At 67.1% G+C, this 56,576-nt stretch carries 56 protein-coding genes (2 of these 56 cut by a window edge); 30 read left to right on the top strand and 26 right to left on the bottom strand.

What is annotated here, in order from left to right; all coding sequences use genetic code 11:
• Positions 1–90 carry the 3' end of a glycosyltransferase gene (locus L8F97_RS07420; protein ID WP_242148037.1) on the top strand. Its footprint begins 1,074 nt before the window's first position, so the window shows 90 of its 1,164 coding nt (coding positions 1,075–1,164); its start codon lies off the left edge, out of view; the stop codon is at positions 88–90.
• On the opposite strand, the gene L8F97_RS07415 is transcribed toward L8F97_RS07420, so the two are convergent.
• Genes L8F97_RS07415 through pyrE form a run of 5 tightly spaced genes read right to left on the bottom strand, consistent with a single transcriptional unit; the run spans position 17 to position 3,773 of the window.
• Positions 17–1,108 carry an AI-2E family transporter gene (locus L8F97_RS07415; RefSeq protein ID WP_242148035.1) on the bottom strand — a complete coding sequence of 364 codons (1,092 nt, stop codon included), beginning with the start codon at positions 1,106–1,108 and terminating at the stop codon, positions 17–19. The two genes, L8F97_RS07420 and L8F97_RS07415, sit on opposite strands and share 74 nt — an antisense overlap.
• Positions 1,105–1,989 (bottom strand): signal peptidase I, encoded by an 885-nt coding sequence (gene lepB / locus L8F97_RS07410; RefSeq protein ID WP_242148033.1) that lies wholly within the window; start codon positions 1,987–1,989, stop codon positions 1,105–1,107. Before lepB ends, L8F97_RS07415 begins: the two co-directional genes overlap by 4 nt.
• Positions 1,986–2,402: a holo-ACP synthase gene (gene acpS / locus L8F97_RS07405; protein WP_242148031.1), complete on the bottom strand. Its 417-nt coding sequence runs from the start codon at positions 2,400–2,402 to the stop codon at positions 1,986–1,988. Before acpS ends, lepB begins: the two co-directional genes overlap by 4 nt.
• 37 nt (positions 2,403–2,439) lie before the next feature.
• Positions 2,440–3,192: a pyridoxine 5'-phosphate synthase gene (locus tag L8F97_RS07400; RefSeq protein WP_242148029.1), complete on the bottom strand. Its 753-nt coding sequence runs from the start codon at positions 3,190–3,192 to the stop codon at positions 2,440–2,442.
• Positions 3,189–3,773, bottom strand: coding sequence for an orotate phosphoribosyltransferase (gene pyrE, locus L8F97_RS07395; protein WP_242148027.1), 585 nt, complete (start codon positions 3,771–3,773; stop codon positions 3,189–3,191). Before pyrE ends, L8F97_RS07400 begins: the two co-directional genes overlap by 4 nt.
• Positions 3,774–3,973: 200 nt before the next feature.
• On the opposite strand from pyrE, the gene coxB reads away from it, so the two are divergent.
• The 11 genes from coxB to L8F97_RS07345 all read left to right on the top strand — a co-directional run bounded on the left by coxB (position 3,974) and on the right by L8F97_RS07345 (position 13,589).
• Positions 3,974–5,071: a cytochrome c oxidase subunit II gene (gene coxB / locus L8F97_RS07390; protein ID WP_409929015.1), complete on the top strand. Its 1,098-nt coding sequence runs from the start codon at positions 3,974–3,976 to the stop codon at positions 5,069–5,071.
• A 3-nt stretch (positions 5,072–5,074) separates the two neighbouring features.
• Positions 5,075–6,766, top strand: a complete 1,692-nt coding sequence (gene ctaD / locus L8F97_RS07385; RefSeq protein ID WP_242148024.1) for a cytochrome c oxidase subunit I — start codon at positions 5,075–5,077, stop codon at positions 6,764–6,766.
• 78 nt (positions 6,767–6,844) lie between these two features.
• Positions 6,845–7,750: a heme o synthase gene (locus tag L8F97_RS07380; protein ID WP_242148022.1), complete on the top strand. Its 906-nt coding sequence runs from the start codon at positions 6,845–6,847 to the stop codon at positions 7,748–7,750.
• Entirely contained in the window at positions 7,750–7,884 is a 135-nt protein-coding gene (locus tag L8F97_RS22570; RefSeq protein WP_267388858.1) for a hypothetical protein, read from the top strand. Before L8F97_RS07380 ends, L8F97_RS22570 begins: the two co-directional genes overlap by 1 nt.
• Positions 7,881–8,414, top strand: coding sequence for a cytochrome c oxidase assembly protein (locus tag L8F97_RS07375; RefSeq protein WP_277924788.1), 534 nt, complete (start codon positions 7,881–7,883; stop codon positions 8,412–8,414). The genes L8F97_RS22570 and L8F97_RS07375 overlap by 4 nt, the downstream gene beginning before the upstream one ends.
• Positions 8,415–8,448: 34 nt before the next feature.
• Positions 8,449–9,363: a cytochrome c oxidase subunit 3 gene (locus L8F97_RS07370; RefSeq protein WP_242148020.1), complete on the top strand. Its 915-nt coding sequence runs from the start codon at positions 8,449–8,451 to the stop codon at positions 9,361–9,363.
• A 70-nt stretch (positions 9,364–9,433) separates the two neighbouring features.
• Complete coding sequence (locus L8F97_RS07365; protein WP_242148304.1) at positions 9,434–9,763, top strand: DUF983 domain-containing protein; 330 nt, start codon at positions 9,434–9,436, stop codon at positions 9,761–9,763.
• Positions 9,760–10,383 (top strand): SURF1 family protein, encoded by a 624-nt coding sequence (locus tag L8F97_RS07360; RefSeq protein ID WP_242148018.1) that lies wholly within the window; start codon positions 9,760–9,762, stop codon positions 10,381–10,383. The genes L8F97_RS07365 and L8F97_RS07360 overlap by 4 nt, the downstream gene beginning before the upstream one ends.
• 90 nt (positions 10,384–10,473) lie before the next feature.
• Positions 10,474–11,877, top strand: a complete 1,404-nt coding sequence (gene thrC, locus L8F97_RS07355) for a threonine synthase (protein WP_242148016.1) — start codon at positions 10,474–10,476, stop codon at positions 11,875–11,877.
• Positions 11,874–12,749: a class I SAM-dependent methyltransferase gene (locus L8F97_RS07350; protein ID WP_242148014.1), complete on the top strand. Its 876-nt coding sequence runs from the start codon at positions 11,874–11,876 to the stop codon at positions 12,747–12,749. Before thrC ends, L8F97_RS07350 begins: the two co-directional genes overlap by 4 nt.
• A gap of 198 nt (positions 12,750–12,947) precedes the next feature.
• Positions 12,948–13,589 (top strand): outer membrane protein, encoded by a 642-nt coding sequence (locus tag L8F97_RS07345; protein WP_242148012.1) that lies wholly within the window; start codon positions 12,948–12,950, stop codon positions 13,587–13,589.
• A gap of 30 nt (positions 13,590–13,619) precedes the next feature.
• Here the strand turns inward: L8F97_RS07345 and L8F97_RS07340 are convergent, their stop codons facing one another.
• The gene (locus tag L8F97_RS07340; RefSeq protein ID WP_242148009.1) at positions 13,620–14,270 is read right to left on the bottom strand and encodes a heme exporter protein CcmB; all 651 of its coding nucleotides are present in this window, start codon (positions 14,268–14,270) and stop codon (positions 13,620–13,622) included.
• Positions 14,267–14,860, bottom strand: a complete 594-nt coding sequence (gene ccmA, locus L8F97_RS07335; protein ID WP_242148007.1) for a heme ABC exporter ATP-binding protein CcmA — start codon at positions 14,858–14,860, stop codon at positions 14,267–14,269. The genes L8F97_RS07340 and ccmA overlap by 4 nt, the downstream gene beginning before the upstream one ends.
• Positions 14,861–14,916: 56 nt before the next feature.
• Here ccmA and L8F97_RS07330 point away from each other — a divergent pair, with 56 nt between their 5' ends.
• Entirely contained in the window at positions 14,917–15,207 is a 291-nt protein-coding gene (locus L8F97_RS07330; protein ID WP_242148005.1) for a 4a-hydroxytetrahydrobiopterin dehydratase, read from the top strand.
• A gap of 408 nt (positions 15,208–15,615) precedes the next feature.
• On the opposite strand, the gene L8F97_RS07325 is transcribed toward L8F97_RS07330, so the two are convergent.
• Together L8F97_RS07325 and L8F97_RS07320 are read right to left on the bottom strand one after the other, a co-directional pair.
• Complete coding sequence (locus L8F97_RS07325; protein ID WP_242148003.1) at positions 15,616–16,686, bottom strand: sensor domain-containing diguanylate cyclase; 1,071 nt, start codon at positions 16,684–16,686, stop codon at positions 15,616–15,618.
• Positions 16,687–16,786: 100 nt separating this feature from the next.
• Entirely contained in the window at positions 16,787–17,908 is a 1,122-nt protein-coding gene (locus L8F97_RS07320) for a phospholipase A (protein WP_242148001.1), read from the bottom strand.
• Between the two features lie 73 nt (positions 17,909–17,981).
• Here L8F97_RS07320 and hisN point away from each other — a divergent pair, with 73 nt between their 5' ends.
• Positions 17,982–18,764 carry a histidinol-phosphatase gene (gene hisN / locus L8F97_RS07315; RefSeq protein ID WP_242147999.1) on the top strand — a complete coding sequence of 261 codons (783 nt, stop codon included), beginning with the start codon at positions 17,982–17,984 and terminating at the stop codon, positions 18,762–18,764.
• A 58-nt stretch (positions 18,765–18,822) separates the two neighbouring features.
• On the opposite strand, the gene L8F97_RS07310 is transcribed toward hisN, so the two are convergent.
• Positions 18,823–20,964, bottom strand: coding sequence for an AsmA family protein (locus L8F97_RS07310; RefSeq protein ID WP_242147997.1), 2,142 nt, complete (start codon positions 20,962–20,964; stop codon positions 18,823–18,825).
• A gap of 147 nt (positions 20,965–21,111) precedes the next feature.
• Here L8F97_RS07310 and rpmI point away from each other — a divergent pair, with 147 nt between their 5' ends.
• From rpmI to L8F97_RS07270, 8 genes are all read left to right on the top strand, one after another.
• Positions 21,112–21,315, top strand: a complete 204-nt coding sequence (gene rpmI / locus L8F97_RS07305) for a 50S ribosomal protein L35 (RefSeq protein WP_069203665.1) — start codon at positions 21,112–21,114, stop codon at positions 21,313–21,315.
• 18 nt (positions 21,316–21,333) lie between these two features.
• On the top strand, positions 21,334–21,699 hold the full coding sequence (gene rplT / locus L8F97_RS07300) for a 50S ribosomal protein L20 (RefSeq protein ID WP_242147995.1): 366 nt from the start codon (positions 21,334–21,336) through the stop codon (positions 21,697–21,699).
• A 96-nt stretch (positions 21,700–21,795) separates the two neighbouring features.
• Positions 21,796–22,416 (top strand): LysE family translocator, encoded by a 621-nt coding sequence (locus L8F97_RS07295; RefSeq protein WP_242147993.1) that lies wholly within the window; start codon positions 21,796–21,798, stop codon positions 22,414–22,416.
• A gap of 59 nt (positions 22,417–22,475) precedes the next feature.
• Positions 22,476–23,633, top strand: a complete 1,158-nt coding sequence (pheS, locus tag L8F97_RS07290; RefSeq protein WP_409929014.1) for a phenylalanine--tRNA ligase subunit alpha — start codon at positions 22,476–22,478, stop codon at positions 23,631–23,633.
• Positions 23,630–26,005, top strand: coding sequence for a phenylalanine--tRNA ligase subunit beta (gene pheT, locus L8F97_RS07285; RefSeq protein ID WP_242147991.1), 2,376 nt, complete (start codon positions 23,630–23,632; stop codon positions 26,003–26,005). The genes pheS and pheT overlap by 4 nt, the downstream gene beginning before the upstream one ends.
• A 12-nt stretch (positions 26,006–26,017) precedes the next feature.
• Entirely contained in the window at positions 26,018–26,890 is an 873-nt protein-coding gene (locus tag L8F97_RS07280) for an aldose 1-epimerase family protein (RefSeq protein ID WP_242147989.1), read from the top strand.
• 73 nt (positions 26,891–26,963) lie between these two features.
• Complete coding sequence (locus L8F97_RS07275) at positions 26,964–27,386, top strand: hypothetical protein (protein WP_242147988.1); 423 nt, start codon at positions 26,964–26,966, stop codon at positions 27,384–27,386.
• A 35-nt stretch (positions 27,387–27,421) separates the two neighbouring features.
• Positions 27,422–28,993 carry a peptide chain release factor 3 gene (locus L8F97_RS07270; RefSeq protein ID WP_242147985.1) on the top strand — a complete coding sequence of 524 codons (1,572 nt, stop codon included), beginning with the start codon at positions 27,422–27,424 and terminating at the stop codon, positions 28,991–28,993.
• Between the two features lie 253 nt (positions 28,994–29,246).
• On the opposite strand, the gene L8F97_RS07265 is transcribed toward L8F97_RS07270, so the two are convergent.
• From L8F97_RS07265 to rpmF, 5 genes are all read right to left on the bottom strand, one after another.
• Positions 29,247–29,621: a MerR family transcriptional regulator gene (locus tag L8F97_RS07265; protein ID WP_242148299.1), complete on the bottom strand. Its 375-nt coding sequence runs from the start codon at positions 29,619–29,621 to the stop codon at positions 29,247–29,249.
• Between the two features lie 41 nt (positions 29,622–29,662).
• Complete coding sequence (locus L8F97_RS07260; protein ID WP_313931914.1) at positions 29,663–29,959, bottom strand: integration host factor subunit alpha; 297 nt, start codon at positions 29,957–29,959, stop codon at positions 29,663–29,665.
• Positions 29,960–30,098: 139 nt separating this feature from the next.
• Entirely contained in the window at positions 30,099–31,070 is a 972-nt protein-coding gene (locus tag L8F97_RS07255; RefSeq protein WP_242147983.1) for a beta-ketoacyl-ACP synthase III, read from the bottom strand.
• A 21-nt stretch (positions 31,071–31,091) separates the two neighbouring features.
• Positions 31,092–32,120, bottom strand: a complete 1,029-nt coding sequence (plsX, locus tag L8F97_RS07250) for a phosphate acyltransferase PlsX (RefSeq protein ID WP_277924785.1) — start codon at positions 32,118–32,120, stop codon at positions 31,092–31,094.
• 26 nt (positions 32,121–32,146) lie between these two features.
• Positions 32,147–32,326 (bottom strand): 50S ribosomal protein L32, encoded by a 180-nt coding sequence (rpmF, locus tag L8F97_RS07245; protein WP_242147979.1) that lies wholly within the window; start codon positions 32,324–32,326, stop codon positions 32,147–32,149.
• A 201-nt stretch (positions 32,327–32,527) separates the two neighbouring features.
• Here rpmF and L8F97_RS07240 point away from each other — a divergent pair, with 201 nt between their 5' ends.
• On the top strand, positions 32,528–32,959 hold the full coding sequence (locus tag L8F97_RS07240) for an MAPEG family protein (protein ID WP_242147977.1): 432 nt from the start codon (positions 32,528–32,530) through the stop codon (positions 32,957–32,959).
• Here the strand turns inward: L8F97_RS07240 and L8F97_RS07235 are convergent, their stop codons facing one another.
• Positions 32,960–33,619 carry an MBL fold metallo-hydrolase gene (locus L8F97_RS07235; RefSeq protein ID WP_242147975.1) on the bottom strand — a complete coding sequence of 220 codons (660 nt, stop codon included), beginning with the start codon at positions 33,617–33,619 and terminating at the stop codon, positions 32,960–32,962. It lies immediately after the preceding gene.
• A gap of 109 nt (positions 33,620–33,728) precedes the next feature.
• Between L8F97_RS07235 and pabB the strand changes: the two genes are divergently transcribed.
• Both pabB and L8F97_RS07225 read left to right on the top strand, forming a co-directional pair.
• A complete protein-coding gene (gene pabB / locus L8F97_RS07230) occupies positions 33,729–35,495 on the top strand; it encodes an aminodeoxychorismate synthase component I (RefSeq protein WP_242148295.1) in 1,767 nt (588 codons plus the stop codon).
• 34 nt (positions 35,496–35,529) lie between these two features.
• Positions 35,530–36,729 carry a pyridoxal phosphate-dependent aminotransferase gene (locus L8F97_RS07225; protein ID WP_242147973.1) on the top strand — a complete coding sequence of 400 codons (1,200 nt, stop codon included), beginning with the start codon at positions 35,530–35,532 and terminating at the stop codon, positions 36,727–36,729.
• Positions 36,730–37,014: 285 nt separating this feature from the next.
• Here L8F97_RS07225 and L8F97_RS07220 read toward each other — a convergent pair whose 3' ends face one another.
• Both L8F97_RS07220 and murA read right to left on the bottom strand, forming a co-directional pair.
• Complete coding sequence (locus tag L8F97_RS07220) at positions 37,015–38,676, bottom strand: formate--tetrahydrofolate ligase (RefSeq protein WP_242147971.1); 1,662 nt, start codon at positions 38,674–38,676, stop codon at positions 37,015–37,017.
• Positions 38,677–38,700: 24 nt separating this feature from the next.
• Positions 38,701–39,984, bottom strand: a complete 1,284-nt coding sequence (gene murA / locus L8F97_RS07215; protein WP_242147969.1) for a UDP-N-acetylglucosamine 1-carboxyvinyltransferase — start codon at positions 39,982–39,984, stop codon at positions 38,701–38,703.
• Between the two features lie 150 nt (positions 39,985–40,134).
• On the opposite strand from murA, the gene L8F97_RS07210 reads away from it, so the two are divergent.
• On the top strand, positions 40,135–40,872 hold the full coding sequence (locus L8F97_RS07210) for a Crp/Fnr family transcriptional regulator (protein WP_242147967.1): 738 nt from the start codon (positions 40,135–40,137) through the stop codon (positions 40,870–40,872).
• An 87-nt stretch (positions 40,873–40,959) separates the two neighbouring features.
• On the opposite strand, the gene clpS is transcribed toward L8F97_RS07210, so the two are convergent.
• From clpS to L8F97_RS07195, 3 genes are all read right to left on the bottom strand, one after another.
• A complete protein-coding gene (gene clpS / locus L8F97_RS07205; protein WP_242148293.1) occupies positions 40,960–41,286 on the bottom strand; it encodes an ATP-dependent Clp protease adapter ClpS in 327 nt (108 codons plus the stop codon).
• A gap of 175 nt (positions 41,287–41,461) precedes the next feature.
• A complete protein-coding gene (locus tag L8F97_RS07200) occupies positions 41,462–42,292 on the bottom strand; it encodes a phasin family protein (protein WP_242147965.1) in 831 nt (276 codons plus the stop codon).
• A gap of 133 nt (positions 42,293–42,425) precedes the next feature.
• A complete protein-coding gene (locus L8F97_RS07195) occupies positions 42,426–44,147 on the bottom strand; it encodes a PHA/PHB synthase family protein (protein WP_242148291.1) in 1,722 nt (573 codons plus the stop codon).
• A gap of 145 nt (positions 44,148–44,292) precedes the next feature.
• Here L8F97_RS07195 and L8F97_RS07190 point away from each other — a divergent pair, with 145 nt between their 5' ends.
• Positions 44,293–45,498 (top strand): LL-diaminopimelate aminotransferase, encoded by a 1,206-nt coding sequence (locus L8F97_RS07190; protein WP_242147963.1) that lies wholly within the window; start codon positions 44,293–44,295, stop codon positions 45,496–45,498.
• Between the two features lie 68 nt (positions 45,499–45,566).
• Entirely contained in the window at positions 45,567–47,339 is a 1,773-nt protein-coding gene (locus L8F97_RS07185) for a diguanylate cyclase (protein ID WP_242147962.1), read from the top strand.
• 48 nt (positions 47,340–47,387) lie between these two features.
• On the opposite strand, the gene hisC is transcribed toward L8F97_RS07185, so the two are convergent.
• From hisC to L8F97_RS07160, 5 genes are all read right to left on the bottom strand, one after another.
• Positions 47,388–48,485 carry a histidinol-phosphate transaminase gene (hisC, locus tag L8F97_RS07180; protein ID WP_242147959.1) on the bottom strand — a complete coding sequence of 366 codons (1,098 nt, stop codon included), beginning with the start codon at positions 48,483–48,485 and terminating at the stop codon, positions 47,388–47,390.
• A gap of 98 nt (positions 48,486–48,583) precedes the next feature.
• A complete protein-coding gene (locus tag L8F97_RS07175; protein WP_242147958.1) occupies positions 48,584–50,293 on the bottom strand; it encodes a DEAD/DEAH box helicase in 1,710 nt (569 codons plus the stop codon).
• A gap of 152 nt (positions 50,294–50,445) precedes the next feature.
• On the bottom strand, positions 50,446–51,633 hold the full coding sequence (locus tag L8F97_RS07170) for an NAD(P)/FAD-dependent oxidoreductase (RefSeq protein WP_242147956.1): 1,188 nt from the start codon (positions 51,631–51,633) through the stop codon (positions 50,446–50,448).
• 43 nt (positions 51,634–51,676) lie between these two features.
• Entirely contained in the window at positions 51,677–53,407 is a 1,731-nt protein-coding gene (locus L8F97_RS07165; protein WP_242147954.1) for a hypothetical protein, read from the bottom strand.
• Positions 53,404–55,101, bottom strand: a complete 1,698-nt coding sequence (locus tag L8F97_RS07160) for an Hsp70 family protein (RefSeq protein ID WP_242147952.1) — start codon at positions 55,099–55,101, stop codon at positions 53,404–53,406. Before L8F97_RS07160 ends, L8F97_RS07165 begins: the two co-directional genes overlap by 4 nt.
• A 111-nt stretch (positions 55,102–55,212) precedes the next feature.
• Between L8F97_RS07160 and L8F97_RS07155 the strand changes: the two genes are divergently transcribed.
• The gene (locus L8F97_RS07155) at positions 55,213–56,478 is read left to right on the top strand and encodes a glutamate-5-semialdehyde dehydrogenase (protein ID WP_242147950.1); all 1,266 of its coding nucleotides are present in this window, start codon (positions 55,213–55,215) and stop codon (positions 56,476–56,478) included.
• A 96-nt stretch (positions 56,479–56,574) separates the two neighbouring features.
• A protein-coding gene (locus L8F97_RS07150) for an aldo/keto reductase (RefSeq protein ID WP_242147948.1) crosses the window boundary here: on the top strand, positions 56,575–56,576 show a 2-nt sliver of it. Its footprint extends 1,036 nt past the window's final position; just 2 of its 1,038 coding nucleotides fall inside the window; the start codon is cut by the window's right edge — 2 of its three bases fall inside, at positions 56,575–56,576; the stop codon falls past the right edge of the window.

The raw sequence follows: 56,576 nt of genomic DNA, 5'->3' as shown, positions 1-56,576 counted from the left end.
GTGCTGGCGCGTCGCGTCAGGCGGCAGGCGCCGCGTCGCTTGCGTCCCGCTTCGCGGCTCGCTCCGAGTTGCGTTCCAGCGCGACCTTGATCATCGCCGTCATCGGATCGGCGAGCGCGAGGCCCATGACCCCGAACAGCGTGCCGGTCAGGATCTGCGCGGACAACGTGAGCGCCGGCGGCAGGTCGACCGTCTTGCGCGCCACCATCGGGATCACGACGTAGCCGTCGAACGTCTGGATCACACAGTAGATAATGATCGCCAGCACGCCGGTATGCACGCCAGCGCTGAACCCGACCGCGATCATCATCAGCCCGGACACGATCGCGCCGATGTTGGGGATGAAGGCGAGCGTGCCGGTGATGATGCCGAGCACCAGCGCCATCGGCACGCCGGCGAACATCAGCGCGACGCCGGTCATCACGCCTTCCAGCGCCATGCCGAGCAACCGCCCGGCGAGCAGGCTGCGCAGCGTCTTGGACATACGTTCGATCGTGATGGCGAATTCGCGGCGTGAATCGGTCGGCAACATCCATTGCAGGCCGGCTTCGTACAGGCGCGGCTCCATCGCGATGAACAGCCCGATCACCAGGATCATCACGAGGCTGGTGAGCGCCCCGAGCGCGGTTCCGACGTAGGACGTGATCTTGCCGAACGAGCCCAGCGCCTGCTGGATCATGCTGTTGATGTCCGACTGTCCCGGCATCACGCCAAGGCTCGACAGCCACGCCATCAGACGCATCGCTTGCGCCATCAGGGTCGCGCGCAACTGCTCGAACTGCGCCGCCACCTGCACGCCGGTAAGATACGCAGTGCCGATCACGAACACCACGACGAGCAGCACGACGATCACCAGCCGCCAAATGCGCGGGATCGGCAGCACCTTGCCGAGCAGCCGCACCCCGCCGTCGAGCATTGCCGCGAACACGAGCCCGCCGAAGATAATCAGCAACGGCTGGATCAGCAGAACGACCAACGCGATCGCGCCGGCCATGCCAAGCCAGACGGCGGCCTTCTTCATCTCCTTGCGCACCATCGGGTCACGCATTTCGTTCGGGCCCGGTTCGGAGGAAATCTCGAACGGAACGTCGGCGGCGTGATCGGTCATTGCGGGTTCCGTGCGGGATGGAGGGAGGTGCCGGCGCGGCCGCCGCGGAACGACTGGCCCCAGGTCAGCGGATTCCAGGTGCCGTTACCGCTCTTGGAGAAGGTGATGAACTCCGCGCGTCCGCCGAGATATTCCCACGGCACCGGCCCGCCGAGGCCGAAATCCGGGGCTGCGAGCGGGAAGCGGCTGTCCGAGCTGCGATCGCGGTTGTCGCCCATCAGGAAGACGTGGTTGGCCGGGATTTTGACCGGGCCGTAATCGTCGCCGCGGCTATAGCCCAGCTCGACCGTGTCGTAATGGCGGCCGTTGGGCAACGTCTCGGTGACAAGCGGCAGGCGGCAATATTGCTTACCATCGGCCCCGGTCTCCAGCGCGCCGGGATAGACGTCCGGGCTGCACTTCGTGTTGGTATCGACCGGGATCAGCACGTCGTGGATCGGCCCGCGCTTGATGGCGACGCCGTTGATGAACACCACGCCGCCCTTCACCTGCAATGTCTCGCCAGGCAGGCCGATGAGTCGCTTGATGTAATCGGTCTCGGTGCCCGGCGGGGTGACGATCACGACGTCGCCACGCTCGGGCATATGGCCGAACAGGCGACCGTGGATGAACGGCAGCAGATGGAAGGTGGGCGAGATGAACGACCAGCCGTACGGGAACTTGCTCACCACGAGCTGATCGCCGATCTCGAGCCCGGGCAGCATGGATTCGGACGGGATGTAGAACGGCTTGGCGATGAAGGTGTGGAAACCGAGCACGGCGAGGATCAGCCAGAAGATGCCACGCACTTCCGCCCACCAGTCGGTCCGGCGCTTGGGCGTGGCCCCGTTTTGTGTTTCGACCGGGTCCTGTCCGGAGTCCAACGCTACGTCCTCACTCATGCACGCATTCCTGTAAGCGGTACTGCCTCGATGATGACGAACGCCTGTGCCCAGGGATGATCATCGGTCAACGTCAGATGTATCGCGGCCGCGTGGCCGTCGGGGATGATCGCGTCAAGCCTCGCCCTTGCGCCCCCGGTCAGCGCCAGTGTCGGCGCGCCCGAAGGCGCATTCACGACGCCGATATCTTTCATGAACACGCCAGCGCGAAATCCCGTTCCGACCGCCTTGGAAAAAGCCTCCTTGGCGGCGAAGCGCTTGGCGAGCGTTCCCGCCTTGGTAAAGGGGCGCCGCGCCGCTTTCGCGCGTTCGAGATCGGTGAAGACGCGGCTCTCGAACCGCTCGCCGAACCGGTCGAGCGAGTTCTGGATGCGCTCGATATTGCACAGGTCGGAGCCGAGACCGATAATCATGATAATCCTACCCGTTTCGGGCAGGACCGCCTGCCGATCACCGTGCCGCGTCCATCGCGTCGCGCATCTGCCGGACGCTTTCCGCGATGCCGATGAAGATCGCCTCGCCGATCAGGAAGTGGCCGATATTGAGTTCGCGGACCTGACGGATCGCCGCGATCGGCGCGACATTGTCATAGGTCAGGCCGTGGCCGGCATGCACCTCGATGCCGTTCTTGGCGGCAAGCGCGGCGGCATCGGTGAGGCGACGCAGCTCGTCCGCCTGCGCCGCGCCCGACAGTTCGCAGTAGCGCCCAGTGTGCAGTTCGACCACCGGCGCGCCCATACGGATCGCCGCGTCGATCTGCCGGGCGGACGGTTCGATGAACAGCGATACGCGGATGCCGGCATCGCGCAGATCCGCCACCAGCGGGGCCAGCGCGGTGAACTGTCCGGCCGCATCCAGCCCCCCTTCGGTCGTGCGCTCCTCGCGTTTTTCGGGGACGATGCAGGCGGCGTGCGGACGGTGGCGCAGCGCGATCGCGCGCATCTCGTCGGTCGCGGCCATCTCGAAATTGAGCGGGATGGTCAGCTCCGCCGCGAGCCGGGCGATATCGTCGTCGGTGATGTGGCGCCGATCCTCGCGCAGATGCGCGGTGATGCCGTCCGCACCCGCCTCCGCGGCCATCAGACCCGCGCGCACCGGATCGGGGTAACCCGCGCCGCGCGCGTTCCGCACGGTCGCGACATGGTCGATGTTGACCCCAAGCCGGAGGCGACCCTCATCGGCGCGGCGGAGGCTGTCGGTCATGCCGCCGCCCGGCTGCCGGGCTTGATCGCCGGGATCGCCGCCAGTTCGGGCGGCAGCATATTGGCGGCGTAGGTTGGCACGTCGATCCGGACCAATGGGAAGAACGGCACGCCAAGATCGGCGGTGCCGCCCGAGCGATCGACCAGTGAGGCCGCCGCCACCGTTTCGCCACCCGCGCGGCCGATCGCGGCGATCGCCTCGCGCGAGGAGAGGCCGGTCGTCACCACATCCTCCATCATCAGCACGCGCGTGCCGGGGGCAAGACGAAACCCGCGGCGCAGTTCGAACACGCCCTCGGGCCGTTCCAAGAACATCGCCTCGACACCGAGCGCACGGCCCATCTCGTGACCCGCGATGACCCCGCCCATCGCCGGCGACACCACCGCTTGGATGCTGTCGCGCACCACGTCGGGCAGGCTGGCGACCAGCGCTTCGGCCAGCCGCGCGCCGCGCCGGGGGTCCATCAACACGCGCGCGCATTGCAGGTAGCGCGGGCTGCGCAGGCCCGAGGACAGGATGAAATGCCCTTCCAGCAGCGCGTCGGCAGCGCGGAACTCGGCAAGGACTTGGTCTTCGGTCATACGCGGCAGGCCTGGTTAAGAATGCGCCTGATTAGGCACCGCGCCACCGCTAGGCAACGTGCGCGTCAAATAAACCCCGGCTTCGTGCTTGAGGGCGGCGAGCCGCCCGCGTATAGGTCAAGAAAATTGGGCGTAATCTCGCCCGACGTCGGAGCAGGATTTCGGCGTAGCTACAGGGGCGAGGATACGGGATGCGGATCATGCGCTTGAAGAGTATCTTGCTCGCGGCGTTTCTCGCGGTGGCGGGGCCAGCCCCCGTCTCGGCGCAGATCGTCCCGCCCGCCGCGCCGCAAACCACCCCCGCACCCGCGATCGTGCCGACGAAGGCGGACCCGATGCTCGCGCTCGATGGTGCCCCGCTCATGCTGCCGACCGCCGGCGTCGGCATGCCGGTCGACGGCAAGGTGACGATCCAGCCGCAGGTCACGCCCAATGGGCGTCGTGCCTTGTGGTTCCACAATGTCATCCTGTTCCCGCTCATCACCATCATCTGCCTGTTTGTGCTGGCGCTGCTGGTGTGGGTGGTGATCCGGTATCGCCGCGCTGCCCACCCCGTCGCCTCCAAGACCGCGCACAATACCGTGATCGAGGTGCTGTGGACGGCGCTGCCGGTGCTGATCCTCGCCTGTATCGCGCTGCCGTCGATCGGGCTGCTCCAGGCGCAGTTCAAGCCCGCGCCCGACAACGCGGTGACGCTGAAGGCGATCGGCAACCAATGGTATTGGTCGTATCAGTACCCCGACAACGGCGGGTTCGAGATCACGTCCAACCTGCTCAAGGAGAAGGATCAGGTCGGCAAGGGCGAGCGTGCCCGCACCGATGCGGATGGTCCACGCCTGCTCGCCACCGACACTCGCGTGGTGCTGCCATACGGCGTGCCGATCCGGCTTATCACCACCTCAAACGACGTGATCCATAGTTGGGCGATCCCCGCGTTCTGGATCAAGCTCGACGCGGTGCCCGGTCGCCTCAACGAGACGAGCTTCACCATCGAGAAACCGGGCGTCTATTACGGCGTGTGTTCGGAACTGTGCGGCGCGCGCCACGGCTACATGCCGATCACCGTCGAGGCGGTGTCGCCCGCCGTATTCGCGCAGTGGGTGAAGGCGAAGGGCGGCACGATGCCGACCGGCAAGCCCGCCGCCGCCGTCGCCGCCGCGCAGCCGCTTCCGGAAACGGGCGCCGCGTTCGAGGCGGGCAATTCCTCCGCGCCGGTTGAGAACGCGACGGCGCAGGCACCGACCGTTACCCAAGGCGCGACGGGCAACCCCGCCGGCGCCGGCAATGTGGGACAATAAGGCATGACCGACACCGCGCTCCACCCGTCCGCCTTCGAGGCGCATGGCGATCACGGCCACGGCCATGCCGACCATGACGCGCACCACACGCCCGGTTTCTTCGCGCGCTGGTTCATGTCGACCAACCACAAGGATATCGGCACGCTGTACCTGATCTTCGCGATCTGCGCGGGGATCATCGGTGGCGGCATCTCCGGACTGATGCGCGCTGAGCTGGCGCATCCCGGCATCCAGTATTTGACGACGTGGGCGGCCTACCTGCCGGGCGGCGAGCAGGGGCTCGACCATTCGCTTCACTTGTGGAACGTGCTGATCACCGCGCACGGCCTCATCATGGTGTTCTTCATGGTGATGCCGGCGATGATCGGCGGGTTCGGCAACTGGTTCGTGCCGATCATGATCGGCGCGCCCGACATGGCGTTCCCGCGCATGAACAACATCTCGTTCTGGCTGCTGATCCCGTCGTTCACTTTGCTGCTCGCCTCGCCGTTCTTTGGCGGCGCCGGCACCGGCTGGACGCTGTACGCGCCGCTTTCCACCTATGGCGAGCCGGGGCCGAGCGTCGACATGGCGATCCTGTCGCTCCACCTTGCCGGCGCGTCGTCGATCCTCGGCGCGATCAACTTCATCACCACCATCTTCAACATGCGCGCGCCGGGCATGACGCTGCACAAGATGCCGCTGTTCGTATGGTCGGTGCTGGTCACCGCGTTCCTGTTGCTGCTGTCGCTGCCGGTGCTCGCCGCCGCGATCACCATGCTGCTGACCGATCGCAATTTCGGCACGACCTTCTTCGATCCCGCCGGCGGCGGCGATCCGATCCTGTATCAGCATCTGTTCTGGTTCTTCGGCCACCCCGAAGTCTACATCATGATCCTGCCGGGCTTCGGCATCGTCAGCCATGTCATCTCGACCTTCTCGAAAAAGCCGATCTTCGGATATCTCGGCATGGCCTATGCGATGGTGGCGATCGGCGTGGTCGGCTTCGTTGTGTGGGCGCACCATATGTTCACCACCGGCCTGTCGGTAAACACCAAAATGTACTTCACCGCCGCGACGATGGTGATCGCGGTGCCGACCGGCATCAAGATCTTCTCGTGGATCGCGACGATGTGGGGCGGGTCGCTGTCGTTCAAGACGCCGATGCTGTGGGCGATCGGCTTCATCTTCATGTTCACCGTCGGCGGGGTGACCGGTGTGGTGCTGGCCAACGGCGGCATCGACGATTACATGCAGGACAGTTACTACGTGGTGGCGCACTTCCACTACGTGCTGTCGCTCGGCGCGGTGTTCTCGCTGTTCGCGGGCTTCTATTACTGGTTCCCGAAGATGTCGGGGCGGATGTATAACGAGGTGCTGGGGCAGATCCATTACTGGATCTTCTTCCTCGGGGTAAACATGTTGTTCTTCCCGATGCACTTCCTCGGCCTTCAGAACATGCAGCGCCGCGTGCCGGATTACACCGACGGGCTGGAATATTGGAACCACTTCGCTTCGATCGGCTATATGATCATGGCGTTCTCGATGATCTTCTTCTTCGTGAACATCATCTGGTCGCTGTTCGCGGGCAAACCGGCGGGGGACAGCCCGTGGGGCGAGGGCGCGACGACGCTCGAATGGACGCTGTCCAGCCCGCCGCCGTACCACCAGTTCGAGACACTGCCGGTGATCGATGGCGGTGATGGCCATCATTGAGGTGACGGGAAAGGCCGCGATCGTTTCACGTCGCGGCCTTTTCGCTTCCAAGGCAGGCGGGTATAGCGCCGGTCGATCATGAACACCGCAACCACCGCTTCGCCAGCCTTGCCCGCCCATTGGCGCGACTTCCTCGCGCTCACCAAACCGCGCGTGATGACACTCGTCGTCTTCACCGGCCTGTGCGGGATGCTCGCCGCACCGACCCATATCGATCCGGTGCTTGGCTTCACCGCGATCCTGTGCATCGCGCTCGGCGCCGGTGCGGCGGGGGCGCTCAACCAATGGTATGAGTCCGATATCGACGGCAAGATGCGCCGCACCGAACGCCGCCCGCTCCCCGCCGGCCGTATGGACCGCGAGACCGCGCTCCAGTTTGGTGTCGGTCTGGCGAGCTTCTCGGTGATCCTGATGGGGCTGGCGATCAACCTCGCCGCCGCCGCGATTCTCACCGTGTCGATCCTGTTCTACGTGCTGATCTACACCGTCTGGCTGAAGCGCCGCACCCCGCAGAACATCGTCATCGGCGGGGCCGCCGGTGCGTTCCCGCCGCTGATCGGCTGGGCGGCGGCGACCGGCAGCGTCGCGCCGCTGCCGCTGCTGCTGTTCGCTTTGGTGTTCCTGTGGACGCCGCCGCATTTCTGGGCGCTCGCGCTGTTCATGAAGAGCGATTACGGCGCCGCCGGCGTCCCGATGCTGCCGGTGGTCGCGGGCGAGCGCACCACCCGCACGCAGATCGGCCTCTACACGATCCCGATGGCGATCGCCGCGCTCGCGCCGTGGGCGCTCGGGCTTTCCGGGATGCTGTACGGTGTCGTAGCAGCCGTCTCGACATCAGTGTTTGCCGTGCTGGCAGCGCGCGTAGCCATGCGCACCACGGGCGCAGCCGACACGATGAAGCCCGAAAAACGCCTGTTCGCATGGTCGATCCTGTACCTCTTCATCGTGTTCGGCGCGGTCGTCGCCGACAAGTGGATCGCCTGATGGGCAAACATGACGACGAGATCCGCGCCCGCCAGCGGCAACGCGCGATGGTGCTCGGGCTGATCCTCGGCGCGTTTGTCGTCCTCGTGTTCGCGATCACCATCGCCAAGATCAAAGGCGGGATGCCGCATTGAGCCCGAAGATCCGCACCGCGCTGCTGGCGATGATCCCGCTGGTGTTCATGACCGGCCTCGCCAGCGCGAGCGTGCCGCTCTACCGGATGTTCTGTCAGGCTACGGGGCTGAACGGCACGACCCAGCGTGCCAAGATCGCGCCAGGCGCGGTCGATCACAAGATCCGCATCGACTTCGACACCAACGTCGCGCCCCATATGGGCTGGAAGTTCGTACCCGAATCGCCCAGCGACACAGTAGACGTGGGCGCGCGCGACATGGCGTTCTTCACCGCCACCAACACGACCGATCACACCATCACCGGCAGCGCGACCTTCAATGTAACGCCGTATCAGGTCGGCAAATATTTCACCAAGATCCAATGTTTCTGCTTCACCCAGCAGACGCTCAAACCCGGCGAGACCGCGCGGATGCCCGTGATCTTCTTCGTCGATCCCAAGATCCTCGCCGATCCGGACGCGAACGACGTACAGACGATCACCTTGAGCTATACGTTTTACCCGGTGGATTCCGCCAAACCGAAGAGCTAGGGTACCACAAACCGATAAACGGGGGATGAGAGAGATGGCCGGCGCGAAGAACCACGCATATCATATCCTGCCCCCCGACATCGCACCGATCATGGGCGCAATGGCCGGCGGCGTGATGGCGGTCGGAGGCATCATGTGGATGCACTCGGCGGCTTATGGCGGCGCGGTGTTCTTCCTTGGTGTCGCGCTCGTCATCGCCACCATGTTCCTGTGGTGGAGCAAGGTTCTGACCGAAGCGCATGCTGGTGACCATACCCCCGTCGTCCAGCTTCACCTACGTTACGGCATGGTGCTGTTCATCGCCTCCGAGGTGATGTTCTTTGTCGGCTGGTTCTGGGCGTTCTTCGATTTCTCCTTGTTCCCAAAACCGTTGATCTATGACGCGGTCAGCCACACCGTCAGCCTCGCCACCGATGCGGCGGCGGCGAATGCGGCATGGCCGCCCAAGGGCATGGAGGTGATCGACGCGTTCCGCTTCCCGCTGCTCAACACGCTGATCCTGTTGCTGTCGGGCACGACGCTTACCTGGTCGCACCACGCGCTGATCCACAACCAGCGTGGTGGCGCGTTGAAAGGCCTTTGGGGCCTCATTGGCGTCGGTGATCGCGACAGCGTCAAGAAGGGCCTGTGGCTGACGATCCTGCTCGGCATCACCTTCAGCTCGATCCAGGCGTATGAATATTCCGACGCGCCATTCCCGTTCAAGGGGATCAACTACACCTCGTCATTCTTCATGGCGACCGGGTTCCACGGCTTTCACGTGATGATCGGCACGATCTTCCTGATCGTGAATCTGGTGCGCGTGTACCGGGGCGACTTCACCCCGCGCCAGCATTTCGGCTTCGAGGCGGCGGCGTGGTACTGGCACTTCGTCGATGTGGTGTGGCTATTCCTGTTCGCCGCGATCTACGTGTGGGGCGGCTGGGGCGCGCCGGTTCACGCGGGTTGACGGCGATGCCGGCCTGCGTTTGACCGACGATCCATCCTCGGGGCAGCAGCCAGGCGTCGTCGCAGTTTCGATGGGCGGTCTGTGCCCGCGCTGTGGGGCGCGCACGCTGTTCGTCGGTTGGACTGCGTTCGCCGGGCGGTGCCGTGCCTGCGGACTGGATCTCGCCGCCTTCAACGTCGGTGACGGGCCCGCGGCGTTCCTGATCCTGATCCTCGGCGCAATCGTGGTTGGGTTGGCGATCTGGCTGCAGCTCGCGCTGGCGCCGCCGTTCTGGTTACAAGTCGTAATCTGGGTTCCGGTCACGTTGGCCGGCACCGTCGGATCGCTGCGCGTGACCAAGGCCGCCTTGCTCGCGCTCGAATATCGCAATGCTGCGCGGGAAGGGCGAATCACACCGTGACGCGACGTGTGCCGGTGGTCGCCAGCATCCTCGTCGCATTGGCGGTGGCGGCGATGATCGCGCTGGGCGTATGGCAGTTGCAGCGCCGCCACCAGAAGGATGCGCTGGTCGCGCGACTGTCGGCCAATCGCGACCTGCCGCCGATCGCGTTTCCGCGCGTGCCCGTAGGCGACGATCTGCTGTTCCGCCGCGCGGTTGCACACTGCCTGCAACCGACCGGCTGGCAGAGCGAGGGCGGGCACGACGCAAGCGGCAAGCCCGGCTGGCGCCAGATCGCGCAGTGCCGCACCGGCGCGGAAGGGCCGGGGTTCGCAGTGCAGATCGGTATCGCGGGTGCGCCCAACACCACGCCGGGTTGGGCGGGGGGGGTGGTGCAGGGGTACATCGCGCGTGCGCCGGATCACCAACCGCTGATCGCGGGACTGTTCGGTAAGGGGGCGCCCAAGACGCTGATGCTCGTCGCCGATCCGCCGCTGGCGCGACTGGCGCCGAACCCGCCGGCCGATCTGTCCTCGGTGCCCAACAACCATCTCGCCTATGCGGTGCAGTGGTTCGTGTTCGCCTTCGTCGCGGCGGTGATTTATGCGCTGGCGTTGCGCAAGCGCGCGGCGCGGGAGTAGAGCGGGGCTGCGCGCGTAAACCCAGCCTTGCCGGGCGTGAAGCACTTCGCCGCTTGTTCCGTCGGCGGCGCGCCGCTAACCCCGCCGTCCATGCGCTACATCAGCACGCGCGGGGATGCGCCCGCCCTTGATTTCGAACAGGTCACGCTCGCCGGCCTCGCCAGCGACGGCGGCCTGTATGTGCCGGAAACGTGGCCGACGCTCTCGCATGATGAGATCGCTGATCTACGCGGTGCGTCGTACGTCGATACCGCCGTCGCAGTGATGGCGCCGTTCGTCGCAGGCACGCTGTCACGCGACGATCTGCGGAGCTTGTGCGAGCAGGCCTATGGCCGCTTCGCCCACGTCGCCGTCACGCCGCTCGTCCAGCTCGACCATCAGCACTGGCTGCTGGAGCTGTTCCACGGCCCGACGCTGGCGTTCAAGGATGTCGCGTTGCAACTGCTTGGGCTGCTGTTCGAGCGGTTCCTCACCGGTTCGCAGCACCATGTCACGGTGGTCGGCGCGACCTCGGGCGACACCGGCTCGGCAGCGATCGACGCGTTGGCGGGCCGCGCCGGCGTCGACATCTTCATGCTGCATCCCAAGGGGCGCGTGTCCGACGTGCAGCGCCGCCAGATGACAACGGTGTTCGCGCCCAACGTCCACAACATCGCGCTGGAAGGCGCCAGCTTCGACGATTGTCAGGCGCTGGTGAAGGCGATGTTCAACGATCCCCAGTTCTCCGGCACGTTCGCGCTGTCGGCGGTCAATTCGATCAACTGGGCGCGGCTGATGGCGCAGGTGGTGTATTATTTCTACGCCGCGCTCCGGCTCGGCGCGCCGGAGCGGCCGGTCGCCTTCTCGGTGCCGACCGGCAATTTCGGCGATGTGTTCGCAGGATACGTTGCCGCCAAGATGGGGCTGCCGGTCGCGAAGCTGATCGTCGCCACCAACGTCAACGACATCCTCCACCGTGCGCTCAGCGCGGGCGATTATTCGCAAGGCACGGTGGTGCCGACGCCGAGCCCGTCGATGGACATCCAGGTTTCGAGTAATTTCGAGCGGCTGTTGTTCGATCTGGGCGGCCGCGACGGTACGGCGATGCGCACTCAGATGCACGGCTTTGAAGCGAGCAAGGCGATGCGGCTCACCAACGCACAGGCCGAAGGCGCGTCGGTCATGTTCACAAGCGATGCGGTCGATCTCGACGACATGACGCTGGCCATGCGCTGGGCGAGGGAGAGCGCAGGCCAGGTGATCGACCCGCACACCGCGATCGCTCTTGCCGCCGCACGCCGTGCCGGGTTGCCGGCGGACGTGCCGGTGGTGACGCTCGCCACCGCGCATCCCGCCAAATTCGGTGATGCGGTGGAGCGTGCGAACGGCATCCGTCCGAGCCTGCCGGCTCGCATGGGCGACCTGTTCGAGCGTGAGGAGCGCTATGCCACCTTGCCCGGTACGTTCGAGGCGGTGACGGCGTATATCGCCGAACGCGCGGTCCCACGCGCGTGACACCGTTGCAGACCCTCATCGCGGAACCGTGGGCCGATTACGGGCTGCTCGACTCCGGCAACGGCCGCAAGCTGGAACGCTACGGCCGTTTCCGCTTCATCCGCCCTGAGCCGCAGGCGATGTGGGCGCCCGCCTCCGATTCGTGGGAAGCCGATGGCGACTTCATCGGCGCGTCGGATGAGGAGGGCGGCGGTCGCTGGCACCTGTCGCGCGATGTGCCGCGTGGCGGCTGGCACGTGCGCTGGAACGAACTGCTGTTCATGGCGCAGAACACGCCGTTCCGCCATCTTGCGTTCTTCCCGGACATGGCGCCGCAATGGGCATGGATGCGCGGGGCGGTGGCGGAGGGCGATCAGGTGCTCAACCTGTTCGGCTATACCGGTGTCGGCTCGCTTGCGCTGGCGGCGAAGGGGGCGGCGGTGACGCACGTCGATGCATCAAAGAAATCGGTCGAGGCGGGCAAGGCCAACGCCTTCCTGTCCGATCTCGCCGATCGCCCGATCCGCTGGATGGTGGATGATGCGGCCAAGTTCGCGGCGCGCGAGGTGCGTCGCGAGAAGCGCTACGATGGCATCTTCCTCGATCCCCCCAAGTTCGGGCGTGGCCCGGATGGCGAGGTGTGGCGGCTGGAGGAGGGCTTGCCCGGGCTGATCGCGGATTGCCGCCGCCTGCTCGACAAGGACAGCAAGTTCCTGGTGCTGACGGTCTATGCGGTGCGCATGTCGGCGCTGGCGATCGGCGAGGTGGTGCGGCAGGCGCTCGGCGATCTCGGCGGCACGATCGAGGTTGGCGAGATGGCGGTGCGTGAGGAAGCGCGCGGGCTGTTGTTGCCGACGGCGATTTTCGCGCGGTGGAGCGCCGACCGGGCCTAGCCCGGCGACGCCAACCCGCGCAAAAATCGCACGGCCGGCGGCGCTACAGCGCCGTCCGACGATGCGGCTTCGCCGCGGCGCAGTGCAAGCAAATAACCCACCAACACCTTAAAGCATTCGCAATAGAACATCGCGCGTGATTAACAGTCAATCAACCCATCTCCGTTAGTCCTCATCCAGACACTGTACCGGGGGACTATGATGAAGATGCTTCTGTTCGCAGGCGCCGCCCTGCTCGCCGCCACGCCTGCCGTCGCACAGGAAGCGGCACCGGCCGGCGGTGCGCGGATCGAACTGCGCGGCGGCTGGGACAATGTCGCGCCGGTCGTGACCTACACCGACCAGACCGGTAGCCAGCGCATCAGCGGCGGCCAGAGCGGTTTCACCTACGGCACCGAACTTGGCTATGACGCGGTGTTCGGTAACGGCGGGTTTGTCGGCGCCTATGCCGGGATCGCCGGGTCGACCACCAAATCGTGCGACACGGTCGGTATTATCGACGAATGTCTCAGTGCCGGCCGCAACGTTACCGCCGGCGTGCGCGTGGGCTTCGTGCTTCCCCACGCGTCGATGGTGTACATCAAGGGCGGCTATTCCAACGGCAACCTGAAGATCCGCGACAGCAGCCCGGTCTTCTCGCAGGATCTGGTCGAATCGCAGGATCTGAACGGCTTCCATGTCGGTGCCGGCGGCGAACTCGGCCTGACGCCGCATTTCTATACCAAGCTCGAATACGTCTACACGCACTACGAGATCGGCAGCATCGACCTTGCCAACGCACGGTTGCGGACGACGCTGGATCGGCATCAGGTGGTCGGCGGCGTCGGCTACCGCTTCTGATTTCGGGAGGGGCGGGGCTGACGCTCCGCCCTATTCCATCGCAACCCGCATCGCAGCACCCGTCACGAACGGCGTACCGGCGACCAGCACCAGGCTAACCGCGCCGAGCAGTTTGAACGCGCCCGCGCCGCCGCCGGGATCGAGCGCGCCGGCACCGAAGATCAGCAGCGGCACCGCCATTGGCAGCATCAGCAGCCCGGCGAGCGCACCCGCACCGCGCAAACCGGCGATCAGCGCCGACACCGCTACCGCCAGCGCGGCAAGCCCCGGTGTGCCGATCAACAACCCCAGCTCCACCCGGCCAAGCGCCCCGCCCGACAGGCCGAGCAGCCCGGCCGCGATCACCGCCGCCAGCATCAGCGGCGGCGCGAACGCGAGCCAGTGCGCGAGGATTTTGGCGGCGGCCACCCCGCTCATCGAGAAACCGCGCACGCTCAACTGATCGAACATGCCCGCCTCCGCATCTGGGCCGATCAGCCGGTCCACCGGCAGCAGCGCCGCCAGCAGCGCAGCCGACCAGATCACGCCACCGCCAACACGGGCGAGCAGCGCCGCATCCGGCCCGATCGCGAACGGGAACAGGATCGCGACGAGCAGGAAGAACGCGATCGGATTGCCCATGCCGCCGCCCGCCCACGCCAGCCGCAGATCGCGCGCGATCAGGCGAGCAAGCGCGCTCAAAGTGCGATCGTCCGGGCGTCCGGCACGGAGATGGCGGTATGTGTCGCCACGACCGCGACTCCGCCGCGCGTGCGGTGCGCGGCGATCAAGCTCTCGAGGAGAGCCAGGCTGGCTTTGTCCAAGCCGTTGGCCGGCTCGTCCAGCAGCCACAGCGGGGCGCCGCTCGCGACGACGCGCGCAAGCACCGCGCGACGGCGCTGCCCGGTGGAGAGCAGCCGGACCGGCACCGCCGCAAGCGCCGCCAGCCCGGTCGCGGCGAGCGCATCGGTCACGCGGCGCGCGGAGTCGGGCACGCCATCGAGCGCCGCCCAGAACGCCAGCGCGTCAACCAGTCGAAGACCGCCATCGAGTGCGGCGGCATCCGCCATCAGCGCGCACCGCTCCGCCTCCACCGCGCCCGAAGCGGGGGCGAGCAGTCCGGCGGCGATCCGCAACAGGCTCGATTTGCCGATACCGTTCGGGCCGGTCACCAGCGCCGCCTCGCCGGCTGCGAGCGTGAATGTCAGCCCGGTGAACAACGCGCGCCCGCCACGTACGCACGTGACGTCGCGAAAGGCCAAGTGTGCGGGCGGTTGATCGGGCGCGGCCATCGGCTATGCCTTAGGCGAGAAGGCGGACCCCACGCCAGCCATGAGGATGCGCGAAGATGATCGAACAGCTCAGCGATGCGGACCGTGCGGACGCGCTCGATGAACTCGACGAATGGGATTATGACGAGGCGCGCGACGCGATCACGCGCAGCTTCACCTTTGCGGATTTTTCCGGCGCTTTCGGGTTCATGACGCGCGTGGCGTTGCTGGCGGAGCGCGCCGACCACCATCCGGAGTGGAGCAACGTATGGAACCGCGTCGATATCGCCTTGACGACGCATGATGCCGGCGGCCTCTCCCACCGCGACGTCGATCTCGCCCGAGCGATCGAGGCGTTGCTGGCGTAGTCGCCGGGCGTCAAATCAGCCCGGCGGGTTCGACGTGACCGAGCAGCATCACGCCGGTCAGCAGGAAGGATATGGCGGCTAGGGCGATCGGGCGAGCGATGTCGCCACGACCGATGAGGCGCATCGCCGTCACGCGATCGGCGCGGCAGTAACGGCGGTGCCGGCGAGCAGCACGGTGAAGACCAGCGCGCCGAGCAGTGAGGCGGCGATCTGCTGAAGCGAAGCGAAACGGTTGGTCATGGCAGTGGTCCCATTTAGCGGCGGCCGGACCATCCGGCTGCCGATGCAAAAAGGTTTGCAGGGAGTGTGCCAAGTCTAAAAACGGTTTCAAATGATAGGCTTAGGGAAATCCGCCGCGCGGTTCCTGGTATTTCGCTGGTGGAACGCACCACAGATTGGCGCAAACCGCTAACCGGCGCGAAGCTGGTCTCTCCCGGCATGCTTCGCCGCGTACAGCAGCGCGTCGGCACGGGCCAAAACGGCACTGAGATCCTCTGCGCGCGAAGTGCCGCTTATGCCGGCGGAGAAGGTCACCGCGCCGATCTGAGCGTCGGATTCGCGCACGCGGAAACGGCGTGCCGCAACCTGCGCACGCGCGGACTCCAGCGTTGCCACCGCCTCGTCGCGATCGACGCCGACGAACAACACCGCGAATTCCTCACCGCCGTGGCGCGCGACGAGGTGCCCCTCGCACGCGCTGCTCAGGGCCGCCGCGATCGCCTTCAGCACACGGTCGCCGACCGCATGACCGAAGCGGTCGTTCACCGACTTGAACCGATCGATATCGCACAACGCCACGTGGATCGGCCGACCGGCGCCTGCGCGAGCGAACGCCTCCTCGAAGGCGCGACGATTCGGCAGATCGGTCAGCGGGTCGCGTCGGGCATTCTCGCGCGCTTCCTCAAGCGCGACGCGCAGTTCGCTGGCCTCAACCGTTGCGTCGGCCAGCCGGCTTTCCGCAGCCTGCACGCGCGCCAGCATCACGCTGGTCAGCCGCACGACCTCATCCACGTCGGATGTGGCATGGATCGCATCGGCGCTCGCGGCGAGATCGCGGCTGAAATCCTCTGTTTCGGTCCGGATCGCATGCACCATGTCGGAAAAGCCGGCGACCTGCGCCTGCGTGCGTGCGATCAGCCCATCGGCGAGCGCAGCCGCATCAGGCATGGCAGCAACCGACTCGTGGCGTTGTTCGGGCGCGCGGGGGGGCGGGGGCACCACTGACAAAGGCGTCGCGACAGCGGCCTCGCCGCCCAACTTTTCGATATCGCGCGCCGTCAGGCGAAATCCGCCCTCGGTCAACGTCTGCACCGAACGGGCGAGTACGCCATCGGTTTCGGTCATTATGCGGTATGCGAACTGGTAATGGCGCGGATCGGCGCTGAGCCGTTGATCCAGCAGAAAATCGCGGATCCGCTCGAACAATGCCGCCGAGCCCTCGTCAGTCGCTGTGGCGTGCCTGCGCGCTCCGGTCTTCACGGATCGTCCACCTCTTACCCATGCGGCCGCGCACGCGCGCGACCCTGTGGTCCCCGCCGGTTGTGTAGAGCGCAAACTGCTAACAAGGCGTGACCGCGGTTCAGCGGGTGAAGGCGATGCCGAGCCTGGCTCGCGTGGTGCGCCGGTTATAATCGTCGATCGCCTCGCCATAGCCGCTCCACGCCTGGCCAAAGAGGTAGATGTGCGGCCAGCCCTCGCCCAGCGCCGCGAGCGGATACGACAGGAACGCTTCGGCCGCGCCTTTGCCGGTTGCGGGATTGCCGCGCGCGGTAAGGGCGAGCTTGATGCCGTCCTGCCGCCCGATCGCGGCCGTGATCGCGCTATAGCCCCAATAGCGACCTATGTTATCGGCGATGCCGCGGTTGCGGATAAACAACCACGCTTGCGGGGTGAGATCGAGCCGCCATCCGTCCCCCAGCGCCACGGTCTTGTTGAGCCGGAGATACGCGCGGTTGATGTCGATCGAGGTGGCCGGGCCGCCGCCGTTCGAATCGTGCCGGACGCCGATCGCGGCGGCGGTGGTCGCATCGAGCGGCATTTCGACATAGAGCTCCGGGTTGTAGGTCGTCGAGCGGAACGGCACCGACGGTTGGTTGAGTGCCCAGAACATCGTCTGCGTGTACGCGAAATCGAGATGCGGCCCGTCCTCGTGTCCGAGCCCACGGAACGCGAAGCTGAACTGCAATTTGCCGCCTGCATCGTTCAGTCCGAAAGCGCCGTAGATCGGCGCGTAGGCGTGGAAGCGGTCCAAGAACGCCCCCGATGTGCCGGCCGACGTAGTGACGACGTTTTCCGCAACCGCCGGCGCGGGTCGGTGGTCGAGCATCGCCGCCGCTTCGACCGGTGCGGCGGTCTGATCCTGCGGCGGTGCACTGGCGACCAACGTCGCAGGCGCGACGGCGGCAAGACGGTAATGCATGCGCGCGAAGCCACCCGGCGCGACCGGACCCTCGCCGTCGGGCGCGGCGACGAGGTGTAGATGCGACCCGTCGCGCGCGATCGTGTCGATCTCGGACGGACCTTGTGCGGGCGCGGCCTGCGCGCCTTCGTTGAGCAGGAACACCTCCACGCCATTTCGCGCCGCATCGGCGGAAGAGGGCGGCTCGACCAGTGGGCGGAGTTGCGCGGCGGCCGGCAGCGCTACGGCGGCCGGCGCGATGCCCACGATCAACCAGAACTTCGGCCACCAGAACTTTGGCATGGCAGGCTCCCCCGCGTCGGGTATCCGATTCTCAACGCTGGCGGTTTAGTGGCAGCGCGGCTAGGCGATGGCAATGCGCGTTTCCCCTGCCGATCTCGATCTCGCCGCCCAACTCGCCGACGCGGCGGGTGCGGCGATCCTGCCTTATTATCGCAAGCCTCACGGGCTGGAAGCGAAGGACGACGCGTCGCCGGTCACGCTCGCCGACCGCGCGGCGGAGGCGGCGATGCGGACGCTGATCGAGCGACGCTTTCCCGAGGATGCGATCATCGGCGAGGAATATGGCGTGCGCGATGGCACCAGCGGCCGCGCCTGGGTGCTCGACCCGATCGACGGCACGCGCGCGTTCATCTCCGGGCGGCCGATCTTCGGCACGCTGATCGCGCTGGTGGCGGAAGGGTGGCCGGTGCTCGGCGTGCTCGACCAACCAATCCTGAAGGAGCGCTGGGTCGGCACGGTCGGGCGTCCGACGATGTTCAACGGCGCGCCCGCCCAGACGCGGCGTTGCCCCGATCTCGCGAAGGCGCTGCTCGGTACCACCTCGCCCGCGTTGTTCGATGATAGCCAGTTGCACGCGTTCGAGCATCTCGACGGCGCGGTGATGAGCACGGTGCTGGGCGGCGACTGCTACAATTACGGCTGCGTGGCGAGCGGCTGGCTCGACGTGGTGGTCGAGGCGGGGCTCAAGCTGCACGATTTCGCCGCCTTGGTGCCGATCGTAGAGGGCGCGGGAGGGCGGATGTGCGACTGGCAGGGCGATCCGCTCACCGCCGACAGCATCGGCGAAGTGGTCGCGGCGGGCGACCCGGCGCGGATCGAGGAGATTCTCGAGGCGCTCGCCTGCAAGGGGCATTGAGGCTCGCGACCGACACGGGCTTTTAAACCTGCCCCTCCTTCACAAAGGAAGCGGCGGTTCAGAACAGCCCAAAGAACTTCTTGTGCTGCTCCTTGCGCTCGCCCGGCGCCTTCTTGCCATCCTCGGCCTTGGCGGTGGTGCCGTGGCCGACATCGTCACGCGGTTTGCCCTTGGTGGTGCGTTGCGCCGTGGCGGTCGCGCCCGCCAGCACCGGGCCGCATTGCGCGGCCTTGGCATCGCCCACGTCGACGAACGCCAGCACCGCCGCCAGTGGCGTGCCGACCAGCCCGAGCGCGACCCCCGCACCCGCGCGCGCGACCAGATCGGGGCTGATCGGGTTGATGCGTGGCTTGGCGAAGCTGCCCTCGATGCCAATTGGTGACTGCGCGGAGAACAGGCTGATCTTCTTGGCGTCGGCGCGGAACGCCATGTCGATCGCCTCGGTGCCGAAGCCGAAGCCGCCGCGCCCGATCATCACGTTCTTGGTGGTGTCGATCAGGATCGGGTCCGCCGCCGCCACGCCGTGCCCTACGGTGAAGCCGATCAGCCCGCAGTTGATATGGACCGGCTCCTTGAGCTTGTCCTGGAACATCTTCTGCACGAACGTACCGATATCGAGCTCGGCGAGCTGCACGTTGCGCGTCCAGAACGTGCCTTCGGGCAGGATGAACGCGATGCGGCCATGCGAACTCGCCAGCGAATCGTGCAGCGTGTCGCCATCGCCAGCCAGTGTGATATGGCCTTTGACGACGCCGCTCGTCCCCGCCTCGTCGACGCCATAGCCGGCGAGCAGCCTGCCCATCGGCGTCGGCGCTAGGCGGATGTCGTAATCGGTGTGCATCGGCGCGCGACGCTCGTCCATGATGATATCGGCGGCGACATTGCCGCGCGCCATCGAAAAGGTGAGCGGCGAGAGCTTGAGCAACCGGTCGACCAGCGACACGGTGAGGTCGATATGCGAGATCGGCACGTTGCGCGATCGCACCACGCCGACCGTCCAGTGCGCATCGGCATCGAAGTTCTTGATCGACTCAACCCGCAGGTTTGCGTCCGGCAGGATGTGCGAGGCGCCCGCGCCGGTTTCCGCGGCGGCGGCGATCGCGCCTTTGGCGGCGACGGTATCGGGGTTGTAGCCGATAAACGGCGCGGCATCGACGATATCGAGCTTGCGCGTGGCGAGCTTGGCGTCGATTTTGAGGCGCGGCTTCACGTTGCGGATCGTGAAATTGCCCGACAGGTCGCTTGCACCGAATGTTCCGGCCAGATGCGTAAAGGCATATTCCTCGCCGGTCTTCACCAGCGTCGAACGGGCGGTGTAGGTGCGGGTGCGCGGGATCACCACGCCGATGATGTCGAGCAGTTCGGCGGCATTTCGCCCACGCGCCTTCACGGCAAGCGGTACCCCCTCGATATCGGTCAGGCCCGGCAGCGTGCCCGACACGTCGACGATGTTGTGCGCGGCGTGTGCCGTCAGTTGCAGTTCGTTCTTGCCGCGTGCGACCGTCGCATTGGGCGACAGCATCGCGCCCGACAGGGTGAACGGTGTATCGCGCACAACCCCGTTGCCGGTGAAGCGGATCGCATCGGTGATGCTGGTGCCCTGCGACCGGATCGGCTCGAACGACAGGTCGGTCACCAGTCGCATCTGCGGATCACGGTAGCGCAAGGTCGTCTGCGCGACGAGCGCGCGGCGGATCAGCGGCAGCGTCAGCGGCTTGCCGCCCTTGCCGTCACCGAACGTCCAGCTGTTGTGCTTGTGCGCGGCATCCCATTCGAGATCGATCGCACCCTTGGTAAGATTGAGGAAGTGCAACCGTTTGCGCCCCCAGATCATCGAAAGCGGCGCGATCCGCGTGTCGATCCGCCCCGCCTCGAACAGGTTGGGCCTGGTCGCCCACGACGGATTCGAGATCGTGATCCCCTCGGCAAGAAACTTGATGTCGAGCGGATCGAAATAGAGCTGGAAATCGCCCCGCACTTTTAGGTCGCGGTGGAGCAGGCCGGCGGTGATCCGCTCGAACGGGTGCTTCAGGAAGCGGCCCTTGGTGATGTACAGCACCAGCCACACCAAGAAGATCGCCGCGACCAGCCCGATCGCGATGTTGCGGACGATCCGCCATGCGCGGCGGTGGCGACGGGGTGCAGGTTCGCCGTGATCGGCGATCCGGTCCTCGGGGGTGATGGGGCCGGCTGTGTCCATGGCGCCTCAATGCGCGCAAAGCGGTTCGGGTTGCAATCCCCGGCACGAATCGCTATGCGCCCCGCTTCCCGCGAGTAAGAGGAACTGCCCGGCCGGTATGGGCTGCCGTGGCCGTTCATAGATCGTCGCGTATTAGAAAGGACGAAAATGCCCAAACTCAAGACCAAGAGCGGCGTTAAGAAGCGCTTCAAGTTCACCGCCACCGGCCTGTTGAAGCACGGCGTCGCCGGCAAGCGCCACCGCCTGTTGCATCACAACGGCAAGTACATCCGCCAGAATCGCGGCACCAAGGTTCTCGCCAAGGCGGATACCGCTGCGGTGAAGGCCTGGGCCCCTTACGGCCTGCGTTGAGCGGAAGGATATAGATAGATGGCACGCGTAAAACGGGGTGTTACCACCCGCGCCAAGCACAACCGGATTCTCGATCAGGCGAAGGGCTATTATGGCCGTCGCAAGAACACGATCCGCATCGCCCGTCAGGCTGTCGAGAAGGCCGGCCAATATGCGTATCGCGACCGCAAGGTTAAGAAGCGCACGTTCCGCGCCCTGTGGATCCAGCGCATCAACGCGGCCGTCCGCGTCGAGGGCCTGACCTATGCGACGTTCATGCATGGCCTGAAGCTCGCCGGCGTTGAACTCGACCGGAAGGTCCTGGCCGATATCGCGATGCACGAGGGTGCAGCGTTCAGCGCGATCATCGCGCAGGCGAAGGCGGCTCTGCCCCAGGCCGCCTGAGGCGACTTGCACGCAAGCGAAATGGGGCGTCGGTGGCAACACCGGCGCCCTTTTCGTTTGGATTTCCGCCAGGCGGAGAACGATAAGGAGGGTCAGATGGCACTGCAAACCTGGTGGCTCTACGTCACCGTCGTCTTCCTGATCTCCGGCACGCCCGGCCCCAACATGCTGCACGTCATGGTGCAGAGCATCCAGCACGGCCCACGCCGCGCGCTCGCGTCGATGGCCGGGTTGATGAGCGCGGTGCTGCTGTGCCTGCTCGCCTCGGCGGCGGGGCTGGGCGCGCTGCTGAAGGCGTCGCCGCTGCTCTACACCGCGATCCGTTATGTCGGCGTGGCGTATCTGGTTTGGCTCGGCGTCAAGGCGTGGCGCGCGCCGGTCGGCATCGCCGAGGAGGGGGTGGCCACCCCGCAGCGGTCGCTGCGCGCGCTGTACCTCACCGGGCTCGGCACCGGCCTGTCCAATCCGAAGCTCATAATCTTCGCCGCCGCGCTGTTCCCGCAGTTCGTCGATCTGCACCGCCCGTTCGCTGCGCAGCTCGGCGTGCTGGTGGCGAGCTTCGTGGTGATCGAAGGGGCGTGGTACAGCGTCTATGCGCTCGGCGGCCGCAGCCTCGCAGCGTGGCTCGCGCCCGCCAACCGGCGACGGCTGTTCAACCGCGCGTCCGGTGTCCTCTTCATCGGTTTCGGCGCCGCACTGCTCGGCGCGCGCGTCTGAACGCTTGACCTGACCGCCGCGCTCGGCTTCGAGGCGAGGCGTACCCAAGGAATCCTAATATGCCAGTCGAATTGCACGAACTGCCACCTGAGCTTCGCAAGTCGCTTGATGAAATCGGCAATCTGGGCGTTTCTGAAGAGCAATTTCATCTTACGCGAAAGCGGATACTTGATGAAGCCGCTACGAGTGAAACCTTGGCCGCCTTAGATGCCGTTCGTGTCGCTGCTCTTGGGAAAACCGGAGTGGTGTCAATTTGGCTAAAGCTGATTGGAGGGCTTCCTCCAGAAAATCGCGCGCCCGCTTCATACAGGTTCAATAGGCTTCGCGAAGAGGTACAAGTAGCGATCGCCGATCGCAAGGCCGCGCTCGACCGTGCCGAACTCGACGCGAAACTGGCGCGCGAGACGCTCGACATGACGCTCCCCGCCGAAGCCGCGCCGCTCGGCAGCATCCACCCGGTTTCGCAGGTGATGGACGAACTGGCGGAAATCTTCGCGGACCTCGGCTTCGCGGTCGCGACCGGGCCGGAGATCGAGACGCAGTGGTACAACTTCACCGCGCTCAACATGCCCGAGACGCACCCGGCGCGGGCGATGCACGATACCTTCTATCTTAACGCGCACGATGGCGAGGAAGCGCGCGTGCTGCGCACGCATACGAGTCCGGTGCAGATTCGCGCGATGCAGGCGGCGGGCGGCAGCAAGCCGATCCGCATCATCGCGCCCGGCCGCACCTATCGCAGCGATTCGGACGCGACCCACACGCCGATGTTCCACCAGGTCGAGGGGCTGGTGATCGACAAGGGGATCACGCTCGGCCACCTCAAATGGACGCTCGAGACCTTCCTCAAGGCGTTCTTCGAGCGCGACGATATCGTCCTGCGGCTGCGCCCGAGCTACTTCCCGTTCACCGAGCCATCGGCGGAGGTCGATGTCGGCTTCTCGGTCGTGAACGGCAAGCGCGTGATCGGCGGCTCGGATGGCTGGATGGAGGTGCTCGGCTCGGGCATGGTCCACCGCTCGGTCATCGCGGCGGGCGGCTACGATCCCGACGAATGGCAGGGCTTCGCGTTCGGCTGCGGGATCGACCGGCTGGCGATGCTCAAATACGGCATGGACGATCTGCGCGCCTTCTTCGACGGCGATGCGCGCTGGCTGAAGCATTACGGCTTCTCCGCGCTCGACGTCCCCACTTTGTCCGGCGGAGTCGGCGCATGAAGTTCACGCTTAGCTGGCTGCACGAGCATCTCGACACGGATGCGACCCTCACCGAGATTACCGATACGCTCACCCGCATCGGCCTCGAGCTTGAAGGCGTCGAGAACCCCGGCGCGAAGCTCGCCGCGTTCCGCGTGGCCAAGGTGCTCACCGCCGAACGCCACCCGCAGGCGGACAAGCTGCAAGTGCTGTCGGTCGATGCCGGGGACGGTCCCATGCAGGTCGTGTGTGGTGCCCCCAATGCGCGCGCCGGCCTGGTCGGCGTGTTCGGCATGCCCGGCGCGACCGTGCCCGCCAACGGCATGGTGCTAAAGGTCGCGGAGATTCGCGGGGTCGTGTCGAACGGCATGATGTGCTCGACGCGCGAGCTGGAGCTTGGCGACGATCATGACGGCATCATCGAACTGCCCGCCGATGCGCCGATCGGTACGCCCTATCCGGACTATGCCAGCCTCAACGATCCGGTGATCGACGTCGCGATCACCCCCAACAAGCAGGATTGCATGGGCGTGCGCGGCATCGCCCGCGATCTCGCCGCCGCCGGTCTGGGGCGCCTCAAGCCGCTGGTCGTACCCGGCACCGGCCAAACGCCCGCGCCGGTCGCGGGCGAGGGCGCGGGGCCAGCGATCCGCATCGAAGACACTGCGGGTTGTCCGGCATTCTACGGCCAGAGCGTATCCGGCGTCGTCAATGGCACCGCGCCCGAGTGGATGGCGCGCCGCCTCAAGGCGATCGGGCAAAAGCCGATCTCGGCGCTGGTCGATATCACCAACTACGTCTCGTTCGATCTCGGCCGGCCGCTCCACGTCTATGATCGCGCCAAGCTGTCCGGCGGGCTCGTCGCACGCAAGGCGCACCCGGGTGAGCAACTCCTCGCGCTCAACGGTAAGACCTACATGCTCGACCAGATCATGACCGTGATCGCCGACGACAGCGGCGCGCTCGGTATCGCCGGCATCATCGGCGGCGAGTCGTCGGGGTGTGGCGCCGACACCACCGACGTGGTGATCGAATGCGCCTATTTCGATCCCGAAAGCATCGCCCGCACCGGCCAGAAGCTCAGCGTCACCAGCGACGCGCGGCAGCGGTTTGAGCGCGGCGTCGATCCGGCGTTCGTCGAGGACGGCCTCGCCATCGCTTGCCGCATGGTGGTGAACCTGTGCGGCGGCATCCCCAGCGCCATCACCCGCGCCGGCGAGCCGCCGGTCCCCGCCACGGTCATCACGTATGATCCGGCGCGTGCGGAGACGCTCGGCGGCCTCGCCGTCGCGCCCGAGCGGCAGCAGGCGATCCTCGAAAGCCTAGGCTTCACCGTCTCGGCGGACTGGCATGTCGGCGTGCCGAGCTGGCGCCGCGATGTCGAGGGCGTGCCCGATCTGGTCGAGGAGGTGATCCGCATCGAGGGGATCGACCATGTCCCGCCGGTGCCGCTGCCGCGCATTCCCGGCGTCGCCACGCCGACCGCGACGCCCGAGCAGAAGGTCGAACGCCGCGTCCGTCGCGCCGCCGCCGCGCGCGGGCTGAACGAGGCGGTGACGTGGAGCTTCCTGTCCGAGGCCGAGGCCGCGCCCTTTGGCGGCGGCGCGTGGAGCCTTGCCAACCCGATCAGCGAAGACCTTAAGGTGATGCGCCCGTCGCTGCTGCCCGGGCTGCTGTCGGCGGCGGCGCGCAACCTCAAGCGTGGCGCGGACGGCGTGCGGCTGTTCGAACTCGGCCGCCGCTATCTGGCGGACGCCGAACGCGCCACGCTCGGGGTCGTGCTGGCCGGCGAGAAGCACCCGCGCGGCTGGCAAAGCGGCAAGGCGCAACCCTTCGATGCGTTCGACGCCAAGGCGGAGGCGATCGCGCTGCTTGCCGCGGCCGGCGCGCCGGTCGACAATCTCCAAATCTTCGGAGAAGCCGGCGAACATTGGCACCCCGGCCAGTCCGGCACGCTGCGGCTCGGGCCGAAGACGGTGCTGGCGGCGTTCGGCATCGTTCACCCGCTCACCGCCCGCGCGTTCGATCTCGACGGCCCGGTCGCGGCGGTGGAGCTGTTCCTCGATGCGATCCCCGCCAAGCGCGGCGCAACCGGCTTCATGCGCCCGGCCTATGCGCCGCCAGCGCTCCAGCCGGTGCGGCGCGACTTCGCCTTCACCGTTCCCGCCGGGCTCGCCGCCGATGCGCTGGTGCGCGCGGTGAAGGGCGCGGACAAGGCGAGCATCACCGCCGCGCGGCTTTTCGATGTGTTCGAGCGCGAGGGTGTGCGTTCGGTCGCGATCGAGGTGACGCTGCAACCCGGTGACAAGAGCTTCACCGACGAGGCGCTCAAGGCGATCGCCGCCAAGGTGGTCGCGGCGGCGGCGAAACAGGGCGCGGTGCTGCGCGGCTAAGGGAGACGGCGAATGGCGGACCTGATCGAGATCAAGGGCGGCGGGCTGAGTGCGGCGATCAACCCGTTCGGCGCGGAACTCACGCATCTGCGCGACGCCCAAGGCCGCGAGTTGATGACCGACGCCGATCCGAAGTTCTGGACCGGTCACGCGCCGCTGCTGTTTCCCTTCGTCGGCCGCCTCAACGGCGATATGCTGCGCCTCGACGGTGCGGAATATCCGATGAAGCAGCACGGTTTCGCCCGCCGCCACAACTTCGCGCTGGTCAATCATGACGCGGCCAGCGCGCACTTCCGGCTGGTGGATGATGCGGAGACGCGCGCGGTCTACCCGTTCGCCTTCGCGCTCGATGCCACCTACAGCATCGCGGGTGCGACGCTCACCGTCGCCATCGCCATCACCAATCGCGGCGACGTTGCCATGCCCGCCAGCTTCGGCTTCCACCCCGCGTTCGCGTGGCCGCTCCCTTATGGCGCGCCGCGCGAGGACCACCGCATTGTGTTCGCCGCTGACCAACCCGGTACGCTGGTCGAACTCAACGACGGCCTCGCCACCTCTGCCGATCGCGCCTCGCCGCTCGATGGGCGCGTGCTCCATCTGAAGGAGGGCCTGTTCGACGACGACGCGCTGATCTGGAACGGCCTCGCCTCGCGCAGCGTCCGCTACGGCGCGTCGACCGGTCCGCAACTGGATGTCGCCTTCGACGCCGACAAGCTCGGTATCTGGAGCAAGCCCGGGGCGGCGCGCTTCGTCTGTATCGAACCGTGGCACGGCATCGCCGACCCGGCGGGTCACACCGGCGATTTCCGCGACAAGCCCGGCGTGTTCGAGATCGCCCCCGGCGGCACTTGGTCGTGCCAGTTGCGCGTCACGCTCACCGCCTGATCTTTTCGCGGGGGTACGACTTTATCGCAGCATCGATCGCAACCATATCCGCCCCGTAACAAAAGGGGCGGGAATGTTCGCAAGCTGGCTGACGGTGCTGTTGCTGATGCTATGGGCGCGTCGCGAGGTGAACGCCGGGCGCGCGCTGTTCGCCGCCCCGCGCCGCTGGCTGGCGCGACTGGGGCGCGGGCATGTGCTGTTTGCCGTCGCACTCGCCGGAGTGATGATCGGTTTGGTGTGGCTGATGAAGGCGGACGGCGCGATGCTCGTCGCGTTCGGCTGGCCCGAGGTCTCCGCGCTTTCCACCATGATCGATCTGCCCGCGTTGATCGACATTGCGGTGATCGCGCTGGTCGCGGCGGGGCAGGCGGGGTTCGGTCGCGTTGCAAGAGCCGCGCGCCCACACCCGCGCCAGCGCCGGCGCCGCACGCTGCGCAGCCGGACGCGGCGGACACCCGCCAACGACGACGAGGACAGACTGCGCCAAGCCGCTTAGTTGAGTTGCCGCGCCGCTGCCGCTAGGCCGCAGCGATGAATCACATCTCCGACCGCCGCACCTTCGCGATCATTTCGCATCCTGACGCCGGCAAAACCACACTCACCGAAAAACTGCTGCTGTTCGGCGGCGCGATCCATCTCGCCGGTGAGGTCAAGGCACGCGGTGCCGCCCGGCGCGCCCGCTCCGACTGGATGAAGATCGAGCAGCAGCGCGGCATCTCGGTCACCTCCTCGGTAATGACGTTCGAGCGGCAGGGTGTGACCTTCAACCTGCTCGACACGCCGGGCCACGAGGATTTCAGCGAGGACACATACCGCACGCTCACCGCCGTCGATTCGGCGGTGATGGTGATCGACGTGGCGAAGGGCATCGAGAGCCAGACGCGCAAGCTGTTCGAGGTATGCCGCCTGCGCAACGTGCCGATCATCACCTTCGTCAACAAGGTCGATCGCGAGGGCCGCGAGGTGTTCGCCATCCTCGACGAGGTGGCGGAACTGCTCCAGCTCGACGTGACGCCGATGACGTGGCCGGTCGGGATGGGCAGCGACTTCGAGGGCATCTTCGATCTCGCCAGCAACCGCCTGCTGATGCCCGAGGGGCCCAGCCGCGAATTCCAGGGCAAGGTGATCGAGACCAGCGGACTCGACGATCCGCAGCTCGATTCGCTGCTGTCCGCGCAGACCCTTGCCAAGATGCGCGAGGATGTCGAACTCGCGCAGGTCGGTTACCCCGAGTTCGATGCCAAGGCGTATCGCGCGGGCAACCTTACGCCGGTGTATTTCGGCTCCGCGCTCAAGGAGTTCGGCGTCGATTCGCTGATCGAGGCGCTCGCCGCCTTCGCACCGCCGCCGCGCGCGCAGCCCGCCGAGCCCGCCGCCGTCGAGCCGACCCGCGACGAGGTGACGGGCTTCGTGTTCAAGGTGCAGGCCAATATGGACCCCAACCACCGCGACCGCATCGCCTTCATGCGGCTGTGTTCGGGTACGTTCAAACGCGGCATGAAGCTTACCCCCAGCGGCCACGGCAAGCCGATCGCGATCCACTCGCCGATCCTGTTCTTCGCGCAGCAGCGCGAACTGGCGGACGAGGCGTATCCGGGCGACATCATCGGTATCCCCAACCACGGCACGCTGCGGGTCGGCGACACGCTGTCCGAACGCGCCGATGTGCGCTTCACCGGGCTGCCCAATTTCGCACCCGAAATCCTCCGCCGCGTCCAGTTGAAGGACCCAACCAAGACCAAGCAGCTTCGCAAGGCGCTCGACGATATGGCCGAGGAGGGTGTCACGCAGGTGTTCTACCCGGAGATTGGTTCGAACTGGATCATCGGCGTGGTTGGCCAGCTACAGCTCGAAGTTCTGCTGTCGCGGCTCGATGCCGAGTATAAGGTTGCCGCCGGGCTGGAGATGGCGCCGTTCGAAACCGCGCGCTGGGTGTCGGCGGAGGATGCGGCGGACCTCAAGGCGTTCACCGATCTCAACCGCAGCGCAATGGCCAAGGACCGTGACGGCAACCCGGTGTTCCTCGCCAAATCAGCGTGGGAGGTCGGCTATATCGCGGATCGCTATAGCAAGGTGAAGTTCGCGGCGACACGCGAGCGGTGAAGTCTGGCTCGGCCACGGTGATCAGGCGCGGCCGTAGCCAGACTTCGGGGACCAAGGACCAAACGGCGGGGACACCGTGCAGCCCGGATCTTCCGTAATGCTTGGGGGCGTCGGAAGCTGAGGTGGTGCTACGCGATTCGCTCCCTTGACTCGATTCCGGTGCTTAACGAATCGTTAAACTACGTATGGTGCGGGTCCGCACAAACGCCCGCATTCACAACGTGCTATCAACCGACTCTGACAAAAGGTGCGGCTAGCGCGAAATCTGCCGGGTGTCGGCTGCCTCGTCATCGCTGGCCAAAGCGTCGGCCAATGCGTCGCGCACCGCACGCACCGCCTCGATCGTCGCGGCGCTGGATGGTGCACGCTTACGCTCATCGGCGAGGAGTTTCTGTACGCCGCGAATGGTATAGCCTTCGTGCGTCAGCAGGCTGTTGATGCGTTGCACCAACGCGACATCTTCCGGCCGGTAATAACGCCGATTGCCTGCGCGTTGCAGCGGCCGAAGCTGGGGGAAGCGCGTTTCCCAATAGCGCAGGATATGCTGCGGCAGCCCGGTTTCACGGGATAATTCGCCGATCGTCCGATATGCGCCCGCGGCCTTGTCCCCCGCCTTTGCTCCCGCCATCCTCTCGCCCGCCGCCTGTTCCGGCGTGTCGGGGGCCGTCATCAGCCGGCGTCCACGATACGGTCGCGCATCATCTGGCTGGCGCGGAACGTCAGCACACGGCGGGGTGCGATCGGCACCTCCACACCGGTCTTCGGATTGCGCCCGACCCGCTCACCCTTGTCGCGCAGCACGAACGTGCCGAAGCCTGAAATCTTGACGTTGGCGCCCTGCGACAGCGCCTCGCACATATGTTCGAGAATTTGTTCGACCAGCTTGGACGAGTCCGCGCGCGACAACCCGACTTGATGATGCAAGGCTTCCGATAGATCGGCCCGCGTCAGTGTTCCTGTAGACACTTAGTCCTCCCCCTTTCCCCAAAGGTGACGGCCTGCGTATCACGCCGCGAAAGGTGCCGGAAGGGCTTAGTTCCTCAATGACAACGAAGAATTCGGAACGGTACCGTACTGTCGCAACCCGAAAACGCCGACAACGCTGTCAGAAACGCGCCACTGCCGCACCCCAGGTGAAGCCGCCGCCCATCGCTTCGAGCACGATCAGGTCGCCGCGTGTGATTCGTCCGTCTCGAACGGCGGTGTCGAGTGCGAGCGGCACCGACGCGGCGGAGGTGTTGGCGTGGCTGTCCACCGTCACCACCACCTTGTCGGGGGACAGGCCGAGCTTCTTGGCGGTGGCATCGAGGATGCGGGCGTTGGCCTGATGCGGAACCAGCCAGTCGATCGCGGATGCGTCGAGCCCGGCGACTGCCATCGTCTCGCTCAACACTGTCGCCAGATTGGTAACGGCGTGGCGGAACACCTCGCGGCCCTTCATGCGCAGCTTGCCGACCGTACCGGTGGTGGAGGGGCCGCCGTCGACATAGAGCAGCCCGTTGTGGCGCCCGTCGGCGTGCAGCCGCACTGCGAGGATGCCGCGATCGTCAGGCGCGCCTGCGCTCTCCTGGCCTTCCAGCACGATCGCGCCCGCGCCGTCGCCGAACAGCACGCAGGTCGCGCGGTCCTCCCAGTCGAGGATGCGGCTGAACGTCTCCGACCCGATCACCAGCGCGCGGCGTGCCGAACCGGCGCGGATCATGCTGTCCGCCACCTGCACCGCGTAGAGGAAGCCCGAACATACCGCCGCCACGTCGAACGCGACGGCATCGTCGATGCCGAGCATCGCCTGTACCTTGGTGGCGCTCGACGGGAAGGTCTGGTCGGGCGTGGCGGTCGCCAGCACGATCAGGTCGATGTCCTGCGCGGTGCAGCCCGCCGCCGCGATTGCGGCGCGTGCGGCATCGGCGGCGAGCGTCGCGGTGGTCTCATCGGGGCCGGCGATGTGGCGGAACTTGATGCCGGTGCGTTCGACGATCCATTCGTCGGTGGTATCGACGGTTTCGGCAAGCTGCGCGTTCGAAACCCGCCGCGCGGGGAGCGCGGAGCCGGTTCCGGTGATGACGGCGCGAATCATGGCTAGTTCCTTCGAGCCCGGTCAGGCTGCCTTTGCTTCGAAATTGCCGAGATCCTCGGCGATGCGGCGCGTCAGATCGTCGCGCACCATCTTGGCGGCCACGCCGATCGCGGTGGCGACGCCGATCTCGTTGGCGCTGCCGTGGCTCTTCAACACGAGGCCGTTGAGGCCGAGGAAGACCGCGCCATTGTGGTTGTTGGGGTCGAGATGGTGGCGCAACAGATCGGTCGCCGGCTTTGAGATCAGGAAGCCGATCTTCGAACGGGTCGAGCTTTTGAACGCGCGGCGCAGCAGGTCCGCGACAAACCGCGCGGTGCCCTCCGCCGTCTTCAGCGCGATGTTACCGGAGAAACCGTCGCACACCACCACGTCGACCTCACCGCGCGACAGCCGGTCGCCTTCGATGAAGCCGGTGAAGTTCATCGGCAGATGCGTGGCGAGCCGCAGCGTCTGCGCGGCATCGCGGATCTCATCGGTGCCCTTCTGGTCCTCGCTGCCGATGTTGAGCAGTGCGACACGCGGGCTCGCGACGTCCATCGTGGTGCGCGCATAGGCGGCCCCCATCACCGCGAATTGCACGAGGTTGCGCGCATCGCATTCGGTATTGGCGCCGAGATCGAGCACCACCACGTCGTTGTCGCCGAGCGAGGGCAGCATCGCCGCCAGCGCGGGCCGGTCGATACCGGGCATGGTGCGCAGGCTCAGCTTCGCCATCGCCATCAGCGCGCCGGTGTTGCCCGCCGATACGCAGGCCGAGGCGCGACCCTTCTTCACCATATCGATGGCGATCCCCATCGAAGTGGTCTTGGCGCGACGAATCGCCTGGCTCGGCTTGTCGGAGGAACCCACCACCTCGGGGGCGTGGACGATCTCCGAATGCGCGGTCAGGTTGGGGTGCTTTTTCAGCCCCTCGGTGATCGCCGCTTCATCCCCGACGAGGATGAAGCGCAGCTCCTCGAACTGGCGACGCGCGCGTGCGACGCCGGCGAGCATGACTGCCAGCCCCTCGTCGCCACCCATCGCATCCACGGCAATCCGGGAGCCGTTCATCACTGCACCCCCTTGTTCCGTGGAGATCAGGCTTCGACCGAGACGATCTCGCGGCCGTTATAATGGCCGCATGCGGTGCACAGGTTGTGCGGGCGCTTCAGTTCGCCGCAGTTCGGGCATTCCTGGAACGACGCGATGCTCAGCGCATCGTGCGCGCGACGCATGCCACGCTTGGACGGGGTGGTTTTTCTTTTGGGGACGGCCATTTCGGCGAAACCTTGTGCTTGTTGCGTATCGATGCGAGTCGATCCGCCCGGACCATGCCCAAGCGACCGACGGTAAGTCGGCCGCGGAAGGCACCAGCGGCCGAACGCATCGCGAAGCACCGCGCCTATAGCGATTTCGGCCGGCGTTGCAAGCGCCGCGCTCCGGTGCCACAGCCGCCACCTCTCATGAAAGGAACGAAATTGGCGTCTGTCCTGCTGCCGATCACGCTTGCCGCCGCTGGTGGCGCCGGCATCATCAACTTCTGGCTGGCGGTGCGCACCGGGCTGATTCGCCGCGCCACCGGGGTGGAACTCGGCGACGGCGGCAGCGCGCCGCTGATTCGGCGGATGCGCGCGCACGCCAATTTCGTCGAATACACGCCCTTCGTATTGCTGCTGATCGCGCTGATCGAATTCAACATCGGCAGCCCGGCGTGGCTGTGGGTCGTCAGCGCCGCGTTCCTGCTCTCCCGAGTCGCACATGCGCTCGGCATGGACGGCATGCCCGCGGGACGCGCGATCGGTACCGCCGTCACCTTCGCGGCGCTGGTCGGCCTGTCGGCCTATGCGGTGGCGCTGCCGTTCATCGGTGGCGCCCATACCGCTGCGGAGACGATGATCCGCATCCGGTAATCACGCCGCCAGCGCGCGATCGCTCACATACGGGTTGGTCGCGCGCTCCTGCGCGAAGGTGCCGGGCTGGCCGTGCCCGGGCAGGAAGGTGGTGTCGTCCCCCATCGGCCACAGCTTGGCGACGATCGCATCGAGCAGATCCTGATGGCTGCCGAGCGGAAAGTCGGTCCGCCCGATCGACCCTGCGAACAGCACGTCGCCGACGATTGCCAGTTTGGAGGCGGGGTGGTGGAACACGACATGCCCCGGCGTGTGGCCCGGCGTGTGATAGACGTCGAGCGTGAGGTCACCGACCGTGACGGTGTCGCCCTCGACCAGCCAGCGGTCCGGCTCGAACGGGGTGCCCGGTACGCCATAGGCGCGACCGTCATCCTCCAGCCGCGCGATCCAGAAGCGGTCCGCCTCGTGCGGCCCCTCGATCGGCACGCCGAGTTCCTTGGCGAACGGGCCGGCCGCGCCGCAATGGTCGATATGGCCGTGGGTGAGGATGATCTTCTCGACGGTGACGCCGTGCTGCGCCGCCGCCGCGCGCAGCTTGGGCAGATCGCCACCGGGATCGACGAACGCGCCGCGCATCGTCTGCGTACACCACAGCAAGGTGGAATTCTGCTGGAGCGGCGTCACCGGCACGATCGCCGCGCGGAGGGGTGGGTTGGCCATGCCGGGACACCTAAGCCCGCTGTACCGGGCAGACAAGGGCGTGGGTGGCGGCATGGCTCGCGGCAGGGCTTGCTCAACCGGGCATAAACGCTGCATCTGTCGCCCGGATATGCTGCCGGCTGCCCCCTTTGTCCTGCTCGACGATGCGAGCGATGCCAGCGGGGTCGCGCGGCTCTATCGCGATCCGGTGCGGATCGTGACGGCGCACAGCATCGCGGAGGTGTGGCCGGCGCTGGAAGCGATCCGCACGGGGCAGCGCGAAGGGCTGCACGCCGCCGGCTACCTCGCCTACGAAGCCGCCGCCGCGTTCGAGCCGACGCTGACGCCGCCACGCCCAGGCGATGCGCCGCTACTGTGGTTCGGCCTGTTCGCCGCCTGGGACACGGTCGCGGACGTGCCCGCGCTGCTGCCCGATCCGGCCGGCGCATGGCTCGGCCCGAGCGAACCCGAGATGGACTATGCCACCTATGCCGAGCGGTTCGCGGCGGTACGCGAGCTGATCGCGGCGGGTGACGTCTATCAGGCCAACCTGACCTATCCGGCGGCGGTGCCGGTGCAGGGCGATCCGCGTGCACTCTACGCGCAACTACGCGGGCGGGCGCGGGCGGGGCATGGCGCGCTGATCCACGACGACGCACGCTGGCTGCTGTCGCTCTCGCCCGAGCGGTTCTTCGCGCTGTCGGGGCGCGATCTCGTTTGCATCCCGATGAAGGGCACCGCGCGGCGTGGCGCCACCGCGGCGGAGGACGCCGCGCTCGCCGAGGCGCTCGCCGCCGATCCCAAGCAGCGCGCCGAAAACCTGATGATCGTCGATCTGATGCGCAACGATCTCGCCCGCGTCGCGGTGGCGGGCAGCGTCGCGGTGCCGGATCTGTTCGCGGTTGAACGCTACCCGAGCGTGCAGCAGATGGTCTCCACCGTCACCGCCACGCTCGCGCCCGAGCAGGACGCGATCGACGTGCTCGCCGCGCTGTTCCCGTGCGGCTCGATCACCGGCGCGCCCAAGCTGCGTGCGATGGAGGTGATCGCCGGGGTCGAGGGTGCCCCACGCGGCCTCTACACTGGCGCGATCGGCCGGATCGATGCGGACGGCGATGCTGCGTTCAACGTCGCGATCCGCACTTTGGTGCTGGCGGACGGGCACGCCACGTTCGGCGTCGGCGGCGGCATCGTCGCCGATTCGCGTGTGGCCGAGGAATGGGCGGAGACGCAGGTGAAATCCGCCTTCCTCGCCACCCCCGGCCCGGGCTTCGACCTGATCGAGACGATGGCGTTCGATCCGGTCGCCGGGCTGGCGCAACTCGAACGCCACCTCGAACGGCTGAAGGCGAGCGCCACCGCGTTCGGCTTCGCGTTCGATCGTCACGACACCCGCAACGAACTCCAGGCGGCGACCTTCCGGCTGCGCGATGCCCGCCGCATCCGCCTGCTGCTCGCGCGCAGCGGCGCGATCGCCATCGAGGTATCGCCGCTGCCGCTTGCGCCCGACCATCCCGTGCCGGTCGCGGTGGTGCCGCTGCCAGTCGACCCCAGCGATTTCCGCCTGCGCCACAAGACTACCGATCGCGGCTTCTACGATGCCGCCCGCACCGCCGCCGGTACGTTCGAGGTGGTGTTCGCGCGCCCCGACGGCCTGCTCACCGAAGGCAGCTTTACCGCGTTGTTCGTGCCGCGCGGCGACCGGCTCGTCACCCCGCCGCTGGCGCGCGGGCTTTTGCCCGGCGTGCTGCGCGCGGCGCTGCTCGACAGCGGCGAAGCGGTTGAGGGCGATCTCACCGCCGCCGACCTTGCGCACGGCTTCTTCGTCGGCAACGCGGTGCGCGGGCTGATCCCGGCGGTGCTGGCGGTTGCGGAAGGCGCGGACGCCAGTCTATAGCCGCGCCGCTTGTCCCCGATAGAGGCGTTTCCCCATGCACCCATCCGCCGCGCTTGCCCGCATCAAGCCTTCGCCCACGCTCGCGATCACCTCGCGCGTGCAGGAGTTGAAGCGCGCCGGCGTCGACGTGATTGGTCTCGGCGCGGGCGAACCCGATTTCGACACGCCCGACTTCATCAAGGAAGCCGGCATCAAGGCGATCCGTGACGGGCAGACCAAATACACCAACGTCGACGGCACGCCCGAACTGAAGGACGCGGTCGTCGCCAAATATCTGCGCGACAACGGCCTCACCTACACGCGCGACCAGATCACCATCAACGCGGGCGGCAAGCACACCTTGTTCAACGCGATGGTCGCCACGCTCGACGCGGGTGACGAGGTGGTGATCCCCGCGCCATATTGGGTGAGCTACCCCGACGTGGTGCTGTTCGCGGGCGGCACCCCGGTGTTTGTCGCGGCGGGCGCGGACCAGAACTACAAGATCACGCCTGAGCAGCTCGATGCGGCGATCACGCCGAAGACCAAATGGGTCATCATCAACTCGCCGTCGAACCCGACCGGCGCCGCCTATAGCGAACCGGAGCTGAAGGCATTGGGCGAGGTGCTGGAGCGGCATCCGCATGTGTGGATCTTCGCCGACGACATGTACGAACATATCCTGTTCGACGATTTCAAGTTCACCACCATCGCGCAGGTCTGCCCCGCGCTGTACGAGCGCACGCTGACCGCCAATGGCTGTTCCAAGGCCTATGCGATGACCGGCTGGCGGATCGGTTTCGCCGGCGGTGCGCCGTGGCTCATCAAGGCGATGTCCAAGCTGCAATCGCAGTCGACCAGCAACCCCTGCTCGATCGCGCAGGCCGCCAGCATCGCGGCGCTGACCGGCGATCAGGGCTTCCTCAAGGACAATGCCGCGCTGTTCCAGCGCCGCCGCGATCTCGTCGTCGGCATGCTCAACCAGATCGAGGGCATGACCTGCCCGAACCCGGAGGGGGCGTTCTACGTGTACCCGGAATTCTCCGGGCTGATCGGCAGGAGCACCCCGAACGGCAAGCGCATCGACACCGACGAGGATTTCGTCGGCTACCTGCTCGACGACGCCAAGGTGGCGGCGGTGCAGGGCGCGGCGTTCGGCCTCTCGCCGGCGATGCGGATCAGCTATGCGACCAGCGACGAACTGCTGACCAAGGCGTGTGAGCGGATCCAGGCGGCCAGTGCTGCGCTGAAGTAAGCGCGGTAGGCGAGCAGCCGAGCCCCCTTTTTTTTGGATCTCCCCCGACGAAGGGCGAGGTCCAGTTGGAAAGCGGCGGTAATGGAACGCGTCGCCAATTCGCCGCTCCGGAATTGGTCCCCGGCCTGCGTCTGGGAAGGGCCGCAAGGGCGAGGGCAGGGGCGATCGGCGCATCCCCCACAAGCGCGGCGTGGCGAAGCCACGCCGTCGGTCCTCGCTGGCGCGAGGCCGGCCGGGCTTCTCGCCGAGGCGCGGATTAGCTTGGGCTAATCCGCTGCGAGAAGCTCAGAACAACCCCTCAATCTCGCCCGCATCCCCGAACCGGATCGCTTCCGCCGCTGGCACGCGCGGCAGACCCGGCATCGTCATCAGATCCCCGCATACCGCCACTACGAAGCCAGCTCCCGCCGCCAGCCGTACCTCGCGGATCGGCACGACATGGCCGACCGGCGCGCCGAGCAGCGTCGGATCGGCGGAGAAGCTGTACTGCGTCTTCGCCATGCACACCGGCAGATGGCCGAACCCCGCCGCCTCCCAGCGCGCAAGCTGCGCCACGACCTTGGCATCCGCCGCCACGTCGTCGGCGCGGTACAGCCGCGTCGCCACCGCACGCGTCTTGTCGAGGAGCGGCAGGTCGTCGCCATAAAGCGGCCGGAACTTCGCACCGCCCGCGTCGATCCGCGCCACCACCGCCTCGGCGAGATCGACCGCGCCCGCGCCGCCGTCCGCCCAATGGCGGCACAGCACGCCCTCGGTACCGTGCGCGGTGGCGATCGCACGGATCGCGTCGATCTCGGCGTCGCTGTCGGTGGCGAAGTGGTTGATCGCCACCACCACCGGCACGCCGAACTGGCGCACGTTTTCGATATGCCGCGCGAGGTTCACCCCGCCACGCTGCACCGCCGCCACGTCCTCACGGCCGAGATCGGCCTTGGCGACGCCGCCGTTCATCTTCAGCGCGCGCACCGTCGCGACGATCACCGCCGCGTCCGGCGCCAGCCCCGCCTGCCGGCACTTGATATCGAAGAACTTCTCCGCGCCGAGGTCCGCGCCGAACCCCGCTTCGGTCACTACGTAATCGCCCAGCGCCAAAGCCGCACGCGTCGCGATCACCGAATTGCAGCCGTGCGCGATGTTGGCGAACGGCCCGCCGTGCAGCAGCGCGGGGTTGCCCTCCAGCGTCTGCACCAGGTTGGGCTTGATCGCCTCCGCCAGCAGCACCGCCATCGCGCCGTCCGCCTTCAGGTCGCGCGCGGTCACCGGTTGGCGGTCCCGCGTCTCCGCGACGATGATCCGCCCGAGTCGCGCCTCGAGATCGGCGGCATCCTCGGCAAGGCACAGCACCGCCATCACCTCCGACGCAACGGTGATGTCGAACCCGGACGCGCGCGGAAAGCCATTGGCGACGCCGCCGGGCGACTGGGTGACCTCGCGCAACGCCCGGTCGTTCATGTCGAGCACCCGCTTCCACGTCACCCGCCGCACGTCGATATCGAGCGCATTGCCCCAATAGATGTGGTTGTCGATCATCGCCGCGAGCAGATTGTGCGCGGAGGTGATCGCGTGAAAATCGCCGGTGAAATGGAGGTTGATATCGACCATAGGGCCGACCTGCGCATAGCCACCGCCGGTCGCGCCGCCCTTGGTGCCGAAGCACGGCCCCAGCGACGGTTCGCGCAACGCCAGCACGGTCTTGCGCCCGGTCCGGTTGAGCGCATCGGCCAGCCCGACCGAGGTGGTGGTCTTGCCTTCGCCCGCCGGCGTCGGGTTGATCGCGGTGACGAGGATCAGCTTGCCAGGAGTGCGCGGCGGCAGCACGGCGGGATCGAACTTCGCCTTGTCGCGGCCATAGGGCTCGATCTGCTCCGGCGTGAGCCCGAGATCGGCGGCCACGTCCACGATCGGTCGTAGCGTCACCGCCCGGCTGATCTCGATATCGCTCGGCATCGTCATTCCCCCCAAGCGCCGGCCTCAGCCGTCGCTCGCCCGCTCGATATCCGCGCCGACTGCGCTAAGCTTCTCCTCCAGCCGCTCGTACCCGCGATCGAGGTGATACACCCGCGCCACCTGCGTCTCGCCCTCCGCCGCCAGCCCCGCGAGGATCAGGCTCATCGACGCGCGCAGGTCGGTCGCCATCACCGGCGCGCCGACCAGCCGCTCGACGCCGCGCACCACCGCGGTCCGGCCGGAAACGTGGATATCCGCGCCCATCCGCGCCAGTTCCGGCACATGCATATAACGGTTTTCGAAGATCGTCTCGGTCAGCACGCTCGCGCCGTCGGCCTTGGTCAACATCGCCATGAACTGCGCCTGCATATCGGTGGCGAAACCGGGGAACGGCGCGGTCGACAGCGTGAGCGGGCGAAGCCGCTCGGGTGCCGCGACGTGGAGCACGTTGTCGCGTTCCTCCACGGTCACTCCCGCCTCGATCAGCGCGGTGATCGTCGCGCGCATATCCTCCGCCACCACGCCGACGAGATCGAGCGTACCACCGGTGATCGCCGCCGCGCAGGCATAGCTGCCCGCCTCGATCCGGTCGGGCATCACCGCATAGGTCGCGCCGTGCAGGCGATCGACACCGGTGATCTCCAGCGTCTCGCTGCCGATGCCGGTGATCTTGGCCCCCATCGCCACCAGGCAGTTGCACAGATCGACGATCTCCGGCTCGCGCGCGGCATTGCCGATCCGGGAGACGCCGCGCGCCAGCACCGCCGCCATGACCACATTCTCGGTTGCCCCGACCGATACGATCGGGAACACGTAATCGCCGCCCGCCAGCCGCCCGCCCGGCGCGCTTGCCTTGACGTAGCCCGCCGCCAGTTCGATCTCCGCGCCGATCGCCTCCAGCGCCTTGAGGTGGAGGTCGATCGGCCGGTTGCCGATCGCGCAGCCGCCCGGCAGCGACACCGTCGCCTCGCCCGCCCGTCCGACCAGTGGGCCGAGCACCAGAATCGACGCGCGCATCTTGCGTACGATATCGTACGGAGCCTCGGTCGAGGTGAGCTTGCCGGCACGGATCGTCATCACCCGGCCGAAGTCTTCCGGCCGCGCGCCCTCGATCTGCGTCGAGGCGCCGAGCTGGTTGAGCAGGTGGCCGAAACTATCGACGTCTGCCAGCCGCGGCAGGTTGCGCAGCGTCAGCGGCTCCTCGGTCAGCAGCGCGCATGGCATCAGCGTGAGCGCGGCGTTCTTGGCACCGGAAATGGGGAGACGGCCCGACAGGCGCTTGCCGCCGCGAATGATGATACGATCCATCCTTCGGCTCTTATCGCTTCGTCCCGCGCGCGCAAGCGAACGCACGAGATTGAAAGGGGAATGTGACCGGTTTGAAGCCCTATTGATCGACTTTAATGCGCTGATCCCCCCGCGCTGCTTTGGATGGGCAACCAAGGGGGATTGTACCGAGTGTCAGGGAGTTGCTTCGCCGAACGTCTGAGCGAGATCGTTGTGCTGACCGAGGCCGAGCATCGTGCGCTGCAGCGGCTTGAAGACCGGGAACGGCATCTTCGCCGCGGCGCGACGCTCCAGCGCGAGAACGATCGGGTCGCCGAGATGTTCGTCCTGCGCAAAGGGCTGATGATGAGTTCGGTGCTGCTTGACGACGGCAGCCGCCAGATCCTGCGGATCCACTTCCCCGGCGATCTGCTCGCGGTGTCGAGCCTGATCTACAACGACGCGCCCGAGACGATCACGGCGCTGTCCGATTGTACCGTCGCACCGTTCGAACGTGCGGCGTTGAGCGCGCTGTTGGTCGATCATCCACGCCTCGCCGCACTGGTGCTGGTCTACAGCCAGATCGAACGGGTGGCGCTGACCGACCGCCTCGCCGCGCTGGGGAGGACGTCAGCCAAGGCGCGAGTCGCCGCGATCCTCATCGAACTGCGCAATCGTATGCGGATGCTCGACAAGAGTATCGGCGAAAGCTTTGTGCTGGGACTGACGCAGGAGGAGATCGGCGACGCCACCGGTCTCACCGCCGTCCACGTCAACCGCATGTTGCGCCAGCTTGAGGAAGAGGGGCTGATCGCGCGCGAGGCGGGGCGAGTGCGCTTCCTCAACGAGCGCGCGCTCGCGCGTTCCGCAAACTTCGTGGATCGCTACGCCGGGCTAGACCTGGGATGGTTGCCGCCGTCGCGGGGATGAACCGGTCGATCGCCGCGTCGTCCGCGTGGCCCAGGCGGCAGCGGTGCGCGGGCGGGCGGCGTCAGGCCAATCTAAAGCGACTTCGAATCAGGCTTTTTCCAGCATGCATTGCAGCGGGTGCTGGTTCTGACGGGCGAACTCGGTGACCTGCGCGACCTTGGTTTCCGCCACTTCGTAGCTGAAGATACCGCACACGCCGACGCCCTTCTGGTGGACGTGCAGCATCACCCGCGTCGCCGCCTCCATATCCATGCGGAAGAAGCGTTGCAGCACGAGCACGACGAATTCCATCGGCGTGTAATCATCGTTGAGCAGCAGCACGCGGTACGGCGTCGGCTGTTTGGTGCGCGAGCGGGTCCGCGTCGCAATGCCGAGGCCGGTGCCATCGTCATCGCCGTCGGTATGCTCGGCCATCGTCGGGTTCATATATGTGTCGATCATGGCGAGACGAAAATATGGCATCGCGGGCGGCAAGGGCAAGGGGCGTTCGGCACGGCTCTTGGTTTTTGCGTCACAATGCTCAACACCAGGACGCAAAAAGGGCCGCCCCATGCGGAGCGACCCCTCTGTTACCGGATCGGTGGACCGATCAGGCGGCGATCTTCGCCCGCTCGGCGGCAAGCGCGACGCGGTTCGACAGCGGCTGCGCGATCTCACCGACCAGCTTCAGCATCGCCTCGGTGTTCTTCGACGATTCGGCGACCATCGAGTCGAACGACTGACGGATGAAATCGCTCTGCATCTTGAACAGCTCGGTCGGCGACTTCACCGACGCCATGCTCTTCATGATGGCGGTCGTGTTCTCGAACTGCTTGCGCGTGTATTCGGCAGCGTCCTGGCCGAGCGTCTCGAGGCCCTTGGCCGCGATCTTGCCCGATTCGACCATCGCCTCGACGTTGCCCTTGCCGAAGGCGTTCATCTCTTCGAACATCTTGCTGCTCTTTTCCATCGCCGACTTGGCGCGCTCGTTGACGTCGCCGAACATGGCCTGGGTCTTCGTCGTGGCGTCCTGCATCGTGGCTTCCATGGTCTCTTCCTTCTGGACATGCGCCACGGAGAAGACCGGGGCGGTGGGTTGCGGGTTGGTAAAGGCGGGGGCCGCAGCGACCGGTTCGGGCGCTGGCGACGGGGTGATGACGGGTGCGGGTGCGACCGGCTCAGGAGCCGGCGCGGCAGCGACCGATTCCGGCGCGCTGGTGTGCGGCATCGGCTCGTGCGCAACGTCCAGTACCGCGGCGGCGACGACGGCGGGGGTGATCGCGTCCGGCAGACTCGGTGCCGGCATCTCGCTGGCAGCCGCCACCGGCAGCTTTGCCTTGGGACCGCGCTTGGCCGGGGTGGCGGCGCCGGGAAGGCCCGGCAACACATCCTTGGCGACCGGCTTGCCGCGCATCACGGGCTTTGGTCCATCGCTGGCCATATCACCATCTCCTACGGAATTGCTGCGTCGCAATATAGCGCAGGCGATGACATGCTGCAACAGATTTGTTGCAGTGCAACATAGACCATATCGGAGTGATCACCGCCGGCAATGCAGCCGTTTGGAGGCGACGCTAGCGTTCCCGAACGTAGCGGCCGGGCGCCTCCTCGATCGCTGCGAGCGCGCCCGCGCCCGCGCCCGGCACCCGCGCACCCGCCGCCGGCACCGTTTCCGGGTCGATCGCGCGAAGCCATGCCACCCAGTCGGGCCACCAGCTGCCCTTGGTCTCGTGCGCGGCGGCGATAAAATCCTCCAGCGTGTCCTTCGGTTCCGTGTTCGTCCAATATTGGTATTTGTTCGCGGCTGGCGGGTTCACCACTCCGGCGATATGCCCCGATCCGGCCAGTACGAAGCGCACCGGCCCGGCGAGGTGACGGGTCAGTTTCCACACGCTGCCTGCCGGCGCGATATGATCTTCGCGCCCCGCCTGCACATAGGCGGGGGTCTTGACCTGGCTGATGTGGATCGGGGTGCCGTCCACGCTCAATTCGCCGTCGGTGGCGAGCCGGTTGTCGCGGTACAGATCGGTCAGGTAGCTGATGTGCCACTTGGCGGGCAGGTTGGTGGTGTCGCTGTTCCAGTGGAGCAGATCGAACGGCGCATAATCGTTGCCGAGCAGATAATTGTTGGTGACGTAGTTCCAGATCAGGTCGCGCCCGCGCAGCAGGTTGAACGTTGCCGCCATGTACCGCCCGTCGAGATAACCGTCCGGGGTCAGTTCCTTGAACATCGCCAGCTGCGTATCGTCGACGAAGTGGAGCAGTTCGCCCGCATCCGCGAAATCGACCTGTGCGGTGAAGAACGTCGCGCTCGCCACCATGTCGGCTTCCCCGCGCGCGGTCAGCACCGCCAGCGTCGCGGCAAGCGTGGTGCCCGCCACGCAATAGCCGATCGCGTGGATGTGTTTCGCCTCCAGCGCGGTCTTGGCAACGGTGATCGCGTCGATCTGCGCGGCGACGTAATCGTCCCACACCACGTCCTTCATGGTCGCGTCGGCGGAGCGCCACGACACCATGAACACGGTGATGCCCTGTTCCACCGCCCAGCGCACGAAGCTCTTCTCCGGCGTCAGGTCGAGAATGTAGAAGCGGTTGATCCACGGCGGGAAGATTACCACCGGCGCGGCCAGCACGTCGGGCGTGGTCGGCGCATATTGGATCAGTTCGTACAAGGGCGTGCGATGCACCACCTTGCCCGGCGTCATCGCCAGATTGCGGCCGACCTCGAACGCGCCCGGCGCGACCTGCGTCATCTGCCCCTTGGACATGTCGGCCAGCATGTTCTGCAAGCCTTTGACGAGGTTTTCGCCACGCGTCTCGATAGTCTTTTCCAGCACCTGCGGATTGGTGGCGGGGAAGTTGCTCGGGCTCATCGCGTCGATGAAGGCGCGGGTCGCGAAGCGGAGCTGTTCCTTCTGCTTGTCCTCAAGTCCCTCCACCGAATCGACCGCGCGCAGCATATGGTCGGAAATCAGGAAGTAGCTTTGCCGGATCCAGTCGAACACCGGGTTCTCGCGCCATGCCGAATCGCGGAAGCGGCGATCAGCGGCCTGTTCGGGCTTCTCGGCGGTACGCTGTGCGGCGGGGACGAGCATCTGCTGCCACATCGCGACGCTGTCGCGCCAGAAATCGGTGACGCGCCCGACGGTCGCCGGGTCGGTCACGCCGGGGATCGGCGGCACCGCCGTCTCGACCGGTTTCATCGCGGCGAGGCCGTTCTCCAGCAACAGTTGCTGCATCCGCCCGAACACCAAAGTCCAGCGCTGCATCTCCTCCAGGCTCGGCATCGCGGGCATCGCGGCTGCGCCAGTGGTCGGCTTGGTATCAGTATCGCTCACGCGCGCACTCCTGCTCGTGCACGGGTTTTGCTTTACGTCCGCGCCGCTTCGGTTTCTATATGCCCGCGTTCGCACCTTGGCGAACCTTATTGGGGCTGATCCCGTGTCCGACGAATTCTACCGCATGAAGCGCCTGCCACCGTACGTCATCGCCGAAGTGAACGCGATGCGGGCGGCTGCGCGCGCGGGCGGCGAGGACATCATCGATCTCGGCATGGGCAACCCCGATCTGCCGCCGCCGCCGCACGTGATCGAGAAGCTGTGCGAAGTCGCGATGAAGCCCGATGCGCACGGCTATTCGCAGTCCAAGGGCATCCCCGGCCTGCGCCGCGCCCAGGCGAACTATTACGGCCGCCGCTTCGGCGTCGAGGTCGATCCCGAGACGGAGGTGGTCGTCACGATGGGATCGAAGGAGGGGCTCGCCAGCCTCGCCACCGCGATCACCGCGCCGGGCGATGTCGTGCTCGCGCCCAACCCGTCCTACCCGATCCACACGTTCGGCTTTATCCTCGCCGGCGCGACGATCCGCGCAGTGCCGACCACGCCGGACGAGGCGTATTTCGAATCGCTCGACCGCGCGATCGCCTTCACCGTGCCGCGCCCGTCGGTGCTGGTGGTGAACTATCCGTCCAACCCTACTGCCGAAACGGTGGACATCACCTTCTACGAACGGCTGGTGGCGTGGGCGAAGGAGAACAAGGTCTGGATCATCTCCGACCTCGCCTATTCGGAGCTGTATTACGACGGCAAGCCGACCGTCTCGATCCTCCAGGTGCCCGGCGCCAAGGACGTCGCGATCGAGTTCACCTCGCTGTCGAAGACCTATTCGATGGCAGGCTGGCGGATCGGCTTCGCGGTCGGCAACGCCAAGCTCATCGCGGCGATGAGCCGGGTGAAGTCCTACCTTGATTACGGCGCGTTCACGCCGATCCAGGCGGCGGCGTGCGCCGCCCTCAACGGCCCGCAGGATATCGTCGAGGCCAACCGCGTGCTGTACCACAAGCGCCGCGACGTGCTGGTCGAGAGCTTCGCCCGCGCCGGTTGGGATATCCCGGCACCACCCGCCAGCATGTTCGCCTGGGCACCGCTGCCGCCTGCGCTGAAACATCTCGGCAGCCTGGAGTTCTCCAAGCAGCTGCTCACCCACGCCAAGGTCGCGGTCGCGCCCGGCGTCGGCTACGGCGAGAACGGCGAGGGGTTCGTGCGGATCGCCATGGTCGAGAACGAGCAGCGGCTGCGGCAGGCAGCGCGCAATGTGAAGCGCTACCTGCAAAGCATGGGCGTCAACACGCCCGCGCGCACCGGCTGACGCGTGCGGGGGCGGCGATCCGCCGCAACCGCAACGCCGCGTTAAGGCGGCGGCGCTATTGAAGGCGGATGAGCATCCGGGAACAGTTGCGCGCGATGGCGCTGCCTGTCGTTTCGACGATGCTGCTGTATGCTGCGCTCACGGCGGCGGGCGGGCTGCTGACGCGGCTCAATCACGGGATCGCGCTGATCTGGCTGGCGAACGGCCCGTTGCTCGCAATGCTGTGCAAGACGCCGCCAAGGCAATGGCCCGCCTATGTGGTCGCCGCGTGGACGGGCATGTTCGGCGTCGTGTTGGCGGTCTCTGGGTGGCACCCCATCGCGATGCCCTATGCGATGGTCGATGTCGGTGAAGCGGTGATAGCGGCTGCCCTGCTGCGGCGTTGGCGCGTGAACGATACGCTGTTCCGCTCCATTGAAACAATGCCGGTGTTCGTCGCCGCCTGTTTCGTCTCGGTCGCGCTATGTGCGCTGCCGGGCGCGGCAGTGGCAGTGGTCGCGTATCAAGGCAGCCTGTTCCGGCCGGTGTTTGTCGACTGGATCATCGGTCACGGTCTCGGCCTGCTGCTCGGTACGCCGCTTGCGCTGGTGGCGCGGCGCGACGAGGGCGTGTGGGCGGAACTCGCGCGTCCGCGCCATGCCGTGATCGCGGTCGGTGTCGTGTTGCTGGTCGCCGTCACCACGCTTGCGACGTTTTGGCAGGATGCGCTGCCGCTGCTGTTCCTGCCGGTGCTGCCCGTCGTGATCGCCACCTTCGCCCTGCACCGCGCGGGCGCCGCCGTCAGCATCGTGATCGTCGCCGCGATCGGCGGCGTATTGACGGTGCAGGGCCACGGCCCGGTGATGCTGATGCACGGTGACGCCGCCGCGCGGCTGCAATTCTTCCAGTTCTACCTGGCCGCACTGTTCGTCACCGCGCTGCCGATCGCGGCATTGCTCAAGCAGCGCGAGGCGCTGTCGCAAGCATTGGCCGAGAACGAGGCGCGCTATCGCCTGCTTGCCGATAACGCGACCGACATCATGGTCACGCTCAATCCCGATGGCACCATCCGCTTCATTTCCCCGTCAGTGCGCGAGATCGCGCTGTACGAGCCTGAGGTACTGGTCGGCACCAGCCTGATCGACATCATTTCGCCCGAGGATCGCGACCGGGTCCGCGCCTATTACCACGCCGGTCTCGCCGCGCCGGAGCGAACCGTGGTGCTCGAGTTCCGGGCGGTGAAGGCGGATGGCGTAGCGAGCTGGTTCGAGGCCAACAGCCGCATCGTCATCGATGCCGATGGCCGACCCGCCGCAGTGGTGTGTATCCTGCGCGACCTGGACGGCCGCAAACGCCGCGAGGCGGAACTGGAACACGCCGCCTCGACCGATCCGCTCACCGGCGTGCTCAACCGTACCGCTTTCCGCCTCTGCGTCGAGAAGCGGCTGCGTGCCGATGCGCCGCCCGGCACGCTTGCGTTGATCGATGTCGATCACTTCAAGCGCGTCAATGACGTTTACGGTCATGCCGCCGGCGATGCCGCGTTGCTGGTGCTGGCCGATCTGCTGCGCGCCAACCTGCGGACGGACGATGCGGTCGGCCGGATTGGCGGTGAGGAATTCGCGATCCTGTTCGCCGGGCGTGACTGCGGCGCCGCAGTGGCGATCTGCGACCGGCTCCGCGACACGCTCGCCCGCACCGATATCCCGGCGGGCAAGGGTAGTCTGTCGATCACGATGAGCGCGGGCGTGATGCCGCTGCGCCGCGACCTCACCATCGACGCGCTGTTCAGCCGCGCCGATGAGGCGCTGTACCGTGCCAAGGCGCTGGGCCGGAACCGCACCGAGCGCGCCGTCGGATAGCGGTTCGCGGCTGCCCCGTGCACCGCTCCACCGGCGCTGGCTTGGAGATCAGGCCCGCGCCACGATCTCGTGCAGCGCCGCCGCCAGCCCGCGTGTCTCATCCTCGGTGCCGATGGTGATGCGCAGCCCGTTCGCCAGCCCCTGATTGGGCAGCCACCGCACGATATAGCCGCGCTCCATCAACTGGTGATACGCGACCTCCGCGCTCACCGCGCCGTCGAACAGCACCAGCAGGAAGTTGGCCTCGCTGGGCACGGCGCTGAGCCCGGCCGCGCCCAACTTGGCGATCTCCCCGGCGAGCCACGCGCGCCATTTGCGGTTGTGCTCGCGCGTCCGGTCCATCCAGGCGTCGTCCTGCACCGCCGCGATCGCTGCGGCTTGCCCGGCGATCGTGCAGCAGAACGGCGCGCGGATGCGGTGCATCGCCGCCACCGCCTCGGCCGAGCCATAGCCCCAGCCGATCCGTTCGGCGGCAAGCCCGTGGATCTTGGAGAAGGTGCGCGTCACGATCACGTTGGGGGCGTGGCGGGCAAGCTCCAGCGCACCGTCGTCGTCCTCCGCCTCCAGGAATTCGGCATAGGCCTGGTCGATCACCAGCATCACCCGGTTGGGCAGGTTTGCGTGCAGCCGCGCGATTTCGGCGCGCGGCGTGAACGTGCCGGTCGGATTGTTGGGATTGGCGAGGAAGACGATGCGAGTCTTGTTCGTCATGCAGGCGAGGATCGCGTCGACGTCGGTGGCATAATCCTTATCGCGTGCGATCACCGGCAGCGCGCCGACACGCCGGGTCGCGATCTCGTACACCGCAAAGCCGTAGCGGACGTGGATGACCTCGTCGCCCTGACCCGCATAGGCACCGGCGATCAGATGGAGAATTTCGTCCGATCCGGTGCCGTAGATGATCCGTTCGGGATCGAGATCGTACTTCGCGCCGATCGCGTCGCGCAGATCGGCGGCACTGGCATCGGGATAGCGGGCGAGATCGCCGGCATGCGCCTCGAACGCCGCGATCGCCTTCGGGCTGGTGCCGAGTGCGTTCTCGTTGGAGGAAAGTTTGACGACCTTTGCGTCGCCATCGATCGACGACCGCCCCGGTACGTAGGGGGCGATCGCCATGATCCAGTCTTTGGGTTTCGGTGCCAGCATGACACGTCGCTTAGCCGTCGCCGTGGGGCTGCGCTAGTGTCGTTCGATCGCTCGATCACCTTCGTTTCGCCGCACCTGAACGGCGCGGCGAAACCGCCTCAGCGCTGCGGGCGCTTGTTGGTGCGCAGCGTGGGGCGGGGTGCGTGGCGCACCGGTGCCGGGCCATTGTTCGATCGGCGCGGGCCGCCGCGCGGCGCCTCCTGTGGCGCGCCGGCAAGCTGCTCGAACTGCACGTTGCCCTCGGCCTCTTCACCCGCGGTACGCTTGACCGAGGCGATGAACTTGGCGGCAAGGCCGCGCGGGATCTGGAACGCGGTTTCGTTCGGGGCGATGCGGATCGCCCCCACCTCGTTCTTGGTGATGTGCCCGCGACGGCAGATCAGCGGCAGGATCCAGCGCGGATCGGCGTTCTGGCGACGGCCGATATCCATGCGGAACCACACCACGTCGTCGAAACCTTCGCGGTGATGTTCCTTGCCGGGCGTGCGCTCGGCCGGGCCTTCCGCCAGCATCTCCTCGGGCGCGGGCATGCGCGCACGGTAGCTGCGCACCAGCGCGGCGGCGATGTCCTCGGGTGACTTCTGTTCGAGCAGCTTGGCGGCGAGTTCGCGGTCATGCTCGTCGACCTCGACCGGCTCGAGCAACTGCGTCATCAGCCGCTCGCGGTCGGCCTTGCGGATATCGTCGACGCTCGGCACCGGCAGCCATTCCACCGCGATGCGCGCGCCGCGCAGCATCATCTCGACGCGGCGCTTGCGCTGGTACGGCACGATCAGGACGGCGGTGCCCTTCTTGCCGGCGCGACCGGTGCGGCCGGAGCGGTGCTGGAGCGTCTCGGCATCACGCGGCAGTTCGACATGCACGACGAGCGTGACGGTCGGCAGATCAATGCCGCGCGCCGCCACGTCGGTGGCGACGCAGACGCGCGCGCGCTGGTCGCGCAGCGCCTGCAACGCCGCGTTACGCTCGTTCTGGCTATGCTCGCCCGACAGCGCCACCGCGGAGAAACCGCGCTCGATCAGCCCGGCGTGGAGGTGGCGCACGTTATCGCGCGTCGCGCAGAACAAAATCGCCGTCTCGGCCTCATGCAGACGCAGCAGGTTAACGACCGCGTTCTCGATATCGGCCGGCGCAACCGTGACCGCCTGATAGCTGATGTCGCCGTGCCCGCGATCCTCGCCGACCGTGGTGATGCGCAAGGCATCCTTCTGGTAGCGCTTGGCAAGCGCGACGATCGACTTCGGCATCGTCGCCGAGAACATCAACGTGCGGCGGCCGTCCGGCGTCGCATCGAGGATCTGTTCGAGATCCTCGCGGAAACCCATGTCGAGCATCTCGTCGGCCTCGTCGAGGATCGCCGCCTGCAACTGCGAAAGATCGAGCGCGCCGCGTTCGATATGGTCGCGCAACCGCCCCGGCGTACCGACGACGATATGCGCGCCGTGGCTGAGCGAGCGGCGCTCGCGCGAGGCGTCCATGCCGCCGACGCAGGTCGAGATGCGCGCGCCGGCCTTACCATACAGCCATTCGAGTTCGCGGCTGACCTGCAGTGCCAGCTCGCGAGTCGGTGCGATGGCGAGCGCGAGCGGCGCGCGCGCCGGCGGCAGCGTGCCATCCTCGCCAAGCAATTGCGGCGCGATGGCGAGGCCGAACGCGACGGTCTTGCCGGAGCCGGTCTGCGCGGACACGATCAGGTCGCGCCCCTCGGCCTCGGGCGCGATGACGGCGGCCTGGACGGGGGTCGGCGCGGCATAACCACGCGCGGTGAGCGCTTCGCCAAGAAGCGCGGGAAGATGAGTAAAGGGCATGATTTTCCGAATGCTGGACGCGCCTGTCGCGCGATTGAGCGCGCTCCCATAGCAGACAAACCGCCGGAAAGCACGCCCTTACCGAAATGCACCTCGGGCGCTATCCGCGGAGACGCCTGCGACTGCGCCTTCGCCCAGCCTGCTCGACTGCGTTACGCGCCGGCGATCGCGATGCCCGCCGCCCAGCCACTCGCCCACGCCCATTGGAAATTGTACCCGCCAAGCCACCCGGTCACGTCCACCGCCTCGCCGATCGCATACAGGCCCGGCACCTTGCGCGCCGCCATCGTCTTGGAGGACAGGTCTGCGGTGGAAATGCCCCCCGCCGTCACTTCGGCCTTGGCGAAACCTTCCGTCCCGTTCGGCGCGAACCGCCAGTCCGCCAGCCGCCGCTCGGCCTCGGCCACGCGCTTGTCGGTAAAGGTGCCGAGCTCGCCGTCGAGATCGAGCCGGTCGGCCAGCGTGACTGCCAGCCGCGCGGGCAGATGCCGGTCGAGCACATGCTCCAACGTCGCGCGCGGCCGCGCGTGCTTGGCGGCGACCAGCCAGCCGTCCGCCAGCGCGGGCAGGAAATTGATGCCGACACTCTCACCATGCCGCCAATAGGACGAAATCTGGAGGATCGCCGGCCCGGACAGCCCCTTGTGCGTGAACAGCGCCGCCTCGCGAAAGCCGGTCTTGCCGGTTTTCGCGGTCACTTCGGTCGCCACGCCCGACAGCGAGCGGAACAACGTCTCCTCGCCGCCCAGCGTCAGCGGCACCAGTGCCGGGCGCGGCTCGACCACCTTGAGCCCGAACCGCCGCGCCAGATCGTACGCGAAGCCGGTCGCCCCCATCTGTGGGATCGACGGGCCGCCGGTCGCGATCACCAGCGCGGGCGCGGTCGCGGTACGGGTGCCGACGGTGATGCGGTAGCCGCCGTCCGCGTGCCCAATTTCGCCGATCGCCTCGCCAAGCCACAGCGTAGCCTGCGCCTTGTCGCACTCGGCCTGCAACATCGCGACGATCTGTTTGGCGGAGCCATCGCAGAACAACTGCCCGAGCGTCTTCTCGTGCCAGGCGATGCCATAAGCCTCCACCAGCGCAAGGAAGTCGGCCGGTGTGTAGCGCCCCAGCGCCGATTTCGCATAATGCGGATTGGCCGACAGGAATCGGTCCGAAACGGTATCGCGGTTGGTGAAATTGCACCGCCCGCCACCCGAGATCAGGATCTTCTTGCCGACCTGATCGGCATGGTCGATCAGCAGTACGCGGGCCCCACGCTGGCCCGCGGTTGCCGCGCACAACAGCCCCGCCGCGCCCGCGCCGAGGATGATCGCATCAAAAGGTGTCGTCGTCATCGCAGCGCCCCTAGCCGCAAAAGCCGCCCGCAGGAATGGCGCGTCAGGTCATCGGCAGCGTGACGGGAGGTGGAGACGAAGTGTCCGACGGCTGGTCCCCGATGCTGATGATCGTCGTGAACAGGAATGCGCCGATCAGCCCCACCCGCAGCAGCCGCAATGCCAGATATTCCCGGTTGCCGCGCACGCCGCCGATCTGCGCCGCCGCGACCACGATGCTCCCGGCGATCAGCGTGAGCGTGGCGGCGTAGAATAGCCGCGTATCTTCGCCGGCCACGGAGAAGCAGGCGCAGCCATACGCCATGCCTGCGATCGCCAGCACCAGCGGTACGGCGAACCCTGCCCGCCAATGCGGCAGGCGCGCCAGCAGGTCGGCGATCGGGGCCAGCGGTGCCGCCATCAGCGTCGCGCCCAGCGCCAGCATGAGCGCGAGGGCGCCGCGGTGCACCGGATGCAGCAACGTCGCCGCCGCACCACCGAACAGCGCGCACAGCAGGATCGGCAGCCAGCTCGTGCGCAGGCGTGCGATCCGCTCGGCACGCAATGCCTGCCCGGCGGCAATCGCCATCCACCCCCACGCCAGCGCGCTCGCAACGGTCAGCACCAGCAGCGCGAGCGGCGACGCCGGTAGCAGCATCGCGCCAAGCAACACCGTCGCCAGTGCGCCGATCCAGCCTTGGGTCAGCCAAACGGGATGGTCCCGCCGCAGGAAGCGCGCCCGCGCGACGCGCGCCGCGAACGGCGCGACGGGGCTGAGCAGGATGACGGCAAAGGTACCCCAGCGCGCGACCGGTCCGTCGCCGGGCCAAGGCAAGCCAAGAGCATCGGACAGGAAGATCGAAAGCAGCGCGATCAGCGGGATTGCGGCCGCCATGCTGCGCGTCCAGTGCGGCCGATCGAGCAAAGCGCGCCAGCGCGCGACCGATGCGGCCTGAAACGAGTAGGACAGTCCCGGCGCGACCGGACCGTCGATCCCGAGCAACGTCGCGACGCCGGCCTCTACCCCCGGCCGCAGCGCCGCGATGCGCCACCGCCAATAGGGGCCGGGCGGGCGTGTCAGGCTGCGCCATGCCCGGCGCAGGGGATGACCGGCGCGCTGGAACGTCTCGATCAGGCGCCATGCGTCGAGACGCGCCAGCACAGCGGCGACCGCTGGGGAGACCGCGCCCGGCCGCGCGGCGACCCAGCCGAACGCCCGCGCCGCCTCGAACATGATCGCATCGCTGCGCGGTATCGTCGCGGCGAGCATCCCCGCGATCACCTGTTCGACATCGGCGTAGAGCGCGATTTCGCCGAGCACCGGCTGCGCGAGGATCGCCGCCAGCGTCTCGCGCAGGCTCGCCTCGTCCGCGTTCCACGGGCCGTGCAGCGCCTGAGCCAGCGTGCCGAGCAGATCGTTCAGCCGCGCGATCTCGGCGTCGCGCTCGGCGCGCAGGTCGGCAAGCTCGGGCGCGGCATCGTCGACGGCCTCGCTTCGAAACCGCGGTGCGGCGGGCGTGGCGAGGGGCACACTCTCGGCATCCTCGATCAGCTCGGCAAGCGCGGCCTCGCTGAGCACGATCTGCACCGCCGCTTCGGGCGCATCCCCGTCGGCGTCGTCCCATGCGGCGGCGTTGTCGGCATAGGCGAGCGCCAACTCATATGCGGCACGCAGTTGCTTAAAACCCTCGGCATCGTCCTCCGGGTTGGTGACGCGCAGCGCCTTGGCATAGGCGCGCCGGATCACCGCGCGATCGGTGGTCGCCGCGATGCCGAGCGTCGCCCACACGTTCACAGGAAGCGCTCACCCTCGATTCCATCGAGCGCGGCATGGAACGCGTCGCGCGCCTGCTCCGCCGCGCGCGGGTCCTGCGCATCCAGCGTGTGCTGGAACACCGCGATGAGATGGTCGATGCGTGCGCGATCCTCACCCAGGAAGTTCTCGAAACACTTCTCGCCGCGCGCCAGCGCCGCCCGGTTCAGTTCCTCGTCGCGGGGATGTGTCTTCAGGCCGGCGAGCAGCGCGCGCCGTTCGGCGATCTTCGCATCGTCGCCGACATGATCGTCGTTGATGACGAGGCTGGTGCGCTCGCCGGTCTGCTCGACCACGATATCGACCTCGAGCAAGCCGCTGACATCGTAGGAGAAGCGCACGTCCATCCGCTGCCCGGCTGGGCCGCGCGGCACCTTCACGCGGGTCTTGCCGATCTCGACATTGTCGCGCACCAGCCGCGCCTCGCCCTGGTAGATGCCGAACACCACTTCAGTCTGGTTGTCGTTGAGCGTCTGGAAGCTGTGCACACGGCTTGCCGGGATGACGGTGTTGCGCTCCAGCACCGGCGCGAAGATGCCCTCCTCATAGCCGCCGCCCGGCTGTGCGCGGCTGACGTTCACGCCCAGCGAATAGGGACATACGTCGGTGACGACGACTTCCTTCAGCGCCGCGTCGCGCGCCTTCAGCCCGGCCTGCACCGCCGCGCCGAGCGCGACCGCCTCGTCCGGGTTGATCGTCGCGTTGGGAAAGCGCCCGAACATCCGCGCGACGGCGCGGCGCACCAGCGGCATCCGCGTACCGCCGCCGATCAGGATGATCTCGGACAGCGCATCGGGCCTGAGGCTGCTGTCGCGAAGCGCGCGCAGCACCGGGTCGCGCAACCGCTCGATCAGCCCGCTCGCCTGCGCCTCGAACGTCGCGGCCTCGACTTCCATCTCGTAAGCACGGTCCTGCCACACCAGGCGCAGCGTCGCGGCGGAGGCGCTCGACAGGTCGCGCCGCGTCCGCTCGGCCGCCTCGCGCAGCCGCTGGTAGAGGCGGTCGTCGCGTGCCGCCGCACCCCATTCGGCGGCGAAGCGATCGCGCATCAGGCCGATCAGCACCTCGTTGAAATCCTCGCCGCCAAGCTGGTTATCGCCGGTCGAGGCGCGCACCTCGATGATGCCCTCAAAAATCTCGACGATCGACACGTCGAATGTGCCACCGCCAAGATCAAACACGAAGAACCGTGCCTCCGCCTCCAGATTGTGGATGCCATAGGCGAGCGCGGCGGCGGTCGGTTCGTTGATGAGCCGCTCCACCCGCAAGCCCGCCAGTTCGCCCGCGCGGTGCGTCGCCTTGCGCTGCTGGTCGTTGAAATAGGCCGGCACGGTGATGACCGCCTCGGTCACGGGCGCGCCCAGGTACGCCTCGGCATCTTCCTTCAGGCTGCGGAGCACCAGCGCTGAAAGCTCCTCCGCACTGTAGTCGCGCCCGCCAAGTTTGGTCGTCCGCCTAGTTCCCATATACCGTTTGAACGCGGTGGCGGTGGCGTCCGGATGGCTCGCCTGCCGGTCGCGCGCGGCGACGCCGACCAGCACCGCGCCGCCCGCATCGATGCTGACGGCGGAGGGGGTGAGCGTCTGGCCGAGCCGGTTGGGGACCAGCGTCGCCGCCCCATCCTTCCACACCGCGCAGGCGCTGTTGGTGGTGCCGAGGTCGATGCCGATAATCATGCGCGTGGGGTCCGTACCTTGCGTTGCGCGTCCCGCTTACCTGCGCGGGCGGTGTGGGTGAAGCCGTCGTGGTTCACACCGACCCGCCGCCGTGATAGCACCGCGACCGTTATGACCGAGCAGATCGCCCTACCGAAAGCCCTTGTCGCGGATCTCGGCGCGCGCGCGCGCGCCGCCGCCGCCGCGCTCGCCGCCGTGCCGAGCGCGGCAAAGCAGGATGCGTTGCGGCACATCGCCGCTTTGTTGCGCGCCGCCGCGCCTGAGATCGAGGCCGCCAATACGCTCGACATGACGCGCGCGACCGCAGCGGGCCTGTCGAACGCGCTGCTCGACCGGCTGCGGCTCGACGCAAAGCGCATCGCCGGCATGGCGGACGGCGTCGCGGCGGTGGCGGACCTCACCGATCCGGTCGGCGGGGTGATCGACACGGCCGAGCGGCCCAACGGTCTCGTCCTGTCGCGGGTGCGCGTGCCGATCGGGGTGATCGGTATCATCTACGAAAGCCGTCCCAACGTCACCGCCGATGCTGCCGCCCTGTGCATCGCCTCGGGTAATGCCGTTATCCTGCGCGGCGGATCGGAAGCGATCGAGAGCAACCGCGCGATTCATGCGATCTTCGCGCAAGGGCTGGCGGAGAGTGGTCTGCCCGCCGATGCGGCGCAACTCGTCCCCGTCACCGATCGCGCCGTGGTCGGCGCGATGCTCACTGCGGAAGGGCTGATCGACATGATCGTGCCGCGCGGCGGCAAGAGCCTCGTCGCGCGCGTGCAGGCCGAGGCGCGGGTGCCGGTGCTCGCACATCTCGACGGCATCAACCACATCTTCGTCCACGCCGCCGCCGATCAGGCGATGGCGGAGCGGATCGTCGTCAACGCCAAGATGCGCCGCACCGGCGTGTGCGGCGCGATGGAGACGCTTCTGATCGACCGCGCTTATCCGCACATCGCATCACTGGTGGAGGCGCTCCGCGCGACCGGCTGCGAGGTGCGCGGTGGCCCCGGCCTGCGCGCGATCGTGCCCGGTCTGGTGCCGACCACCGATGCCGACTGGGACACCGAATATCTCGAAGCGATCGCCTCGGCCGGGCTGGTCGACGGCATCGACGGCGCGCTGCTCCACATCGCCCACCACAGCTCGCACCACACCGATGCGATCGTGACCGAGGATGCCGCCGTTGCCGAGCACTTCCTCGGTGCGGTCGACAGTGCGATCGTGCTATGGAACGCCTCCACCCAGTTCGCCGATGGCGGCGAGTTCGGTCTGGGCGCGGAAATCGGCATCGCCACCGGCCGGCTGCACGCACGTGGGCCGGTCGCTCTGGAGGGGCTGACCACCTATAAATGGATCGGGCGCGGCACCGGGCAGGTACGGCCGTAACTGCCAAGAAACCACCGCGAAGCCATTGCCGCACCGCGCCTGCGTGAACATATCCTGTCCGGGCCGGGGCTGACTTCGATCGGGACGACAAACATCAT

The sequence above is a fragment of the Sphingomonas sp. BAUL-RG-20F-R05-02 genome (assembly GCF_022662305.1).
Classification (GTDB): Bacteria; Pseudomonadota; Alphaproteobacteria; order Sphingomonadales; family Sphingomonadaceae; genus Sphingomonas.
Note: the sequence above shows the minus strand (reverse complement) of the source record. Positions and strands in the feature narration are given on the sequence as shown.

Bases quoted from the DNA above. Each gene is read 5' to 3' on its own strand.
- plsX (WP_277924785.1), bottom strand. From the start codon at position 32,120: ATGAACGGCTCCCGGATTGCCGTGGATGCGATGGGTGGCGACGAGGGG.
- L8F97_RS07255 (WP_242147983.1), bottom strand. From the start codon at position 31,070: ATGATTCGCGCCGTCATCACCGGAACCGGCTCCGCGCTCCCCGCGCGG.
- L8F97_RS07415 (WP_242148035.1), bottom strand. From the start codon at position 1,108: ATGACCGATCACGCCGCCGACGTTCCGTTCGAGATTTCCTCCGAACCG.
- L8F97_RS07310 (WP_242147997.1), bottom strand. From the start codon at position 20,964: ATGGACACAGCCGGCCCCATCACCCCCGAGGACCGGATCGCCGATCAC.
- L8F97_RS07170 (WP_242147956.1), bottom strand. From the start codon at position 51,633: ATGACGACGACACCTTTTGATGCGATCATCCTCGGCGCGGGCGCGGCG.
- L8F97_RS07235 (WP_242147975.1), bottom strand. From the start codon at position 33,619: ATGGCCAACCCACCCCTCCGCGCGGCGATCGTGCCGGTGACGCCGCTC.
- L8F97_RS07270 (WP_242147985.1), top strand. From the start codon at position 27,422: ATGAATCACATCTCCGACCGCCGCACCTTCGCGATCATTTCGCATCCT.
- pheT (WP_242147991.1), top strand. From the start codon at position 23,630: ATGAAGTTCACGCTTAGCTGGCTGCACGAGCATCTCGACACGGATGCG.
- lepB (WP_242148033.1), bottom strand. From the start codon at position 1,989: ATGAGTGAGGACGTAGCGTTGGACTCCGGACAGGACCCGGTCGAAACA.
- murA (WP_242147969.1), bottom strand. From the start codon at position 39,984: ATGGATCGTATCATCATTCGCGGCGGCAAGCGCCTGTCGGGCCGTCTC.
- pabB (WP_242148295.1), top strand. From the start codon at position 33,729: ATGCTGCCGGCTGCCCCCTTTGTCCTGCTCGACGATGCGAGCGATGCC.
- L8F97_RS07175 (WP_242147958.1), bottom strand. From the start codon at position 50,293: ATGCCCTTTACTCATCTTCCCGCGCTTCTTGGCGAAGCGCTCACCGCG.
- L8F97_RS07280 (WP_242147989.1), top strand. From the start codon at position 26,018: ATGGCGGACCTGATCGAGATCAAGGGCGGCGGGCTGAGTGCGGCGATC.
- coxB (WP_409929015.1), top strand. From the start codon at position 3,974: ATGCGCTTGAAGAGTATCTTGCTCGCGGCGTTTCTCGCGGTGGCGGGG.
- L8F97_RS07330 (WP_242148005.1), top strand. From the start codon at position 14,917: ATGATCGAACAGCTCAGCGATGCGGACCGTGCGGACGCGCTCGATGAA.
- L8F97_RS07365 (WP_242148304.1), top strand. From the start codon at position 9,434: ATGGGCGGTCTGTGCCCGCGCTGTGGGGCGCGCACGCTGTTCGTCGGT.
- L8F97_RS07185 (WP_242147962.1), top strand. From the start codon at position 45,567: ATGAGCATCCGGGAACAGTTGCGCGCGATGGCGCTGCCTGTCGTTTCG.
- L8F97_RS07265 (WP_242148299.1), bottom strand. From the start codon at position 29,621: ATGGCGGGAGCAAAGGCGGGGGACAAGGCCGCGGGCGCATATCGGACG.
- L8F97_RS07225 (WP_242147973.1), top strand. From the start codon at position 35,530: ATGCACCCATCCGCCGCGCTTGCCCGCATCAAGCCTTCGCCCACGCTC.
- L8F97_RS07195 (WP_242148291.1), bottom strand. From the start codon at position 44,147: ATGCCCGCGATGCCGAGCCTGGAGGAGATGCAGCGCTGGACTTTGGTG.
- pheS (WP_409929014.1), top strand. From the start codon at position 22,476: ATGCCAGTCGAATTGCACGAACTGCCACCTGAGCTTCGCAAGTCGCTT.
- L8F97_RS07275 (WP_242147988.1), top strand. From the start codon at position 26,964: ATGTTCGCAAGCTGGCTGACGGTGCTGTTGCTGATGCTATGGGCGCGT.
- clpS (WP_242148293.1), bottom strand. From the start codon at position 41,286: ATGGCCGAGCATACCGACGGCGATGACGATGGCACCGGCCTCGGCATT.
- L8F97_RS07380 (WP_242148022.1), top strand. From the start codon at position 6,845: ATGAACACCGCAACCACCGCTTCGCCAGCCTTGCCCGCCCATTGGCGC.
- rpmI (WP_069203665.1), top strand. From the start codon at position 21,112: ATGCCCAAACTCAAGACCAAGAGCGGCGTTAAGAAGCGCTTCAAGTTC.
- L8F97_RS22570 (WP_267388858.1), top strand. From the start codon at position 7,750: ATGGGCAAACATGACGACGAGATCCGCGCCCGCCAGCGGCAACGCGCG.
- L8F97_RS07320 (WP_242148001.1), bottom strand. From the start codon at position 17,908: ATGCCAAAGTTCTGGTGGCCGAAGTTCTGGTTGATCGTGGGCATCGCG.
- acpS (WP_242148031.1), bottom strand. From the start codon at position 2,402: ATGATTATCGGTCTCGGCTCCGACCTGTGCAATATCGAGCGCATCCAG.
- thrC (WP_242148016.1), top strand. From the start codon at position 10,474: ATGCGCTACATCAGCACGCGCGGGGATGCGCCCGCCCTTGATTTCGAA.
- L8F97_RS07200 (WP_242147965.1), bottom strand. From the start codon at position 42,292: ATGGCCAGCGATGGACCAAAGCCCGTGATGCGCGGCAAGCCGGTCGCC.
- L8F97_RS07345 (WP_242148012.1), top strand. From the start codon at position 12,948: ATGATGAAGATGCTTCTGTTCGCAGGCGCCGCCCTGCTCGCCGCCACG.
- rpmF (WP_242147979.1), bottom strand. From the start codon at position 32,326: ATGGCCGTCCCCAAAAGAAAAACCACCCCGTCCAAGCGTGGCATGCGT.
- L8F97_RS07370 (WP_242148020.1), top strand. From the start codon at position 8,449: ATGGCCGGCGCGAAGAACCACGCATATCATATCCTGCCCCCCGACATC.
- rplT (WP_242147995.1), top strand. From the start codon at position 21,334: ATGGCACGCGTAAAACGGGGTGTTACCACCCGCGCCAAGCACAACCGG.
- L8F97_RS07160 (WP_242147952.1), bottom strand. From the start codon at position 55,101: ATGATTATCGGCATCGACCTCGGCACCACCAACAGCGCCTGCGCGGTG.
- L8F97_RS07295 (WP_242147993.1), top strand. From the start codon at position 21,796: ATGGCACTGCAAACCTGGTGGCTCTACGTCACCGTCGTCTTCCTGATC.
- pyrE (WP_242148027.1), bottom strand. From the start codon at position 3,773: ATGACCGAAGACCAAGTCCTTGCCGAGTTCCGCGCTGCCGACGCGCTG.
- hisC (WP_242147959.1), bottom strand. From the start codon at position 48,485: ATGCTGGCACCGAAACCCAAAGACTGGATCATGGCGATCGCCCCCTAC.
- L8F97_RS07220 (WP_242147971.1), bottom strand. From the start codon at position 38,676: ATGCCGAGCGATATCGAGATCAGCCGGGCGGTGACGCTACGACCGATC.
- ccmA (WP_242148007.1), bottom strand. From the start codon at position 14,860: ATGGCCGCGCCCGATCAACCGCCCGCACACTTGGCCTTTCGCGACGTC.
- hisN (WP_242147999.1), top strand. From the start codon at position 17,982: ATGCGCGTTTCCCCTGCCGATCTCGATCTCGCCGCCCAACTCGCCGAC.
- ctaD (WP_242148024.1), top strand. From the start codon at position 5,075: ATGACCGACACCGCGCTCCACCCGTCCGCCTTCGAGGCGCATGGCGAT.
- L8F97_RS07400 (WP_242148029.1), bottom strand. From the start codon at position 3,192: ATGACCGACAGCCTCCGCCGCGCCGATGAGGGTCGCCTCCGGCTTGGG.
- L8F97_RS07155 (WP_242147950.1), top strand. From the start codon at position 55,213: ATGACCGAGCAGATCGCCCTACCGAAAGCCCTTGTCGCGGATCTCGGC.